Below are 56,912 nucleotides of genomic sequence, written 5' to 3'. Positions count from 1 at the left end.
TGCGTTTTTATCTGTGCCTGGCGATCGTTTTTCAACCAGTGATCGCATGAGAGATAGAGCGCTTTCTGAGGCGCACCCGCACACTTGATTGGCATTGGCGGCTGCGTAAAGAGGGCCTTGCCTGATTTGAGTTCCTGGACAAGTTTCCAGGTATAAGGCGCAAGATCGTAGCGATAATTAGAGGTTACGCCATTGGAGCCTAATGTCTCAGTCAGTCCTTTGATAGCCGACCAATCGAGCTTCAAGCCAGGGCAGACGACAAGCTGGTCGTACTGAATAACTCTCCCTCCATCGAGGACGACTGCATTGGCCTGTGGGTCGAAAGCAGTTACCGCTGCTTTGATCCACGTCACACCTCGAGGCATGACAGAAGCCATCGTCCTTACAGTAGATTCAGCCTCGAAGATGCCTCCGCCGACCATAGTCCACCCAGGTTGATAGTAGTGCGCATCAGCAGGGTCGATTAGTGCGATATCCAGATTCGGTTCTCGTGACTTCAGGCTGGCTGCGGTGGCAATGCCTGCAGAGCCGGCACCAACAATGACGATCTGGTGATGAGTCGTAGCCATGGCATTAGCGGTGCGCCCACCATTGCTGATTCTGCGTGCAAGTGAAGAAACATCCACCTGTGCGCTTTTGGTTTTTTCGAGAATGGCGGACAGACTCTGCTTGCCTGCCTCAGAGAGCGCCCACAGCATCGCTGACCGGGTGCCAGTTCTACAGTAGGCAACCACAGGTCTCGACGCTTCCTTTAAAATTGCGACGAAGGAATCTACCGTTTCATCAGCAATGGCTGATGCTTGGGTGGGCAGGTAGTGAAACGTCATGCCTTCTGCTTCGGCTGCTTGGCGGATCGTTACATGTGTTGGCTGGTCGGTTGCCTCGCCATCCGGCCTGTTGCAGATGAGAGTACGAATCCCGAGCTCAGCCAGTTGCTTCACATCGACCACGGTCAGTTGCGACGCAATAGAAAAATCCGAACTTAATTTATAAGTATTCATATTATTTTCCGTTGATAACTACGCAAGGTTAAAGCGTTAAAGCGTGTTGAGCGGTATTTTCAGATAGCGGATACCATTCGTTTCTGGCTCTGGCATGTTGCCGCCACGCATATTGATTTGGACGGATGGCAGTATCAGCATTGGCATGTCGAGAGTTGCATCACGTGTTTCTCGCATGTTCACAAATGTATCTTCGCTTGTACCTTCACGGACATGGATATTTTCACGCTTTTGTGCTTTTACACTGGTGATAAACGCGAGCGGTCGGCCATTCGGACGATAATCGTGGCACATCAAAATGTGGGTTGATTCAGGAAGCGCCAAAATCTTATGTATTGACCGAAAGAGTGTTCTGGCGTCCCCTCCAGGGAAGTCGCACCTTGCTGTGCCGTAATCGGGCATGAACAATGTATCGCCCACGAACGCGAGACCTGTTTGTTCATCCTGGATAAGATAGGTCATACAGGCAGGTGTATGACCAGGCGTATGCAACGCTTGGGCGGTTAAACTGCCAATATGAAACGTATCGTTGTCATCAAACAAAATATCAAACTGATCGGAACCGCTTTTAAGTTCATCTTCTGTATGGAACAAGTGGCTAAAGACTTTTTGAACGTCTTTTATTCTGTTTCCGATGCCAATCTTGCCGCCTAGCCGTTGTTTCAAATATTGAGCAGCGGTCAGATGATCGGCATGTAAATGTGTCTCAAGGATCCATTCGACGGATGCGCCCAGCTCCGTCACGCGTGCAACGATTCTGTCGGCTGATTCGGTTTTTGTGCGGCCCGATTTCGGATCGTAGTCAAGCACGCTATCGATAAGCGCACACTGCATGGTAGAGCGGTCAAGCAACAGATAGCTGAACGTCGATGTCGCTTCGTCAAAGAATTCTTCGACCAATATTTTTGCGCCGAAATACATTAGATAGCTCCTGAATAGCTGCTATGTCAGCAGTCTCAAGATCCATGCCAATGTTGATCTTTCCATTGAACGCTCTAAACAGCGTGTTTCCTGAGTTTCCAGGGCGAGGTATTCGTGTCTGTCATTATTTTTGGCAGTTAACTGGCAGTCTGTGGCAGTATTTGGCAGTAGAAAGCATACGTGTTCGGGAGAAGATTATGAGTAGTGGGCTAATCGCTACGAGCAATGTAGATGTTCAAGCGTTGATTTCTTACCTTGAGCATGACGATAGACCCACCATCGTCCTGGATGTCGAGTACAACGTCATTGCCTCCAACAAGGCCTATCAAAGGCATTTTGGTGTTGAGGGAAAACCGCACGTTGGCTCCAAATGCTTCAAGGTTTCGCATGGCTATGCGGTTCCCTGCGATCAGGCGGGTGAGCTTTGTCCAATGCGCAAGGCGTTTGATAGCCATGCTGCGGAAAGGGTACTGCATATTCACCACACTCCCCGGGGGCCAGAACACGTTGATGTTGAGCTTCGTCCCATTTTGGATCGCCAGGGCCAGGTAGTTGCTTACGTTGAAAGATTGATCACCGTAGACATAGCGTCTGCGCAGCCGCAAAAGCAGGGGCTAGTGGGCGTATCGCCGTCTTTTAAACAAGCGTTGAGCGCGCTGCAGCGAGCGGCGCCTTCCCCGATTCCCGTTCTTTTGCAGGGTGAGTCGGGAACCGGTAAAGAGCTGTTCGCTAGGGCGCTCCATATGGGTAGTCCGCGCTCAAACGCACCTCTGGTTGTAGTCGACTGCACCGGCCTTTCAGAGTCGCTGTTCGAGAGTGAATTATTTGGCCATGAAAAAGGAGCATTCACAGGCGCGCTCAGTAAGAAAATTGGGCTTGCAGAGGCTGCGCATGGCGGTACGCTTTTTCTGGACGAAATAGGCGATGTACCTCTCTCCATGCAAGTCAAATTGTTGCGTCTAATTGAGTCTGGCAGTTTTAGACCTGTTGGTAGTTTACGGACGATCCATTCCGATTTTCGTCTCGTTGTTGCGACTCATAAGCCTTTAAAGGATATGGTCGAACTTGGCACTTTTCGCGAAGACCTCTACTACAGAATCAGTGCTTTCCCTATAACGCTTCCGCCATTGAGAGAGCGTTTAGACGATTTGCCGCTGCTTATAGAAAGTCATCTAAAACGAATTGCACCTGGCAGTCGGGCTGAAATTGACGAGGAAGCATTGAAGCGCCTTATGCTGTATTCATTTCCGGGGAATATCAGGGAGCTAAAAAATATTCTTGAACGGGCGCGTCTGTTCAGTGACGACGGGATTGTACGGGAAAGAGACTTGCCTACGAATGTAACTGGCTACATCTCCCAGTACAAAACTACAAATAGAAATAGCAAGTCCCTAAAAAACCTTGCCCAGGTACTTAATGGGTTCGAGGGGTCGCGAGCAGATTTAGCTAAAGAACTGGGGATTAGTGAGCGAACGCTTTATCGTCGGATTCAGGTTTTAGAAGGGAAATAGATGAGTCTTATCGGCGAGCAGTGTTGAAGGTGTTGATCTTGAGATAAAGCATTCGGGCGGACAAGAAAGCACAGCCCAATTAAGGGCTGTGCATATAATTAGCTTGAAGATTAGCCGCGTAACATGTTGAATTTCGCAAAGCCTTGTTCGAGGTCTTCGATCAGATCAGATGGGTCTTCAAGACCAATATGCAGCCGCACAAGGTGCCCATCAATTTCCCAGGATGTCGCACTTCTAACGGGTTTGGGATCTGCGATCATCGCCAAGCTTTCAAAACCGCCCCAAGAGTAGCCAATTGAAAACAACGATAGGCTATCCAAGAGTGCATCTGCCGCTGCTTGCGTGGAAGGTTTTGTCACGAAGGACAGTAAACCTGATGCTCCTTTAAAATCCCTTTTCCATAATTGGTGCTGAGGGTGAGACTCTAATGCAGGATAATAAACTGCTTCCACTTCCTCGCGTGTCTCCAGCCACTTAGCGACAGTCGTCGCGTTTTTGTAATGACGTTCCAGTCGCACATCTAGCGTCCTCATCCCTCGGAGCGCCAGCGTCACGTCATCCGGACTCGCAAACAATCCCATGTTGAAATGGAATCGCTTGAGGCTATCCCACGCACGCTTGGAGGCTGATACGGTACCAAGAACGGCATCTGAGTGACCGACGATATATTTCGTGGCAGCCATGATGGATAGATCGACACCAAGTTCCAGTGATGGAAAGTAAAGCGGGGTACCCCAAGTGTTGTCTGTAATAACTAGGATGTCATGTTCATGGGCAACCTTGGCTATTGCAGGGATGTCTTGTATTTCCAGAGTCAAAGAGCCGGGAGATTCGGTATAGATGGCTTTAGTGTTTGGTTTGAGGAAATCTACGATGCCGGCACCTATTGTCGGGTCGTAAAACGTGACCTCGATTCCAAGGCGTTGACCCACCTGCTCACAAAAAGCCCTTATCGGCGAATACACGTTGTCGGCAATGAGCAGGTGATCGCCAGCTCCCACCACCGACAGTATGGCAGTCGTACATGCCGAGAGCCCCGAAGGGCAAAGAACCGTGCCTTCCGCTCCCTCCAGCTGCTGGAGGGCCTGAGTCAATGCTTCCGTCGAGGGGTTGTTCCACCGGCCATACGTATATTTTTGGCGGCCCTCACGCATCGACTCACACGTAGGGAACGCCACAGTGGAACCCCGGTAAACCGGTGTATTAACGAAGCCATGATGCTGATCAGGCTCGATAGAGGCGTGGGCGAGTAGGGTTTGCACGTTTTTATATTTTTTCATACCGGCTTCCAATTCTAGCGTTTGGTGAGATTTGGCTACGCACTAGCTACCGCAGATTCAAGATTAAAATGCCATTTTCATTAAATGTCTACCACAAGGTTGGCTTGTAGGTAAAACTCGTTAAAAAACAAGATATTGAAAATATTTAAAAATAGAGTTTGCATGACTACCATGTGAATGGTAGGTTTTTTGTGTCTTGGGATTTCGCTACCTGGTCGACCGAAAAGCGATGATCTGAGCGTGTTGTGGCATTGAGCGGGAGAGGTTTAGTGTCTTTGACGACATGGGAGCTCAAGGCTTCTCTCGCACTTCCCGTTTGGAATGGGAAGAAGAAAGTTAAGTTTGCAAGGGATAAGAACAAAAACTGCAAATTAATCGCTTGGGTGAAACATGAAAAAACAAAGAATACAATCTCTCTCAGCAGTTCAGTGTGGCGGCGAACTAAAAGATAGATCGAACTGGCTTGATTCTCATGAAAGCGGATATTCAAAGCATTTAAAGAAACGTCATGTACAAATGATGGCGCTAGGTGGAGCCATCGGTACAGGTCTGTTCCTGGGCGCAGGGGCCAGACTGCAAATCGCGGGGCCTGCACTTGCGGTGATTTATTTGGTTTGTGGGATATTCGCCTTTTTCATTTTGAGGGCGCTGGGTGAGCTAGTGATGCACCGTCCAAGCAGTGGAAGTTTTGTATCTTACACCAGGGAGTTTATGGGTGAACGTGCCTCTTTCGTTGCAGGATGGATGTATTTTGTAGTTTGGGCGTTAACAGGTGTTGTTGATATAACCGCCATTGCTATTTATATGAAGTATTGGAGTGTGTTTTCGGATGTTCCTCAGTGGGTATTCGCGCTAAGTGCTTTGGGTGTAGTGACATTGATGAACATGGTCGGTGTCAAATGGTTTGGTGAAATGGAGTTCTGGTTCGCTGTGATAAAGGTCGCCGCTATCAGTATTTTTTTGGTGGTCGGGTCGTTCTTTTTTGCTACTGGGCATGAGGTGGCAGGACATATTCCGGGCTTGCATTTGATCACGGATAACGGGGGGATATTTCCTCATGGGCTTTTGCCAGCAATCATCATCGTGCAAGGCGTCATCTTTGCTTATGCGAGCATAGAGTTGGTGGGAACTGCTGCTGGCGAGACGGCGGATGCAAGAAAAGTTATTCCCAAAGCCATTAATGGGGTGATCTGGAGAATAAGTTTGTTTTACGTGGGCTCCGTATTCCTGCTTGTTACTGTGCTCCCTTGGACAGCCTATAGCGCTAACGTCAGTCCTTTTGTAACTTTTTTTGAAGCACTTGGTGTACCTGGCATTGGCTCCGTAATGAACATTGTTGTAATGACAGCGGCGCTCTCAAGTCTCAATTCAGGTTTATACGCCACTGGGCGCGTGTTGAGGTCACTTGCGATGGGTGGGTCAGCGCCGAAAATGTTTAAACGCATGAGTAGTCAAGGGGTACCCTATATGGGGATCTTGGTCACCATGGGGATTAACGTATTTGGTGTTGTGCTGAATTTCTTGATCCCCGCGCAATTATTCGAGCTCTTACTGAATTTGGTATCGCTGGGGATTCTTTCGACTTGGGCATTCATTGTTTTGTCGCAAATAAATTACCGTCGTGCTGTAAAAAGAGGTGAGGTCGAAATGGTCTCATTTAGAATGCCTGGAGCGCCGTTCACCTCTTGGCTAACTCTTGTTTTCTTGCTTGTGGTATTGGTTCTCTTGGCGTTCGATTATCCCAACGGAACTTACACCGTTCTTTCTATACCGTTAGTCGCTGGTGCACTGATTCTGGGTTGGTCGAAGGCCGTCCGTTCCAAAGCTAAAGGTTCGGAAGAAATTAAAAGCGATCCTAGCCACGTAGGGGCCTAGCTTAATAGAGCTGAGAGGTCGTTTTACAGCGTCCTCTCATCTCTAGAGTTGAACTGTTGCCTTAAGGCAGCTAATATGCATTCATTAAAAACTCTAGGTAAGCTTTATGAGTACGCGTTCCGACCTTTTAACCACCGCCGAGTTATTGCTGCGCACCAAAGGCTACGCTGCATTTAGCTATGCCGATCTGGCTGACGAAATTGGCATAAAAAAGGCGAGCATTCATCATCACTTCCCTACAAAGGAAGGGCTCGGAATCGCTGTTATTGAGAGTTACCTATTTAGATTTTCCAAGAATCTAGAGTCAATAAACGAAGAGAGTCATGATGTAGTAGGTCGGCTAAAAGCATTTGCCGAGCTTTTTGTCGATAGCTCGGATAATGGCATGTTGCCACTTTGCGGTGCGCTTGCAGCTGAGCTGTCTGCGCTGCCAGAAAGTCTTAAGGAGTTGACTAAGAAATTTTTTGAGATTCATATTTCTTGGTTAGAAAGTAATCTAGTCATAGGTCAATCCCAAAAAGTTATTAAGGCAGATCTCAATCCGAAAGAGGTTTCGAGAGCGATCTTGAGCTTGCTTGAAGGCAGCAGTTTTGTTTCCTGGGCACTTAGCGACAAGGTCGTTGATCAGTCTGGGTTTAATTTGATTTTGCAAAATATTATCGTTTCGTAACTTGTGCTTAGGATTTGATCTATATTGCCACTCTTCCATGGGGGCATTTTACGCGGACGACAGTTTAGTGGGTTGGCGCAATGGCAGGCGCAGCATCTCCCGGTGCAATGAGTACCGCACTAGCCAAGATTGATTCTCCCTTTAACGCTTCGACGGCAAAGCTGATCGAATTTTCCGTTGTACAGCATCGCAGGTGAGAGGGGGGAGTATTTCAACTGTCACGCGCCGACGAAAACCGGATACGTCTTGGCGGTTTTGGTCTCCGGCATGCCGCCTATGAAGGCAAGAAAGCCCCCAAAACCAGAAGTGCACATTCTTACTCAGGGGAACGCTTCGCGTCACTAAGGCGAGGAGCCGTATGCGATAGTTCCGCACGGATCTGCGGAGGAGATGGCAGCTAACTGCCATTTCCACCGCGACCTTTAGAGATATAGATCCATAGGATTCACTACTACTCCTATAGATTGACCAACTACCTAAGTGAAGCCACCGCATCGGAGCCAATACCACCGACCCGAATCTTAGTTTCTTTGGAAGCCACTTGATTTTTACCCGCGCGATCCGAGCTTTCAGCGGCTAGACCTTTTGCTCCGACATGATCGGCACCGTCAGCGGCCAGGCCTTTTGCTCCGACATGATCGGCACCATCAGCGGCCAGGCCTTTGGCTCCGACATGATCGGCACCCTCAGCGGCGACACCTTTGGCCCCGACGTGATCGGCACCGTCAGCGGCCACGCCTTTCGCCCCGACATGATCGGCACCGTCAGCAGCTAGGCCTTTGGCTCCGACATGATCGGCACCCTCAGCGGCGACACCTTTGGCCCCGACGTGATCGGCACCGTCAGCGGCCAAGCCTTTCGCCCCGACATGATCGGCACCGTCAGCAGCTAGGCCTTTGGCTCCGACATGATCGGCACCATCAGCGGCGACACCTTTCGCCCCGACATGATCTGCACCGTCAGCGGCGACACCTTTGGCCCCGACGTGATCGGCACCGTCAGCGGCCAAGCCTTTCGCCCCGACATGATCGGCACCATCAGCGGCGACACCTTTTGCACCGACTTGATCAGCACCGTCAGCGGCGACACCTTTTGCCCCGAGGTGATCGGCACCATCAGCGGCCAGACCATTAGCCCCGACGTGATCGGCACCGTCAGCGGCGAGGCCTTTGGCTCCGACATGATCGGCACCATCTGCGGCGTCACCTTTTGCCCCGACGTGATCGGCGCCTTCAGCGGCGACACCTTTGGCTCCGACATGATCCGCACCGTCAGCGGCGACACCTTTTGCCCCGACGTGATCGGCGCCATCAGCGGCGACACCTTTGGCTCCGACATGATCAGCACCGTCAGCGGCGACACCTTTTGCCCCGATGTGATCGGCACCGTCAGCGGCCAGGCCTTTTGCTCCGACATGATCGGCACCATCAGCGGCGACACCTTTTGCCCCGAGGTGATCGGCACCATCAGCGGCCAGACCGTTCGCCCCGACGTGATCGGCACCGTCAGCGGCCAGGCCGTTGGCTCCGACATGATCGGCACCATCTGCGGCGTCACCTTTTGCCCCGACGTGATCGGCGCCATCAGCGGCCAGACCTTTAGCTCCGACATGATCGGCACCATCAGCGGCCACACCTTTCGCCCCGACGTGATCGGCTCCGTCAGCGGCGACACCTTTTGCCCCGACGTGATCGGCACCGTCAGCGGCCAGGCCTTTGGCTCCGACATGATCGGCACCATCAGCGGCCAGACCTTTCGCCCCGACGTGATCGGCACCGTCAGCGGCGACACCTTTTGCCCCGACGTGATCGGCGCCATCAGCGGCCAGACCTTTTGCTCCGACATGATCGGCACCATCAGCGGCCAGACCTTTCGCCCCGACGTGATCGGCACCGTCAGCGGCGACACCTTTTGCCCCGATGTGATCGGCACCGTCAGCGGCCCGGCCTTTTGCTCCGACAAGATCGGCACCATCAGCGGCGACACCTTTTGCCCCGACGTGATCGGCGCCATCAGCGGCCAGACCTTTTGCTCCGACATGATCGGCACCATCAGCGGCCACCTGGCCCGTGCCATGCTCAGCGCCACTTCGTGCTAATGCGCCGGCGCCGACATGATCAGCACCATCAGACGCAGTAGCGGTAGATTTGGATTGGTTATCAACAACCGAAACAGAGCTTGCGGTAGGTAGTTCTTGCGCCTCTGTACGTAACGACGTTTGAGGCACAGCGATGTATATTCCAATTGCTGATAAAAAAAGACCTGAAGCAATTTTACGGTTCATGACTACTCTCCCTGATACCTTTTCAATTAATTTTTTAAGCTTGGTAAAGATTTAGAGGGTAATAGCTTCTTTGCTTTAAGCCATCCTACTCGTAGGCGTTTTACCGTCTGTCCGTTCGGATAAACGGTGCTTAGCTGTGGGCTATGTTTACCGGGCTTGTGAGTAGATTACTCCTTGTTGGCTTTCTCGCATCAAGCAATTTCAAAAAAATTCTATTGCATGCCTCCCTACCAGTTGGTAGAGTTATTCCGTCGAACATCAACCCACGTGCAAAAATGCGTTGCACAGAGGACTTACCAAATGACAAATAACCTGAACGGTATTGACGTAGCCGCCCTGCAGCAGTTTGCCCAAGGTGTTGCTGAGGATGCGGGCAAGCGCCACGCCAGCTTTAACGTTAAGACTCAGTGGAAAGGCCAGACGCGCTCTGTGGCGAAAGTCAGTCGCTACAGCCTCGCCGGTGAGACCTATTCGCGTGATTTCGAAATCGTCGCCGATGAGCCAAATGAGTTGCTGGGCCAGAACAGTGCGCCTAACCCTCAAGAGCTGCTAATGGCCGCTCTCAACGCTTGCATGTCGGTCGGCTATGCAGCCAACGCCGCCATGATGGGTATCAAGATCCACAGTCTGGAAATTGAGACGGACGGTACCCTCGACCTGCGTGGTTTCTTGGGCCTCGACGAGAGCGTCAACCCAGGCTACGACGAAGTGAGCTTCGTCGTTCGTCTGCACACCGATGCGCCGCGTGAACGCGTGGAAGAACTGCACAAGAATGTACTCAAGACGTCGGTCAACTACGCCAACTTCTCGAAAGCCATCCGTATGGTGCCGACCCTCGAGGTTCGTGAGGACTGATTTTCATCAGGTTTGACTCTCTGAACCCTAAGAGCGCCAGCAGACGAACGATCTCTGGCGCTGCAATTTTCGAAAATTTAGTTAACTGGAGTATGAAATGAACGATTTTTTCAAAGGTAAGAAACTGCTTGTGGTAGGTGGTACCAGTGGTATGGGTCTGGAAACTGCTCGCATGGTGCTGAAAGCCGGTGGCAGCGTGGTGTTGACAGGCAGCAAGCAAGACAAGGCCGACGCCGTCCGTAACGAGTTGAGCGCGTTTGGCCCGGTTTCCGTGATAGTCGCAAACCTCATGACTGAAGAAGGCATGAATTTCGTTCGAAATGAAATCAACGCCAACCACAGCGATATCAGCCTGATGGTGAATTCCGCTGGCATTTTCATTCCCAAAGCCTTCACCGAACACGACGAAGCTGAGTACGACATGTACCTGTCTCTCAATCGTGCGACGTTCTTTATCACCCAAACAGTGGTCAAGAACATGCTCGCCGCCAAGCGCGAAGGATCAATCGTCAACGTCGGCTCCATCGGTGCACAGGCTGCATTGGCAGGTTCGCCGGCCTCTGCCTACTCCATGGCGAAGGCAGGTCTCCACGCCCTGACCCGTAACCTGGCAATTGAATTGGCTCACTCGGGTATCCGCGTCAACGCAGTCTCGCCAGGGATCGTTCACACCTCGATTTATGAAGGTTTCATGGACAAAGAGGCGATCCCAGAAGCGATGAAGTCGCTGAACGATTTCCACCCACTGGGTCGAGTTGGTGTTCCTGAGGATGTGGCCAACACCATCGTGTTCCTGCTGTCGGACAAGACATCCTGGGTGACCGGTGCTATCTGGGACGTGGATGCGGGAATCATGGCCGTTCGTGCCTGATTTCAGCTAACGCTGTCTGATGGAAGTCGCCTAAGTCGACTTCCATTCCATCACCAAGAGTGCTGGGAGGTGCAATGGCTCGAACGTTCATCCAAGGCCATTTGACTGGCCCAGCTGGCAGCAGCCTGCCAGCTTTTGGTGTAGGGCGGCTGAAGGCTAGCCGCAGGAGTTTTCAATGTCAGTTTCGACAAGAGCAGCGCTGTTAAAAGTCGCGGAAACCCAGATGAGGTCTAAGGGCTACTCAGCGTTTAGTTATGCTGATCTAGCCGCGACGATTGGCATTAGAAAAGCCAGCATTCATCATCACTTCCCGACCAAAGAGTGTCTCGGTCAAGAGTTGATCAAGGACTCTTTCAATCGCTTCGATGCGACCATTCGGTCAATCGAAGACGCCGATGAAGATCCCTTGTTGCGGCTTCGAGCGTTTTCCCGTCTTTTCGTCGTCAGTGCGAATGAAGGGCTTCTACCTTTGTGTGGCGCACTGGCGGCAGAAATGGCAGCACTGCCTTTATCGCTTCAAGTGCTTACTCGAGTTTTTTTCGAGACACAACTTGACTGGCTACAGAGAACCATCAGTGAGGCAGCAATTCAGAAAGGATGGTTACTGGCCAAGCCCGCTCAATCCTATGCATTTATGCTGTTGAGTGCATTAGAGGGGGCGAGTCTTATTGATTGGACATTAGGCCGATCGGCAGATCCCTTGGCTGGGTTCGACTGCTTACTCGAATCGCTGGAGCGATCAGCCGCGATGTCTGCTCGTGAGATCAAACATACCAGTGGCCATCAAACGAATTGTTAACAGTCGCTTTAAGTCTTTCCTCAATAGCGACGGCCTCTTTATTCCCTTCAATACAGAGTGATTTATGAGCAGTGATTCGAAGAAATTCGTAATAGATATTTGGTCTGATTACGTCTGTCCTTGGTGCTGGGTCGCTAAGCGTCGTTTTGAAAAAGCGCTTGAAAACTTTCCTCACAAGGACAGCGTTCAAGTCAACGTTAGAGCTTACCGTCTTGCCCCGAACCATGTTGCTGAGCCTATGGTAGGAGCCCTCAAACGTAAATTGGGTAGTCCAACCGCCGCTGTAACCATGATGAGTACGGTTAAGCAATATGGCCAATCTTCGGGGCTTGATTACCGTTTCGAAACCATGCTGTTTGGTGACACTGCGGACGCGCACGTATTGGTCAAAGCAGTCGAAGATGTAGCAGTGAAGAAGAACCTGGTGGAAGCGCTCTATGAGCAAAGTACCACCCAGGGTAAATCGCTCTTTGACAGAAAAAGTTTAGAGGCGATAGCGAAGTCTGTAGGGGTATCTGATGAGTCGATTCGACTCGCGTGGTCATCCCCGGATCTGCGCCTTCAGATGCAGGAAGACGAGCGCGCGGCGGCCCAATTCGGCTCAGGCGTTCCATTTTTTGTGTTCAATAATGCATTTTCCATGGCGGGTGCTCAGCGTCCAGAAGACTTTCTCCAAGCATTGAATCAAATGTATTTGGAAGCAAAGGGCGAGGAGGAGTCGTTCAGCGGTCAAGTCTGCGGTATTGATGGGTGTAATTGATGCTAGAGACTTTGCGGCACCTGTTGGTGCTGCAATCTCTATATTTGAAGTGGTGTTGTGGGTGAGGTGCAAATGAACCGTATCGTAGACTTGAAAGCCGAACAGTTCGCCAGATTCGTTGCAAAAGGCAGCAGTGTCGTGCTGTTTTCGGCGTCTTGGTGCAAGCCATGCCAGGAAATGAAGCCGGTCTTTCACGACTTGGCTGACAAGCTGCATTCTCGCGCGGCCTTCGGAAGGATTGATGTGGCTGTTTCGCCGACGATTTCCCAAATGTACGGTATCCGGTCAGTGCCATCCTTGGCGATTTTTCACGAAGGGCGGTTGCGTTTAGTCTTGGCCGGCTCTCGATCGGTTGCCGCGTTGAAGAAAGCAATCTTGGCTGACTTAAAGGACGTCTTTTAGACTGACCTCAGAATGGCTTTAAATTTTTCGACGTTCGTTTAGCTATCTTTCTCTTCCGCCTTGGCTCGACTTTGATCCGGCCAGTTATTGATCGGATGAGCTCGATCTTCGTTGAAAATTTCCGTCAGAAGGGCGTTGGCCCGCTTGTATGCGTCGTACTTGAACTCAGTATCGTCCTCGGGCTGCGCGGCCATTTCTTCAAGCATTTCCTGGTTCAGGCGGCGGAATCGATCCGCGCGTTCACGGGCCTCGTAGCGCCCGACGCCCAGTTGCTCCAGCGCTCTGCGTCCAAGGGACAAAGCGCTTTCAAAAGTCTCCCGCTCAACTGCCTCTATGCCCATCTGGCGTAGGGTAATGATGTGCCCCATATCGCGAGCGCGCACCACCAGCTTCAGGGAGGGAAAATGCTCTTGGGCCAGCCGAGTCAGTGCCAGGTTATCTTCCTGATTGTCGATGGCGTTGATCAGCACCACTGCTTGAGCAGCACCGGCGGCGTGCAGCAAATCAAGACGGGTCGCGTCGCCGTAGAACACCTTGACCCCAAACTTGCGCAACGTCTCGATATGATCGGGATCATGATCCAGCACCACTACCTCAAAGCCACAGGACATTAAGAGACGGCCCGCGATTTGGCCGAATCGACCAAATCCGGCGATGATTACCCGAGGATTGCGCTGGTCGATGGTGTCAGCCTCTTGGTTGCCCTGTTTACTTGCGGACTCCAAGCGATTGAGCACTAGGATCAGCAGAGGTGTGACGCACATAGACAGTGCTACCGCCAAGGTCAGGCTTTTACCCCAAGGGTCGACCAGGATGCCGGCAACCGTTGCTGCGCCAAACACGACGAAGGCGAACTCACTGCCTTGACCCAGAAATACCGCCTGCCAAGAGCGTTGTTCAGTCGGGACACTCAAGAAGCGACCAAGGAGCTTGATCACCAGCAGCTTGATCAGGATAAAACCCAAGGTCAGCGTCAAGACTTTCAGCGGTGCATCAATCAACGTACCGAAGTCGATCGACATTCCGACGCCAATAAAGAACAAACCGAGCAGCAGTCCCTTGAATGGCTCGATGTCACTTTCCAGCGCGTGCCGGTATTCCGAGCTGGCTAACAGGACACCGGCGAGAAAGGCGCCCATGGCCATGGACAATCCTGCCTCTTCCAGCAACAACCCAAATCCGAACACCAGAAATAGCGCAACGGCACTGAAGATTTCGCGCAAGCCTGAGCGCGCCACGAAGCGCAGGACGGGTCGGGAAACGTACTGACCTAAGAGCACCACCGCGACGATCGCACCGACGATTTTCGCGATGGACAACGCGAGTTCCGCGCCGGTAGGCGTACCACCATTTGCGGCTAACAATGGAATCATCGCGACCAGCGGAATCGCCGCGATGTCCTGGAACAACAGCACGGCAAAGCTGCTGCGACCCACGGCGGTCGGGATCATGTTTCGCTCGTTCATGGCCTGCATGGCGATGGCGGTCGACGACAGACTCAGCGTCAACCCCACCAACAGTGCTGCTGTCCAGTTCAAGCCAAGTGCGGCGCAAAACACGGCAATTGCTGTACCACACGCAAGCATTTGCAGGGCACCGCCACCGAACACCATGCGGCGCATCGCCCAAAGGCGCTTGGGGTCAAGTTCGAGACCAATGATGAACAGCATCAAGACCACGCCGATTTCAGCAAAATGCAGAATGGATTCCACATCCGTTACCAGCTTCAGGCCCCACGGGCCGATCAGGCAGCCGGCCAATAGATAACCCAGAACCGGGCCAAGTCCTAATCGAACGGCGATTGGGACTATCAAGGCAGCCGAGCCCAAGTAAATGAGCATTTCAATCAGACTGTGAGTCTCCATATCAATCTTCCTTCCAGGAGGCCAAGCGCGCGTAATAGTGCTCGATTTGTGAGTGTAGGGAGTCGGGTTCAGCTGCATACGCGCCGTGCACCACGACAGGATTCAGCCAGCGCATGTTGCAATAGATTGCCGTTGCGTGGAGGGGTTGAGCCAACACCGAGAAACCTGGGTGGTCGCCTATTTGGAAATGATCGTGCTCACCACCCGTCGTGACGGCCCACAGCAGCCTCTTATCTTTGAGGGCGACAGAGCCTTTGCCGTATGCCCAACCGTGAGTGAATACTTTATCGATCCATAATTTCAAAAGGGGCGGGGAGCTGTACCAATACATCGGATGTTGCAATACGAGCAGCTGTGCTTGATCGACCGCTCTCTGTTCAGCCTCAACGTCAATATTGAAGTCCGGATAAAGGTCGTACAGGGAGCGTATGACTATGTCCGGATTGCCGGATACGCGTTCGAGCATTGCTTGATTAACAAGTGATTTTTCGGGGTAGGGATGAGCGTAAATGATAAGAATCAAGATGACCTCCAGGATGTCCGTTAGGTCGATGAGCGATAGAACCCACCCCATGTAAAGGATGGTTTTCGTTCAAGCACTTTGAGGCCAATTAATGTCCTTTTGAATGAAAAAGCCCTCCCTGGAGAAGATGCCAAGTCCCAAGGAACGAGATGCAGCAAATCCAGAGAAGGCTTGATTATCAGGGCAGCAATTTATTTGCCAGCTTGTAGCTTAAGCACCTTCTCTGCGGTGATTGGCTCTCCTGCAATGCCCCAACTGCCGCTTTTGACTTCCTCGAAAAGCACCCACGTGAGGGGACGCATGTTTTCGCCTTCGACCGATACCATGGCCTCGGTAACTTTATGAATCGCCTCGGCTTTTTGTTCTTCCGTGAAGACGCCTTCGATACCTTTAATAATGACTAACGGCATAGTGTGCTCCATTTCAATAAGGGCTATAGGTCAGTACCGAAGACGCCCATATCTTCGTGACTTTGGGGCGCGGGTTCTATCCGGTCTTTACAGCAGACATGACTGGTAGGCTCCGCATTACGACAGGCCTGCCCACGCAGAACTCAACGTAGGCTTTGCCTTAAAGCAATTACGCTTCGGCCGGAACCGGCTGAGCAGCGTTAGCGTAAGTCGGATAGTCGGTGTAACCCTTGTCAATCGAATCGCTGACGCCGTAGTAGGTTGCGCGATCGCCTTCCGCCAATGGCCAGCCGTTCTGCATACGCTCTACCAGATCAGGGTTGGCAATGTAGGCGGTGCCGAAAGCAATCAGGTCGAGTTCACCTTTGGCCAGTTCAGACTCTGCGATCTCTTTGGTGAAGCCGCCAGCAGCCATCAAAGTGCCTTTGTAAGCTTCACGGAATGCAGCGCCGAAACCCGGAGGTGTTTGCGCGGCGAGGATGGTTGGTTGGTAGTTCAGGTGAACGAACGCTAGTTCCCGTTCATTGAGGGCTGCCGCCATGCTCATCCAGGTTTCTTCTTCACCGTCGTACACGCCAAAGTCATACAGGCGGCCAAACGGCGAGAAACGGACACCAATCTGGGAACTACCGATTTCAGCAGCAATTGCGTCAATGGTCTCCAGCAGGAAGCGCTGACGGTTGGCAATGGAGCCACCGTACTGGTCGGTTCGAGTGTTCAGGGCGCTGCTCAGGAACTGATCGAACAGAAAGCCGTTCGCCGCCATGATTTCGATACCATCAAAACCTGCGTCCATTGCCATCCGCGCAGATTTCACAAAGTCGGCGATAACGCGTTTTACTTCCTCAGTTTCCAGAGCACGTGGTGCGCTGGGTTGAACCGGGCCTGATTTGCCAGGCTCGATCCACGCATACACCGTGGTATCAACCGCAGGCACCGTACCCGAGGAGACTGGCACCATGCCATGCACCGAAACATGAGACATACGGCCAACGTGCCAGAGCTGCGCAAAAATCTTCCCACCCTTGGCATGCACGGCTTCAGTGACTTTGCGCCAGCCTGGCAAGTGCTCATCTTCGTAAATGCCTGGGGTGTACAGATAGCCGCGAGCCTCGTCGGAGATAGGCAGGCCTTCGGTGATCAGCAAACCGGCAGAAGCACGTTGCGCGTAATACAGTGCGTTGGATTCATTTGGAATGTTGTTCAGGGTACGGGTGCGGGTCATCGGCGCCATGACAACACGGTTTTTCAGCGCAATGCCTGACAAATCGTAAGGGGTGAACAGCTTATTCATGATTAATCTCGACGTCGTTAAAGAGTTGAAGGGCGAAGAAAGATTTATGACTTGTCGAAGGCGTCGAGCACGTGAGTGCTGTAGACCAGCGCAGCCCCTGCGTTCATGTTGATTGCTACGCCCAAAGCTTCTGCCACCTCTTCAGTAGTTACGCCGAGCTTTTTGGCCTCTGCAGCGTGAAACGCGATGCAGCCATCACAGCGGGTGGTCACCGCTACGGCTAACGAAATCAGTTCGCGTGTTTTGGCGTCCAGCTGGTTTGTTTTCGCGCCAGCACCTCCTAGCGAAGCCATGCCTTTCAAGGTCTCAGGGGACAGGCTATTCAGCTGTACCAGGCGCGCATTGATGTCTTGACGAGTTTGCTTCCAATCTTGCATAGGATTCTCACGTGGGCGTTAACGCCCTGCAGGTTCATGGGGATAATTTTGAATCTGAATATACGCTACCATCTAGTTGGTAGGCGTGCAACGAGAAAAACGACAATCGGCGTCATCATGTCATTTTGAAGGTGACTGCGGGCGACACGTAGCTGCACAGCTAGGATGACTGGTCGGCCTTAAATCTGCTATTGATGACCTACCTAGTGAATGGTAGCGTTTATGTAGAGGGCCGATCTCGGACGGGCGGCGCCCAGCGCTATCAACCCTCCCAAAAGCCCTATAGTTAGTAGGAGTCGCTGATGAACTACCTTGCACATCTCCACTTAGGCGGTCAGGAGCCACAGCAGCTGCTGGGGAGTCTCTATGGGGATTTTGTAAAGGGGACGTTTTTAGGAAATTTCTCTACGCAGACTGAAGAGGCAATCAGGCTGCATCGGCGAATTGATGCTTTTACGGATTCCCATCCACTGGTTAGAAGGGCGCTGGAGCGATTTCCTGTCACAAGACGTCGCTACGCAGGTATCGCCCTCGACATGTTTTTTGATCATTGCTTGGCGCGGGATTGGGAGCGATACGCCGATCAGCCCCTGGACGTTTTTTCTCAAAAAATCTACCGACTTTTAGAGGATGAGCCCGCGTTGCCGGAGCGCTTGGCCCAGATCGCGCCATTGATCATTTCGGAAGATTGGCTTGGCGCGTATAGGGATTTTTCGATGATCGGACATGGGCTGGAAGTCATTTCCTCGCGCCTATCCCAACCAGAAGGCTTACGTGGGGCATACGAAGAGCTGACAGCTCTGTATGAGCCGCTAAGTGCAGATTTCCTAGAGTTCTATCCATTGCTGTGGCAGTACGCCCAACCCGGTTCGGAATTAGGAAAAAAATTGCCAATTCCGATGGTTAGCGTTTAGACCAGGCAGCTCGTCTGGATACGAAGAGCTGCCTCTGAAGCTGATTTAGTCTGGAATAAAATCAAGCGGTACTTCGCTTGTTGATTTTATTTCTTCCATTGCAAACATGGACGTGATGTTCGCTACGGGTAGCTGACCGATGATTTTTTTATAAAGTACGTCATAGGCTTGAATATCCGGCAAGAAAGCGCGGATCAGATAATCAACCTCACCGCTCATCCGATAGATATCAACAATTTCTGTCATATCGCGAGTCGCTTGATAGAAACGATCTATCCATTCAATGGAGTGCTCTCGAGTTTTGATCATGATGAATACTGTCACTTTTGCATTCAGCGTCGTTCTGTCGAGGATCGCGACACGTTTCTTGATGAAACCTTGCTGTTCCAAACGCTGAATTCTGCGCCAGCAAGGCGTCATGGAAAGCCCGACCTGCTCTGCGAGCTCGGTTACGGGTTGAGTAGCGTCGCGCTGAAGGCCCGCCAATATTCGACGATCGATACGGTCTAGACGGGAGGAGCGATCCGGCAGCTTTGAAGAACTGGTCATTTACACAGCCTCGAAAAAATATTGCACAGATAGAGAAAACATTGGAAGTAGCTTCCAAGTCAAGAGGCTGAGGTGTGGAAACTTTGCAATAGTTTACCTATTGTCAAATGGTAGTCTTTTTTCAACAGCGAGACGGATCGAGCGGAGTGCTTCATCAGGGAGAAAAAAAGAGGTGCGTCCCAGCCCCAAAGCGGGCGCGCTGAAAATAACAAGAGGCTCAGAGGGCCATCCCCTCAAATCTGCGCATGGCCAGCGCATCACTGGGAGATACCGATATGATTTTCAAACGTATGGGCATGCGTCTGTTACCGGCATTGGTTCTAGTAGGAGTGGTTTCCGCATCGTCAGGCGTTTACGCCGAGGGAGAGGGGGATGGCATATGGGCCGCAGCCCAAAAATCTGGATCTATTCGATGTGGCACGGCGGAGGCTCCGCCCTACATCATGAAAGACCCGGCCACCGGGGAGTATTCAGGTTTCTTTGTCGACGCTTGCAGAGAGTTCGCTGAAATACTGAAGGTCAAGCCGGTCTTTGTGGACACCAGTTGGGACAACATGATAGCTGGCTTGCAATCCAGAAAATGGGATTTGGCACCGGCACTTACGGCTACCCCGCAACGTGCGCTTTCTATCGTGTTCTCTAAAAACCTTTCAGCTACCGAATCGACCTTTATTTACAACCAGAAAAATCCCAAGACGAATCAGCCTAAGGGAGTTGCTGATATCGACCAACCGGGAGTCACCATCGCGGTGTCATCTGGCACGGCTCAGGATAAGTCTTTAACGGCCATCATCAAAAACGCATCGATCATGCGGCTGCCTGGCCCCGACGAAATCCGTTTGGCTGTTATGTCAAAACGAGCTGATGTGATTTTCGATACATCGGCAGCTAATGACCTTTTCGCCGCTTCTCACCCTGACTGGGCAGTAGTTCTTAGACCTGTACCAGCGATCGATAAAAAAGGGGTTTCGTTCGGCCTACGGCGCGATACCTCATACGCTGATCTTCAAGTATTAGACCTTTATATCAATGATGCCGTCGCGACCGGTCATATGGATGAGCTAATCAAGAAAGCTATTGCGCACGAGACTAAATAATTTCCTTGTGAGTGGTAGTGGCTGTCTGAATTTGGAGTAGAAGCTAATGGCAAATGCAAACTATCTCGTAGAAATGAAGGGGCTGCACAAGAGCTACGCAGGCGGCGTAAAACCTGTGCTGCAAGGTTTGGACATTAGCATGTGCCCTGGTGACCGTGTCGTCGTGATTGGGCCGAGTGGTGGCGGAAAAAGTACGTTGCTACGAGTGTTGATGGGGCTAGAAGATATTGATAAAGGCCAATTACTGTTTCAAGGTAAAAACTATATTACGACTGATAAGTTCGGAAGAACCGTAATTGATAAGGATATTCGTCGCAACATCGGTATGGTTTTCCAGCATTACACTTTGTTTCCGCATCTGAATATTTTACAAAATCTGACACTTGCGCCGATCAAGGCTCGAGGAGAGTCAAGACAATCGGCAGAACAGCGAGCACGTGGTTTGTTGGTCAGATTTGGATTGGAAGGAAAGGAAAAAGCCTATCCAGCCCACCTGTCTGGTGGACAAAAGCAGCGAGTGGCCATCGCTAGGGCTTTAATGCTCGACCCAAAATTGATGCTGTTCGACGAAGTTACGTCGGCTCTTGATCCTGAGCTTGTCGCTGAAGTCGAGCAAGTCATTATGCATTTGGCTGAACAATCCATGCCTATGGTGATAGTGACTCACGATATGCACTTTGCCAAAAACATTGCCTCTCGGGTGATCTTCTGCGCTGGCGGAGTAGTGGTCGAAGACGGGCCTCCTGAGCAGGTACTCGGTAGGCCGAAGGAAGCTCGAACGAGAGAGTTCATTCAGCGAGTCTTTCATATTGGCGAGACTGAAGGAGTCAAACGTGAACTATCAATTTGATTTGTTCTTTATCGCGGACGGGCTCTGGCCACTACTGAAAGGGTTAGTCGTAACCCTACAGCTCACCGTGGCGGCGAACATCATAGGATTGACTCTGGGTTTCGTTATTGCGCTCCTGGTAATGAGCCCCAATCCGATACTCCGCTGGCCATTCACTCTGTTCATTGAGTTCTTTCGCTGTACTCCTGCGCTTGTCCAGATAGTATGGTTTTTCTACTGCATACCGATCATCTTCGATGTTTACATAGACGCATTGACGATGGGGATCTTGGCCATTGGACTTAATCTCGCAGCGTTCAACGCAGAAGCGTACAGGGCGGCAATCCAGGGAGTGCAAAGTAATCAGTACGACGCAACTATTGCGTTAGGTCTCTCTCCGTTTCAACGAACAGTCTATGTAGTCTTGCCCCAAGCATTTCGATCGGCTCTACCCGTGTTGGTTGCAAATGGTATCGGCGCTTTTCAGCAAACGGCACTCGTTGCGATCGTCGCCTTGCAAGATTTAATGTACATGGGAAAAATCTTGGCCACCGATACCTATCGCCCTATCGAAGTGTTCACGGTTATTGCACTCATATATTTTGCGATATCGTTCCCAATATCTCAGCTCGTAGAATACATAGAGCGCCGCGGTAAAGCGGAAAACTCATGAGGATGCGGCCATGGAACTAGATTTTTCAGTAATCTTCGATTACAAGGCTGCGTTGTTTTTTGGCCTTTTATTAACTCTAAAGCTCACAGTAATCTGTGTGGTATTGGGTTGCGCTTTAGGCTTTATCGTGGCCATAGCTCGCAGCTCAAAAAACAAAATTATATATGGGGTTAGTACCGTATATGTGGCGCTGTTTCGCGGCACTCCAGTGCTAATTCAGTTGTTTTGGATATTTTTCTGCTTACCTCTTTTATTGGGTGTTGAACTCTCGAACCTGACTTGTGGAATCATCGCGCTTACGTTGTATATGGCGGCGATAACCAGTGAGACGTTCCGTGCATCGTTCAGCTTCGTTAGTAAAGAACAACATGATGCGGGGGTTGCTCTCGGACTGACTTACCGTGTCCATACATTGTACGTTCTTCTACCGCAGGCGCTCCTCAGAGCGGCTCCCACGCTTTTATCGAATTGCACTAGCTTGTTTAAGGAGAGTGCACTCGTCTCCGCTGTGGGTATGGCAGATTTGATGTTCGTTAGTCAAAATATATCTAACCGAACAGGGCATCCGGTGGAACTCTTGACCGCTGCTGCAGTAATTTATTTTGTAATTGCGTTTCCTATTACTCGCGCTGTCACGGCGCTGGAGCGGAAAATTTTGCATACCATGGCTATTTAGTTAAGCAAAAAAAACCAACCCTTTGTAGCGATTGAAAACAGTTAATAAATTAAGCGCTCGTAGCGAAGTAGGATGACTATGTTTAATGGCGATAGACCTTTCATTAGCGGACAAGAATCTGAAATCAACCATTCAATGTGGTCTGCGACCGGTGGGGAAAAGCCAGAAAGCGTGATTCTGGCGCGGCAAGAGTCCTGCGATGTCTTGATCATTGGCGGCGGATTCAATGGCGTGACTGCTGGGCTCCACTGTGCAGAACGCGGCGCTAGGACAATATTGGTTGAAGCCCAAGAAATTGGTTCTGGTGCTAGCGGACGGAACGCAGGGCAGGTAAATCCTGGTCAGTTTCTCTCGCCGGAACAAATTCTTCGTGCGCTCGGCCCGGATTACGGTCAGCTCTTTTTGAAGGAGTTGGGCAGCGCGCCTGACGTCGTCCGTCAACTGATACGCGATTACGGTATTGACTGTGCCGCTGACGAAAGGCCTATCATCCGCTGTTCAACGTCTCCTCAAAAAACACGAGAACTCGAAACCCAGGCCACGGATTGGCAAGCCTTGGGCGCGAATGTTCAGATGGTCTATGGCTCTGAACTCGAAGAGATGAACGGATCGACCCGATATAAAGCTGCACTGATCGATCATCGCGGATTTACGCTTCAACCGCTTGCCTACGTGCGCGGGTTAGCGCGAGCCGCAGTCGCCAGAGGTCTTAGAATTTCTACCGGGTCTAAAGTGACATCCCTGGAACCTTCAGGTACCGGATGGGTCGCTACCACCGGCAATACGACAATAAAAGCCGACAAGGTCATTCTCTCAACCAACGCATACAGCAATGATCTGGTACCAGGTTTCAAAGAGGAAATAATGCCTCTTGGTGCTTTTGGTATCGCCACTGCAGATCCGTTACCTCCTGAGTGGAGAGAGCGAATTTTGCCTCACTACATAGCCATGTGGGACACCCATAAGATACCGCTGTGGTTTAGATATGACCCGGTAGGGCGTCTTCATGTTGGATCTATTGGATTCCTTCCCATTCATTCGGAAGGGGATAACTGGGTAACTCGCGCAATGAAGTTTGTCTATCCTTTCGCGCCTACATTCAAATGGGGCTATCGGTGGTCAGGCACGCTTGGCCAAACGGTCGACAGATTGCCGCATCTCGTTGAGCCGCGCCCGGGCATCTTTGCAACCATCGGATGTAATGGGCGAGGCATTGCGCCAAATGCCTATTTCGGAAAAATGCTGGCTAAAATCGCACTCGGCGATGATGTAATCACTCCGTTGCCATTAAGAACGTCTTCGAAATATCCAATGCGTGAGATCGCATTAGAAGCGTATGACGCTGGAATTCGTTTCTATCGCAATACGTTACTTTTTACGTAACCAGGACGAAAAAAATTTGTGGGCTCTGCAGTGTTGTTGGAGGTCTTTGTTCACGCATTAGCGAATACTTGGAAAATATTTCCAAAAGTATAGCTTTTTTGAGAAGTCTATTCGGTTTTGCTTGGCTTTAGCGGTGAAGATTGGAAACTGCTTTTAGTGAAGGAAGAATACACTGACTTTATCAAGCAGGATTAGCGAAAGAGCGATATGAGTGGCCTCTAGGGCTGTTTGCGACGAGATGACCTATATTTCGGATCTATGTAGATAGGTGAAGAAAAATGAGTGTGAAATCAACAGAATGTAGTGCTCTTGATGAATTGGCGTCCAGGGTACAGGCCGATCTCCATGTTCTACGTTTTCCCCATGACCCTTGGGTGCTGCCCAAGACGCACCCTAGCGGCAAGCATGTCTATGACGTGGCGATCATCGGGGGAGGCCAAGGCGGGCTGGCAATCGCGGCGGGTCTTTTGCGCGAACGGGTTGATAACATCGTTGTTTTTGATCAGCAGCCTAAGGGACTGGAAGGCCCATGGAACAATACGGCGCGGATGCGCACTTTGCGTACCGTAAAGCATTTGCCAGGTATTGATGCGTCCTTAACCAGTCTTGCACCTCAAGCCTGGTACACAGCCAAATACGGTGAAGAGGCTTGGGAAGAGCTGGTCAAGATTCCGAAAGGGGACTGGCAAGAGTATCTTACATGGTGTCGCGATACGCTGAAGATTCCAGTCGAGAATCTTACTGGTGTATCCAACGTTATTCCAGAAGACAAACTGTTTCGACTAGAGCTGAACAGATTTGACGGTCGAGGGGAAATATCGTCTCGCGAGTTTGTTTATGCTCGCAGAGTGGTTGTTGCGACGGGCGTTGATGGCAGCGGGGCATGGCATGTACCCAACTTTATCTCATCGGCACTGCCCAAAGATCGATATGCTTCTTCAGGAGAGCATATTGATTTTTCCAAGCTTGTAGGGAAGAAGATAGCTGTTCTCGGTGCAGGCGCATCTGCATTCGATAACGCTTCGACCGCGCTTGAGGCAGGTGCGTTAGAAGCAACTGTTTGTATTCGTCGCAAGGATATCCAGCGTATTAATCCTCAGATCTGGATGGCAAAAGCAGGGTTCCTTAATCATTACGCTGATATGGACGATTCCCTGAAGTGGAAATACATGCGGCATATGTTCAGGTACAACATTCCAGCTCCGCAGGACGCCTACAATCGATTGTCAGGCCTAGAAGGTGCAAGCGTTCGTACCAATGCGGCCTGGGAAGGGGTGAAACTCGTAATTGATGACGGAAAAGAACAAGTTGAGGTCTCCCTTGCGTCTGGAGACAAGCTCAAAGTGGACTATTTGATCGTCGCCGTCGGTTTTGTGAATGATTTTTCTCTACGCCCGGAGCTTTCAAGCATTGCCAATAGCATAGCACTCTGGCAAGACAAATATAGCCCGGCTCATGGGGAGGAAGATGCTCAAATTTCCAGTCATCCCTACTTGGGTGAGAATTTTGAGTTTGTCGAGAAAAGGTCTGGGGAAACTCCCTACATTTCGAAGATATTCAATTTTACCTATAGCGCGCTCGTCAGTATGGGGCTTTCCGGCTCCGCTATCAGCGGCTTTAGATATTCGGTTCCTCGCGCGGTTCGTGGTATCACCAAATCGCTATATCTTGAGGATGCTGAAGAAATTTATAATAAATTTACCGATTATGCTGAGCTTGAAATAGTAGGGGTCGTTCCCTTCAATAATTCAACTCAAAAAAGAAAAGCTTTCGCTGATTGAGTTAAGTGTTGTTGTTCAGTTCATGAAAGGTATCGGCAATCGGTACCTTTACTAATATCGAAGCTGTGAATTTTAATATTCTAAAAAGGGTAGGGTGTTTTTATGAAAAATATTTCCACTTTGTTAGCGCCTGCTGCCGTCGGCCCATATTCGCAAGCAGTATGCCATGGCGAATATCTGTTTGTTTCGGGACAACTCGGTATCGACCCTTCCAAGGGAGAGCTAGTGGCGGAAGATGCCATGCTTCAAATGAAACAGTGCCTCAGCAATATTTCAGCGATTGCTGGAGCAGCAGGTACTGATATTTCAAAGACTATCAAAACAACAATAATGGTTACGAACTTAGGTGATTTCGCCAGGTTGAATGAAGTGTATGCGACCTATTTCTCTTCACCGTTCCCCGCTCGAGCCACGTTCGAGGTTTCCGCACTTCCGAAAGGAGCCCTCGTCGCAGTAGACGCAATTGTCGCATTGGACTGAATGTTGAATTAGTGGCCAAAACAGGATATTTATGAATCTTAATCTCGGAAATCAGGATAAAGAGTGGACTCGCTGGGCGATCGGCGTGTTGCAGGGGGATGCTAATCGCTCTGCCGATACACATCTGATTCCTTTGGATTTTAATGGGCTACCTGGGATATCGATTTATCTGAAAGATGAGTCTACTCACCCTACAGGTAGTCTGAAGCACCGCTTGGCACGATCGCTTTTCCTGTATGGCATCTGCAATGGCTGGATAAAGAAAGGTACTTTATTAGTCGAGGCATCTTCTGGTTCAACAGCTGTCAGTGAGGCGTATTTCGCTAAGCTCCTAAATCTGCCCTTTACTGCAGTAATGCAGCGCTCCACCAGTTGCCAGAAAATCGATGCTATCAATCGATTAGGGGGGACATGTCACTTTGTTGACAATCCTGGAGCTATCTATACGGTCGCCGAGCAACTTGCTCGTGAAACGGGTGGTCATTATTTAGATCAGTTTACAAATGCAGAGCGCGCTACTGACTGGCGCGGCAATAATAACATTGCCGAAAGTATATTTTCGCAAATGGCAATGGAGCAAGATCCTGAACCAGCTTGGGTGGTTATGAGTGCCGGCACTGGAGGAACATCAGCCACAATCGGAAGGTATATCAAGTATAAGCATCTGAATACTCGACTTTGTGTAGTTGACGTTGAACATTCCGCTTTCTACGAATCCTACGATACTGGGGATAAGGCGAGCACTTGTGCGACTCCGTCTCGCATCGAAGGTATTGGTCGGCCTAGGGTAGAGCCTTCGTTCATCCCTGATGTCATCGATCACATGATCAAGATTCCAGACGCCGCTTCACTTGCTGCCATGCACGTTCTTTCAGAGCGGTTATCGCGCCGTGTTGGTGGTTCTACGGGAACCAATTTCTTTGGTGTTTGTTGTATTGCGGAGCAAATGCGCTCACAGAAACAGACAGGTTCGATAGTGTCGGTAATTTGCGATTCGGGAGATCGTTATGCCTCTACATATTACGATGCTGATTGGCTTAAAGAAGCCAATATTGACATAAGGCCTTATGAGAAATATTTGAATTTGTTTCTCGACGGAAAGAGTTCGGATGTGTCACTGATCAGCCTTTGTAAAAATATATGCGGCAGTAGTGTTGTGGCTCATTGTTAGTTATTAATAAATTGATGGCTCTTATGCAAGCGTTAAATAATTAGGCACCTGGTTCTTAAAAACAGGTGCCTTTCGGTGTGCGCCAATGGGTTTCTTGGGGATCAGCCGATGATCACTTCGCTGATCTGAATGATGGGCTTGAGACTGGTGTAATTGGCGATGTCCGCTCCGATAGCCTTGGCATGCGGCCCGAATGCAGAGGCGAACGCGTCGAGTGATTCGAAGAAGAGATGACCTATCGCAATGTAGCTTGGAGCGCTTCCAGGCACTGGGCCTTGAAGGCCTTTCTCAATAGTAAAGTGACTGCAGGCCCCGGCCATCTTCTGCTGAATCATCGTCATATGCTGCTCACGATAGTAATCGAAGTCGAAGGTTGCGCCAGCTTCATTCGGGTACAGAATGCTTACGTCAATCATTGGGTGTATTTCCCTGGTTTATTGATTAAACGGCGGCAACACCAACAGGGCGTTCGCCTGAGATGGTTGTTCGATGCATGAGGCGTAGGTGGCCGTCGTAGCCACCCTCTGCATTGTGAAGCGTGCAGCGGTTGTCCCACAGAGTAAGCATGTTCGGTGCCCATCGGTGACGGTAGACATATGTGTCCTGCACCATGTGCTGATACAAATAACTCAGCAGCGACGTTGATTCTCCATGAGTCAAACCCTGAATACCCTGCGTGTAGACAGGGCTCACGTAGAGGGATTTGCGACCCGTTACGGGATGTATACGTACCAGCGGGTGTGGCCAGGTTTTGTCGGCGTCTTCACTGACCACTATCTTCATTGAGCGTGCTTCTGTCTCTTTTGCGAACAGGCCATTTTTGCCATAGGGCATGCTCGCAGAATGTATCGCGACGAGATGATTGATGAGTCCCTTCATGGTCTCAGAAAGATCATCGTAGGCACGATAGCCGTCGGCAAATAGCGTATCGCCGCCCACGGGCGGAGTGATCTTGGAATGTAGGATGGTTCCCGCTGGCGGCTGTTCCTGAAAGCTCCAGTCTGAGTGCCACTGTGCACCAAAGTTAACTGCCTTTTCATCAGCCTCGCGTCTGAGTTCGAGAATGTGCGGATGAGCTTCCATCGGGATGATATATGGGTCTACGCCGAACTCACCAAACTGAAGCGTGAACGCCTCCAGTTGTGTGTGGGAGAGAGGCTGATCCGGGAAGTAAATCACCGAGTGCCTAGCCCACGCTTCCTTCACCTCTCTTAGTACAGCTGCCGTGAGTGGCTTATCAATCGAGATACCAGTAATCCTGGCTCCAAAACCCTGAGTCTCGGGTTCCACCTGAATATGCCTAAAGTTGCTGTCCATCATCGCAGTCCCTTTCTCTCGTTTTTATAAATAAATCACAGGAAGACCGTGGAGGGATTCTCCGATGCCAGTCCTCTGCTGTCGTTGCTACCGTGCGACAGAGAATTGATTTGGGATGCCAATACCTTGGGCGGTTGGTGTTCCCACCTTTTAAATTGTCGTGTCGAAACAAATCTTTGGCGTGTGGTGCCATTCACGCCGATTCCCCACGTACCCACACTCAGCCAGGCTGCGTAGCGATTGCGCAGCAGTGATCAATAAAAATCCCGGAAAGGGCAGGGAAGGGACGAGCGATGAGCGATTACGATCTGAGTTTTAAACGCGCGTTGGCTCGTGGCGAGCTAGACAGCAGGTTCGACACGATTGTCATAGGTTCTGGCGCAGGCGGCCTAAGCACAGCCGCATTGTTGGCGCTCGAAGGACAGCGCGTTTTGGTGCTCGAACGCCACGCGGTGTTGGGTGGTTGTTTGCAATCCTTCAAACGCCAGGGCTTCGAGTGGGACGTAGGCCTGCACTATATGGGCGAGGTACACCGCAAAACGAGTGGCCTCTATCGCCTTTTCGACAAAGTCTCAGGTGGTCAACTTGAATGGGCGCCCATGCCCGAAAACTACAATCGCATTATCGTAGGTGCCAATAGCTACGATCATATGGCCGGCGCAGAAGCCTACAAGGATCGACTCAAGGATTACTTTCCGAAGGATGCGCGCGCGATCGATCGTTACGTAGAGCTAGTGGGTGAAGCAAGCCGGGCTGCGAAATGCTTCTTCGGAGAGCGGGCGTTGCCACGTTCAACGTCTGAGGCAACGTTCACCAAGGCTCAGACTGCATTCATGCCACTTGCACAGCGCACAGTGCAGGGTGTTTTGGACGAATTGACTGACAACGCTGACCTTAAGGCAGTCTGGTGTGGGAACTACGGCGACTACTGCAATTCCCCTGCTGAGGCCTCTTTTGCGATCCATGCCATGGTTTTCAGCCATTACATCGATGGTGCCAGCTACCCCGTTGGCGGTTCGCAACGCATCGCCACAGCAATGGCCGACACAGTACGTGCTGCAGGAGGAGCTTGCCTTGTTACTGCTGAGGTTGTGAGCATCGAGATGTGTGATGGTTGCGTGGTAGGTGTAAAAACCGCTGACGGAAGCCAAATTCTCGCGGACAGAGTCGTCAGTGCGATTGGTATTTCTCAGACCGTACCGCTGCTGGCTCATGCAAATCCAGAACTGGCGAAGCCATTGGGCGAGGTGACTAAGAGCATTGGTACAACTCAATGTTTTGCTGTGCTTAACCTTGGCATCGACATCGCAAACGCAGATCTGAACATTCATCCAGCCAATCTTTGGGTGCACCCAAGCAATGATTTACCAGCGAATCTCGCTCGGTACAAAGCTGATCCAGAGGGACAGCCCATGCCCCTTCATTTCATTGCCCATCCATCACTGCGGGATCCGAGTTGGGTCGACCGTCACCCTAAGCAGAGCACGATGGACGTCTGCGGCCTGACAGATTGGTCGGTGTTCGAGCGTTTCACTGGCACGAAGTGGAAGCGCCGAGGTGCAGAGTACGAGGACATGACAGCAAGCCTTAGAGAAGACCTCTTGGCCGTGGCCTTAAAACATTATCCTCAAATCGGCGGACACATTGCTCATGCCGAGTTGGCTACACCTCTTACTTTCAATCACTTTCTAAATCGTAGTCACGGCAATTTCATGGGATATGAGCAAACGCCACTTCGTTTTGCACAGCGCTGGATGCGTGCGCATGGCCCCGTTAAAGGTCTGTTTTTCGGTGGACAGGATGTGACCGCTGCCGGAGTCAGTGGCGCGATGGTCAGTGGGCTGGTCGCGGCGAGTGCAGTTCTTGAGCGTGATCTTTTCCGAGAGCTTTAGCCCTCAAGATCGCACCGGGTCGAATCGGCTGCACAAGCCGTATTTTGGTTGTCGGAACTCTCGTTGCTGGTGATTGCAAGGGCCTTTCCTCCTGCAGAGAAGCTGCTTGCTAATTCTTGGCGCAGCGCACTAGGTGCTTTACCGAAATGACCTCGCACAGCATGCGAAAAAGCGCTGGGCTCTGCATAGCCCAGCCGTTCTGCCAGCATCACAAGCGGCAGATTGGGATCAGCCAGGCCTTCCAATGCCTCGCTCATACGTACCGCTTCCAGTAATTGGCGGAAGGATGAACCGCGCTCAGCCAATCGACGCTGAAGAGTACGCCTGCTGAGATCCAGCGAGCGCGCTACGCTGTCGCAATTCGCTTCCGAAAATCCCTGTGCTGCGATGGCTGCTGTCACGTAATCAACGAGCGTGTCGGAGCGACCCTGGGTTTTAAGCATCGTCTCCGCGCGACCGAGTACGATGCGAAGCAATGTTGGATCAGCAGCCTGCCAGGGTGAGTCCAGCAGTTCAGCGCCAAATACGACACGAGCGTGCTCGACTCCGAGAATGATCGGACATTCGAAATAGACTTGATAGCGGTCGGCTAAACACGCGTCAGTACCAGGTAGCTCAATTCTGGTTGGCCTTCGATCAGTCGGCATACAGTTATAGAGAAGGCGCATGTACGCGGCAAACAGCGAATCTATCTGGGCCGGATGCATGGCAACCGGGCTGGGTGTTACGTGGTAAACCAGCTGAACACCATTGTTGGAAACAGGTTCAACTGAAAAACGACCAGAGTTGCTAACTAACTGCTGCAGCCTGACCGTATGAGCGAGCGCGTAGCGCAATGAGCTACTGTGCATCAACACCAGTGCTACGACGTTCATCGATTGCAGTGGCAGTGCTACGCCAACCTTCAAGCCGAGCAGCGGATCCTGGGAGAGTTGCATCGCGCGCTGCCAAAGCCTCCTCACTTGCACGAGTTGCAGCTGCCGCGTAGGCGCCACGTCGTCCCACTGTTGAGTCCAGGGAGCGCCCAAACGGGAAGGCTCGATACCTTGCCGAGTCAGTTCCTCGATGACGCCTACAAGCCAAGTGGCACTGACGGTGAGAGGTCGGGTCATTGTATGTCCGTTAGCTGCCACGCAATACTTGCTCGGAAAGAGGTGAGACCCTTACTTGGCGCTGCGTTGCAAATCGGTTGCTCAGGGGCAGCGAAGTATTACGACAGACTGTGTAGCACGTCTGATAGGGATATTCCAAGGCCTGGCCGGCAGCGTCGATTTCGCTTCGAGATACGAGTAGGAGGGAAGTCAGAGGATGCGGAAGGATGGGGTGCGGAAATGCTGCTATCGAAAACGGTCATTTTGATGAACGGGCAGTTTGGGGCTGCCCGCTATTTTGATATCACTTCAATGGAGCGTCTGATCAGATTTTTACGGGTTCACCTAAAACATGCATCAGGCGATTTGCCCAACCGAAGATGGCTGTGGCCAGCACGAGGTCGACAACCCCAAGCGTGTCAAAGCCGAGTTCTTTCAAGGCATCGGCATGCCGTGTATTCAGCATTGGGGGGGACTTGGCCAACTCAACCGCAAAGTCAAACAACGCCTGAGAGCGATCATCCAATTGTGCTTCGGTTTCGTCTGCAAAAATTTTTGCGACCAGCTCTGTACTTTTGGTCAGCTGATTGTATCGGGCGCCGTGTACTGCAGCGCAGTAGACGCATCGATTAACAATTGAAGAACCAATCGCCCCAAGTTCACGCTCAGCTGGGGGCAAGCCGGCGCGGCCATACATAATGGCGTTGAACAAAGGGGATCGCACCGCGAGCGATTCGGGGTCATGGGCGAGAGTGAGCACATATTCCGAGATTTTTTTGCTCGATGGAGTCACTTTCATCGCATCAAGCTGCTCTTGGCTCGCGCTTTCTAACTCAACAGGCTTGATGTACGGCGACCAGTGAGGCACCGATACGGTGAAATTATGCACGACCTGGCTCATTTCATTTCTCCTGCAATTTTGAATCCTGCTACGACCCGGAGCTGGTAGTTCACGAAAGCGAGGACTTCAGTGAGCCTTACGATGTCCGGTTCTGAAATCCCTGCGGCCTTTAACGTATCGATATCTTGCTTTGTAGCTTCTCGCGGCTTTTGAGTGACCAGATCCGTGAATCGGATGATCGCCATGAAACGTTCATCCCCGTAGGCGGCCTGCTGAGGATTGGCGGCAACATAAAGGCTTTCTTCGCCACCTGCTGTCTCAAGACAAGCATGGTAGTGATCAGCCAATTCTTCAGAGTTGCTCAACCGAGCGATTCGTTCAGCAAGGGCTGCACGTTCTGCATGTGACAGACCACCGGGATCCTTCGGAATGATCACTGCATCATGGCTCGCTTGACTCAGCGCCATAATTTCTGCCCGCTCAGCAATGGCCATCGCGAGCGGAGAGTTTTCGTTTGCGCCGACAAGACGCTCGATAATGTTCGGAGTAAGCATAAGAGTTCCAATAGTTAGCGACGCGTTATTTCCTGAATGCAGCAGTGCTCGATAGCGACTAAAAAACACGTTCGCCGAACGTTAAAGAACGCTCGCAAGCGAAACGAACTTCGTGGTCATGAAAGCATCCAGTGCGCCAGGGCCTCCTTCGGTTCCGTATCCGGAATCTTTTACGCCGCCAAACGGGTGCTCGGGTAGGGCAACGCTGTGATGGTTGATCGAGATGGCGCCAGACTCGATGCCGTTAAACAGCTTATTAGCCGAGCTAAGCGATCGCGTGTATGCGTAGGCAGAGAGGCCGTATGGCAGTCTGTTGGCTTCCTTGATGGCTTCATCGATGTCGTCAAAAGAATTGATCAACGCAATCGGCCCGAACGGTTCTTCAACCATGGCGCGAGCGGTCACCGGTACATTGGTGAGAACGGTGGGTTCGAAGAAATAACCCTTGTCGCCTACGCGGTTGCCGCCAGTCTCCAGCTTCGCTCCATGGGATACCGCATCCGCCACGAGTTCCTCTGTTGCCTTAAGCCGGCCCAGGTGAGCCATTGGGCCCATTGTTACCGTCGGATCAAGACCGTCGCCCACCTTGATTGCGCGTGCGCCTTCCACGAAACGGGAAACAAACTCGTCGAACACTTTTGAGTGAACAATGAAGCGAGTCGGGGAGACACAGACCTGGCCCGCATTTCGATATTTAGCGGCGACAGAAATCTTGACTGCGGTTGCGATGTCCGCGTCGTCCATAACGATTACCGGCGCATGGCCACCCAGCTCCATTGTGGATCGCTTCATATGCAGCCCTGCGAGGCTTGCAAGCTTTTTGCCCACTGGCGTTGATCCGGTGAAGGTCACTTTCCGGATGGAAGGATGAGCAATCAAATACTCAGAAATTTGGCTCGAGTCACCAAACAGTAGGTTGACGGCTCCTGGAGAAACGCCAGCGTCAGCGAATGCTTTCACAAGCTCAACAGCACACGTAGGTGCCTCGGTTGCGCCTTTTAAAATGATCGAACAGCCGGCGGCCAGCGCACCAGCAACCTTTTTCACCGCTTGAATGAGCGGAAAATTCCATGGCGCAAATCCCACTACAGGCCCGATAGGCTCCATCAAGGCAAACTGATGAATTCCTAATGCGCGCGAGGGGATGACACGCCCATACGCGCGTCTGCCTTCTTCAGCATGCCAATCGATGGTGTCTGCAGTTGCAGCGACTTCACCCATCGCCTCGGCCAGGGGCTTTCCGTGCTCAGCGGTGAGGGTGAGGGCGATATTTTCTGCGCGCTCACGAATCAGGTTTGCCGCCTTGTGCATAATCGTTGCGCGATCGAGCGCAGAGACTTGTTTCCAGGTGGAAAAGCCTTTTTCCGCAGCGATTGCCGCGTCTTCTATGTCAGCCAAGCTAGCTTTCGCAATGAGTCCGATCTGCTCTTCAGTTGCCGGATTGATTACGGGGATCGATTCAGTGGGATGCGTGTTACGCCATACACCGCCAATAAACAATGGTATTTGTTCCATGATCACCTCTCATAGTTGCTAATGGTTTCAACGTCCCACGGCTTGGCTAAAAACTCATTGTGGTGCTCAGCTACAAGCTATCAACGACACATGGGCTTCAATAAAATATAGGGCATCTCTCAACGAAAAATTTTCCGTATTTTTCAAAAATTGGCTCGGATTTAGAATTTACTTCCAAGATTTAAGGCGTTGGTGAAAAAAATATTTAATCGGGGCGTCGGGTACGATGGCGCGCCTACTACATGGGAGTTTCTGACTGTAGACGTTCCGAGGTGATCCATGGGTATATCGATCCGACTTGGCTGGATAAAGCCACCTATTGGATGAACGCTTTTTTCTGATTAGGAGAAAGGCGCGAGCGCAGATGGTTGTGTCTTGGCAGAGCCAAGACGGAATGCTGATGGAGTGGGTTCGCACCTGCTAACCGCAGCGTGCGTATCACTGTCCGTTCAGCGCTGCGGGTGCCTAAACGTCAGGCCTTTGCGCCTTCACCAAAGGCAAACACAGTGGTGCCCGGAGGGCCTACAAAAAAATAGTTTGCTAGCGCCCTTGAATTTAAAAAAAGGAAACGGAGTTCCTATATTTGATTCCAAAAAAAAAGCAGAGATCTCGATGGCTGTGCGCTTTCGTGGCTGCCTCAGGCTTTAGGGCAATCGACTCGATTGCTTCGCCGTTGCTGTTGTCGCTGTCCTTGCCTTTTTTGAAATTTAGAATGAAGTGAATGGCAGGGAATGACAGTGGACGGCTTTGCCCGCAGGGCAGGGGAGATCGTTTTTTTGCGACGTCAGTCGCGGCTAGCTTTTGATTTCAGAGCAACCCGAAAACCAAAAAAACTAGCCTTACCCCGAAACTCCGCGTGCGCCGGAGTACCGTTGTCGGAATCGTCTAGGCTACCGGCGTGCGCATGGTAACGAACTCTTCGGCGGACGTCGGATGCACGGCGATGGTTTCGTCGAAAACGCGCTTGGTGGCGCCTGCCTTCAAGGCAATCGCCAGCCCCTGAACGATTTCCCCGGCATCCGGGCCAACCATGTGACAACCGAGAACCTTGTCGGTTTTGGCATCTACTACCAGCTTCATCAAGGTGCGCTCCTGGCACTCGGTCAGGGTCAGCTTCATCGGCCGGAAACGGCTTTCGTAGATCACCACCTCGTGTCCGACTTCTCGCGCCTCCTCTTCGGTCAACCCGACAGTGCCGATGTTCGGCAAGCTGAACACGGCGGTCGGGATCATCTTGTAGTCCACCGGGCGGTATTGCTCGGGCTTGAACAAACGCCGCGCTACGGCCATGCCTTCCGCCAGAGCGACCGGAGTGAGCTGCACCCGACCAATCACATCGCCCAGGGCCAGGATCGACGGTTCAGCGGTTTGATACATTTCATCGACCTCGACAAAACCTTTCCTGTCGAGTGTGACGCCAGTGTTTTCCAAGCCCAGGTTGTCGAGCATCGGACGTCGACCGGTGGCATATAACACGCAGTCCGCCTCAAACTCACGACCGTCCTTGAGGGTCACCTTCAGGCTGCCATCGGACTGCTTGTCGATACGTTCGATGTTGGCATTGAATTGCAAGTTCAAGCCGCGCTTGGTCAACTCATCCCGCAAATGTTTGCGCACCGCACCGTCGAAGCCGCGCAGGAACAGATCACCGCGATACAGCAGCGTGGTCTCGGCACCCAGCCCCTGGAAAATCCCGGCAAACTCCACCGCAATGTAACCACCACCGACCACAAGAACGCGCTTGGGTAGCTCTTTAAGGAAGAACGCCTGATTAGAACTGATCGCGTGCTCATGTCCCGGAATCTCCGGGATCTGCGGCCAGCCACCGGTAGTGATCAGGATATTTTTGGCGGTGTAGCGCTCGCCATTGACCTCGACCGTGTGCGGGTCGACGATCTTGGCGTGGCCCTCATGCAAGGTGACACCGCTGTTGACCAGCAGATCGCGATAGATGCCGTTCAGTCGATTGATCTCGCGATCCTTGTTGGCAATCAGCGTCGCCCAGTCAAACTTCGCCTCGCCCGGCGTCCAGCCAAAACCTTGCGACTGCCCGAAGTCTTCGGCGAAGTGCGCGCCGTAGACCAGCAACTTTTTCGGCACGCAGCCAACGTTCACACATGTACCGCCCAGATAGCGGCTCTCGGCCACAGCCACTTTCGCGCCAAAACCGGCGGAGAAACGCGCAGCCCGCACGCCTCCGGAACCGGCACCAATCACGTAAAGGTCAAAATCGTAGAGCATTTTCAATCTCCTCGGCAGGCACCCAGCAATAAGAGCGGTTGGCTAATAGCGTGCCGGACTGTCGTAGGAAGTCTGCAACTCATCGAGCACAGGCCCTATAGTTTTGCTTAGTAATTTCTAGAGGGTGATCAGAATCTACCATCCGATTGGTAGGTTTGCAAGGGCGCGCTGACTATGACGCCCACATCTTGTGGGCACGTTAGGCAACTTCTGTCGCGGATGGGCGATACAGTTCCGATGGGGGCACTGTTATAAACATGAATTGAATGACACGCCACGACCACTGGCTAAATTTCCTATCTCGGAATTATTCCATGGTCTATTGCATACTTTACCAACGCAGCAGGTTTGTCGATATTGAGTTTGCGTCGAATGCTCAAGCGATGGGTTTCTACAGTCCTGACGCTGATGTTCAGTTCTCGTGCCATTTCCTTGTTGTTCAGCCCTTGAGTCATTTTATATAAAACCTGGCTCTCCCGGGGCGTTAGCTCGTTGATAATACCATCATCAAGAAGCAGCTTTTGTGCGATTTCAGCACTGTAGAAAGTACCTCCGTTTTTAATTGCTTCAATCGCAGCGACAATCTCTCTTGAGGGTGCGTTTTTCAATACATAGCCACTCGCACCGGAGCGTAGGGATTCACTTACATACTCTTTACTATCATACATGCTGAGCACGAGCACCTTCAGGGTGGGGAACCTGTCACGTATTTTTCGCGTCAGCTCAAGACCGTTTATGTCGGGAAGGTTGATGTCGACCAATAGAAGATCAGGATTGCAGTGCTCAACCATCACCATAGCATCCGCACCATTTTCAGCCTCACCAATCACGGTCACAGTCGGAATGACGGATAGTAGAGCTCTGATCCCATCGCGCACTAAGGTGTGATCATCGACCAAGGCCAGCCGGATTTGTGTTGGTAAGTTCATTAAGTGTGCCAACTGTTATCGATGTCGGAAAAGTCAGATTTTCTTACAGGGAATACTTATCACGATATCCAGCTCGCTCCGGCCAAGTGCTGATGCCATATGAAAATGACCCCCAAAGTGCTATGGCATTTTCGCCGGGAAGCAATGCCTAGGGTTACAGATACCTAGAGCTCCAGGCAGTAATGCATGACGCAACATAATCCGCATCCTGACTATTAGTAAGCAAGTGGTCAGCCGAGTCGAGTGAAATGAAGCTCTTGGGGTGTTTAGCTGTTAGGTAAATTTTCTGGGCTTGCTCTATTGATACAACGCTGTCTGCTGGGGAATGAAAAATAAGCAATGCGCGTCGTAGGTTAGCGATATTTGTATCCTGCTGTTGGGTTTCAATATCATCGAGAAACTGCCTTTTTATAGTAAACTCTCTTCCTGCCAGCATTACTTTATATTCACCAATGTCTCTGATCGCTTCTACGTGACCTTTGAACTGCTTCAGGACATGAGTCGCGTCAGCAGGGGCACCGATTGTCACCACACCCTTTGCCTCTGGGATGTGCTTCGCCGCCGCTATGACTGCGGCTCCGCCCAAACTATGGCCAATCAAGATGGATGGAGCTTGATAGGTATCACGCAAAAACTCCGCCGCCGCTACCAAGTCGGCAACGTTGGAGGAAAAATTGCTGTTGGAGAAGTCGCCTTCACTGCTGCCTAGACCTGTGAAATCAAATCGCAGTACAGCGATATTATTGTCGACTAGCGCCTTAGCAATTCTCGCGGCAGCTTTAATATCCTTCCCACAGGTGAAGCAGTGGGCGAACAATGCATAGGCTCTGGGCGCCTCCGGCGTCTCAAGCAGACCTGACAGGCTTATACCCTGGGCGTTTCGGAACGTTATCTTTTGTTTGCTCATCATGAATTTTCCTTGAACGGCTCTGATACCTGGCCTGGTGCGAGCCGGTAGGCCCGCAGGTTTATCTCTACCAGATGTTTGTGCTCAAACTGCTCAAGGGCTGCTTTAAAGCGCCGTTTAGCAATCCAGCACCAAGGGCAGACGAAATCTGCCCTCACATGGTGTTCGCTAGAAAGTGAAAACCATTGGGTTTATTGAGGGGTTGATGATGAGTGTCCTGCACTCGGCATCAAGCAAAAATACGCAAAAGAATACTAGCAAGGATCACCGTCGAAGCGCCGCCGAGGCGGGTGGAGATCTGAGCGAATGGCATCAGCGACATACGATTGGAGGCTGAGAGGATCGCAACATCCCCGGTACCGCCAAGGCCGCTGTGGCAGCAGGTCACGATGGCTGATTCGATGGGGTACATTTTCATCAGGTTGCCAATGAAAAAACCTGCGATGGCCATTGAGGCAACGACGGATACGCAGACTAGGACATAACTAATAGAAAAGACTTTTACAACGCTATCTAGAGGGACATACAGCATGCCCAAGCCGATCATTACCGGCCAAATGAAGGCGGAAGAGATCAGCTTGTAGAAAGCGTTTGTGCCTTTCTCCAGGTTTTCCGGCAGAACGCGAACGTACTTAAAAAGTACAGCGGCCAAGATCATCAGGACAGGGCCAGGAATACCCAGGACTTTCTCAAGCAGACCGCCAAGGACGAAGAATGCACAGATGACCAGAATGCCTGCACCTATCACTCTGAAATCGATAGTCGAGCCGTTATCTTCCCTGGCTTGGAATTTATCATTCTCGTCTTTGGCACGGATCAATGAACCCTCGCCATTGAGATGCGGGCGTTTTAGCGCCAGCCGGGCCAGGTAGCCGGCACAGATAATCGCCGCGATGTTGCCGACTACAGCGGCAGGCACCAATTTAGCAACGTAGATATCCGGCGTACCGCCGAGAATAGCTGAGTAAGCAAGTGATAAAGGCAGGATTCCCTCACCAATGCCCCCGCCAATAATTGGAACAATGATAAAGAAGAAGGTGTGGTAGAAACTATAGCCGACGAGTTTTCCCACAATGAGTCCGCTTGCCACGGCAGCCAGGGTTCCGACGAAAAGAGGTATGAACATCCTCATCATGCCCTGAATCAAAATAAATCGGCTCATCCCGAGAATACTGCCGACTACCAGGCTGGCAATCACGAAGTACAAAAAGTTGGCTTCTTTCATCAACATTTTTGTGGCGTCAATCGTGGCCGGCCCGAAGAAGCCGTAGAACACCAGAATCGATGGCAACATCAAGCACAGAATGGCTCCTCCTCCGATTTCCTTCAGAATCGGAAGACGCGAACCCAGTTGACCGAAGAACATGCCCATCGTCATGATGACGGCAAGGCCACCGATCATGTTCTTAGGCAAAAAACCCAAGTGTGCCGAGAGATATACAATTACGGCGATGCCGAGAAAAATCGGGAGTGGTATTACCCCTATTTCGTAACTGCACAGGCTACGCAGTTGACGCAACCCGCCAGCACGGGGAGCATCGATTTTCAGGGACTGCTCATAAGACTTGTTCATGTCGCTATTCCTCATACAGCATCACTGACTTGGCGCCAGCCTCAACCTATTCCGCAGTGTAAATACCCGGGGTATACAAATAGCCACGGGCCTCCAGTCCTTCTGTGATCAGACTGGCAGACGCTTGCTGCGCGAAGTAGAGAGCGATAAGTTCATTTGAATTTTTTTCCAGTGTTCGAGTGCGAGTCATGTGGGCTAAAACGACACGGTTTTCTAATAGCGTTCCGCACAGACCGTAGGGCGTGAAAAGCTCATTCATGAAAAGTCTCGCAGTTGGCTGGGCGGATGGCAGCAGTTAGTTCTGATATTTCCGCAATGCCCTGTATTAAGGTTTGTCGAATGCATCCAAAACGTGAGTGCTGTAAACCAATGCAGCACCGGCGTTCATGTTGATTGCTACACCCAATGCTTCAGCAACCTCTTCAGTAGTTACACCAAGCTTTTTGGCCTCAGCAGCGTGGAAAGCGATGCAGCCATCACAGCGGGTGGTCACCGCTACGGCGAGCGAAATCAGTTCACGAGTTTTAGCATCGAGGTGGTTTGTTTTTGCGCCGGCGCTCCCTAGAGAAGCCATACCTTTCATGGTCTCTGGGGACAGGCCATTCAGCTGTACTAGGCGGGCGCTGATGTCTTTTCGAGTTTGCTTCCAATCTTGCATGGGGACTCACCTGGGCGGGGCGCCCTGTAGGTTTACGGGAGGAGATGTGAATCCGATAGAATCTACCATCTAGTTGGTAGGCTTGCAAGGGGGCGCGACAGCCGACTTGATCGTATGTGTAGTGAGGGCGTTGCGAAGGGGGAGGGAATGGGCGTGACAATTCAGTAGCGGTAGGAGAATTTGGTGGGATCTTGTCGCTCGGATATTGGCTTTGCCCAATGTCCTCGAGGTTCGCCTCTCTTGAATCCGCCTGGTCAAGCTTATGAGCATCTCACCAAAGATGCATTGGAGAAGTTAGTAATCAAGACCGCTTAACAAGTCAGGGCGTCGAAAGACGCCCTTGTTCATCGCTCTTGACAGCTAAGCCGATGCTTAGGCTCTTCTCTTTAGGCCCAGATCAAAGCCATGCTTTGATCTGGGCGCAGACCGCCTGAGTCGAAATTCCGTAACGATCATGCAGCGTAGGTAAGGCGCCAGCATCCAGGAAAGCATCGGGCAACGCGATTTGCCTGAAGGTTGGTGTTACGCCGTTACGTAGCAAGACCGTTGCAACGGCTTCACCCAATCCACCGATAATCGAGTGGTTTTCTGCGGTAACGACCAAGCGACCGGACTTCCTCGCTTCAGCGAGAATGGTTTGCTCATCCAGTGGTTTGATCGTCGGTACGTGCAATACAGCGACATCAACTCCGTCCGCTTGTAGCTCTTTGGCCGCTTCCAGTGCGCGCATCGTCATCAAGCCGGTGGAGATGATCAACACATCGTTACCGGTGCGCAGGGTTTTGGCCTTGCCGATCTCGAATTTGTAGCCGTACTCGTCCAGCACCAGCGGCACATTTCCGCGCAACAGCCGCATGTAGACCGGCCCTTGATGCGCCGCGATAGCGGGCACCGCCTGTTCGATTTCCAGTGCATCACACGGATCGACAATCATCAGGTTGGGCATGGCACGGAAGATCGCCAGGTCATCCGTGGCCTGGTGGCTTGGGCCGTAGCCAGTGGTCAGGCCGGGCAGGCCGCAGACGATTTTGACGTTGAGGTTTTCCTCGGCAATCGCCATGCAAATGAAGTCATAGGCACGGCGCGAGGCGAACACGGCGTAGGTCGTGGCGAACGGCACGAAACCTTCACGTGCCATCCCTGCTGCAGCACTCATGAGCAACTGTTCGGCCATGCCCATCTGATAGAAACGATCCGGGTGGGCCTTGGCGAAAATGTGCAGATCGGTGTACTTGGACAAGTCGGCGGACATGCCCACGATGTCTGAGCGCTGATCCGCCAGCGCGGCTAATGCATGGCCAAAAGGTGCTGAGCGGGTGGCTTGGCCTTCAGAGGCAATCGACGCGATCATTGCCGAGGTGGTTAGGCGCTTTTTGGCTGGCTCACCAGTCGAAGTCGGAGTGTGGATGGCGTTGCTCATTGCTTTTTTCCTTCTTCAAGATTGCTCAGTGCCAGATCCCATTCGTGCTCTTCCACGCGGATGAAGTGCGTCTTCTCCCGGGTTTCCAAGAAGGGCACACCTTTACCCATTTTGGTATCGCAGATGATGACTCGCGGTTGCGTGCCAGGATGGTTGCGGGCGGCATCGAACGCAGTGACGAGTGCATCCAGGTCATTGCCATCGACGCGCTGAGTGAACCAGCCAAATGCCTGCCAGCGATCAACGATGGGTTCGAACGAGAGGATCTCGCTCGAATAGCCATCGGCTTGCTGGTTGTTCACATCGACAATGGCGATCAGGTTGTCGAGCTTCCAATGAGACGCTGACATGACGGCTTCCCAAGTCGAGCCTTCATTCAATTCACCGTCCGACAGCAAGTTGTAGACGAAGGAGGGCGAACCTTTGCGCTTGAGGCCCAGGCAGGCACCGACCGCGATGCCCAGGCCCTGACCCAGCGAACCTCCGGTGATTTCCATGCCAGGGGTGTATGTCGCCATGCCCGACATCGGTAGCCGGCTGTCATCCGATCCGTATGTTTCGAGCTCATCGAGCGGGATGATTTCGGCTTCGATCAAGGCCGCATACAGCGCAATCGCGTAGTGACCGATCGACAGGTAGAAGCGATCACGCGCTTCCCATTCCGGGTCTTCGGGCCGATAGCTAAGCGCATGGAAGTAGGACACTGCCAGCAGGTCGGCGGCACCGAGAGCCTGGCCGACATAACCTTGTCCCTGGACTTGACCCATGCGCAGCGCATGGCGGCGAATGTTGTGCGCGCGCTCCGTCAGGGTCTTGGGTGTCACGAATGAAGGATTGGCAGTCATGGTGAGTTCTCCTGTGAATCAACGATTGACCAAGGCGGCGGGAATGCGCAGCACCAGGGTGGCACCGACGAGAAGCACGCCAGTGATCAGATACATGCCGATGGCGCTGGAACCGGTCAGTGTGGTTACCCAGCCAATCAGGTAGGGCGAGCAGAAGCCGGCGAGGTTGGCGAAGCTGTTGACCGCCGCGATGCCTGCGGCGGCAGACACGCCACCGAGTAACGTGGTGGGTAACATCCAGAACATCGACGTCGCGGACAGAATTCCGGAAGCAGCTAGGCAAAGACTCAGAATGGAGAGCGTCACATTTCCGCCCATCATTGCCGCCAGGGTTAGTCCGATAGCACCCGCGATCATCGGTACGATGAGGTGCCAGCGGCGCTCGCGATGTTTGTCGCCACTGCGTCCGGCATACAGCATGGCCACGATTGCACAGAGGTAGGGCAGGCTGGTCAGCATGCCGATTTTCATCGGGTCGGACACTCCTGCGTTACGCACCAGGGTCGGCAGCCAGAAGGTGATTGCGTATTGGCCCATTACGACACAGAAATAGATGGCGGCCAGTAACCAGAGACGACGGTCGCGGATGAATTCGCCCACAGAGGCATGCGTGACTTTTTTCTGGTCATCCTCGGCCAGCTCACGGTTGATCAGCGCTTTTTCGTCGTCGTTGAGCCAACTGGCTTGATGCACACCGTCCTTAAGGTAGCTCAGCACCAGCAGTCCGATCACGACCGTGGGCACGGCTTCCAGCACGAACATCCATTGCCATCCCGCCCAGCCATGCATCCCAGCAAAGTGGGTCATGATCCAGCCGGAGAGGGGGCCACCCACCATGCCTGACAGCGGAATGGCGATAAACCACAACACGGTCATCCGGGCACGACGGTACGACGGAAACCAATAGGTCAGATACAGCAGCAGACCAGGTGCCAGACCGGCTTCGGCGATGCCGAGAAGAAAGCGCAATGCATAGAATTGCCAGGCGGTTTCGACGAAGGCGAACAGGGCGGAAACGATGCCCCAGGTGATCATGATGCGCGCGATCCAGACCCGCGCACCGACCTTGTGCAGGATGATGTTGCTGGGGACTTCGCAGAGGAAGTAGCCAATGAAGAACATGCCCGCACCCAGTCCGTAGACCGTTTCGCTGAGCGCCAGATCGTTCATCATTTGCAGTTTGGCAAAGCCGACGTTGACGCGATCGAGGTAGGCGCATAGGTAGCACAGCATCAGAAAAGGCATCAGGCGCCAGGCGGTTTTCCGGTAGGCGTTAGAGCGCACGGTCGAAACCGCTTCGAGCGACAGGGTTGTCATGATGGTCTGATCTCTTGTTTTTATTGACCGCCAGGCCAAAGGCCCGGCTGCATCGTCGATCCAGATCCGCACGGGCCGCGAGGCCCGCCAGGTGTAATCAGTGAATCAGCATGCCGCCGTTCACATCCAGCGTGATGCCAGTCAAATATGAGGAGAGATCGCTGGCCAGAAACAATGCGGCATTCGCCACATCCTGGGCTTCACCCAGACGCCCTAGTGGGATGCCATCGATGATCGCGTGGCGGCGTTCGTCCTGCATCAGGCCACCGGTAATGTCGGTGTGAATCAGACCTGGGGCGATGGAGTTGACGCGTACCTTGTCCGGCCCCAGTTCCCGTGCCATGGCTTTCGCCAGCCCCAGCACACCTGCTTTTGCGGCACTGTAATGAGGGCCACCGAAAATGCCTCCACCACGCTGAGCCGAAACGGAAGACATGCACACAATGCTGCCTGAAGACTGTTGACGCATGGTCGGAATCACCGCCTGCGACATCAGCAAAGTGCCGCGCAGGCTGACGTCCAGTACCTTGTCGTAATCGGAAGGGCGAATGTCCAATGTCTTGAGGGGCTGGGTAATGCCGGCATTGTTGATGAGGATGTCGATGCGACCAAAGTGCTCGATGATTTTGGCGACGGCCTGCTGAACCTGCGATTCGTCTGCGACGTTGGCCGCAACCCCCAAATGACCTTCGCCCAGGGAAGCAGCGGCATCCCTTGCGGCGGATTCATCCAGATCGAGGATCACGACACGCGCGCCTTGTTGCGCGAAGGTAGTCGCCGTTGCGCGGCCAATTCCACGTGCGGAGGCGGCACCGGTGATGATCGCGACTTTGCCTTGAAGAAGCATGGGAGGGTACCTCTGATTGTTGTTATTGGGTCGACCCGCAATGAATCGATGGCCCAGCTTGTTCTCCAGGGTGACCTTGAGCAATAACGCGAATCTCACTCGATGCTGAAAAAAATTCAGCACTCGCCAATCCAGTGAGCGGATGCTTGAATAGCTGGATGCCCGGCTTATGTCACTTGCAGCGGAATAACAATAATCATGCGTTCACCCGGCGATGCGCCTCCGATACTGCCACCCCTGAAAGCCATTCAGGCCTTTGAACAGACGGCGCGCTTCGGCAATGTCGCTCGCGCAGCAGAATTACTCGACCTGACACCCTCGGCGGTTAGTCACCAGCTGGCCAAACTAGAGGCAATGATCGGTAGACAGTTGTTTTTCAGAACGGCCAGAGGCGTCACATTGACGCCGATCGGTGAGCAATATCTCACCGAGGTTTCCGGCATCCTGCATAGCCTCGCCGTAGCCACCGAGCGCGCTACCAGTGATGTCAGCCTGGATTGCCTGCGGTTGCACTCGTCGCCCAGTTTCGGTTTGCTGTGGCTGATGCCGCGCTTGGAGCAGTTTCGCCAGAGCCATCCCGATATCCAGCTCAACCTCTCGTGCTCCTATGAATCACTGCACTTCAGTCGAGACAAAATTGATGTGGATATCCGCCATGGCATGCCCAATTGGCCTAGCTATGAAGTGCGGACGATTCGCAATGAAAAAATTGCGGTCATGGCTTCACCGAAGCTGCTGGAAAAGCGTCCCATACGGGTGGTTGCGGATCTGCTTGACAGCAATTTGATCTTGTCGGAAGCCACGCTGATCAAGTGGCCACAGCTGTTTGCACAACATGGACTGTCGCGTCCCGAGCAACCTTACACCTTAAGCTTTGACCGCTCGTACATGACGCTGGAGGCCGCCAGTCACGGCCTTGGTTTCGCCTTGGAAAGCACATTGCTGGCTCAGGACTATCTTGCTAGAGGCGCATTGGTTGAGGTGGCGCCGGAGCTGAGCGCTTCTATCACTGCACACCATCTAGTTTTCCCTAGGGCTCATTCAAATTTCCCTCGGGTCAGGCGCTTTTTGGAGTGGATGCAGAAAGAGCTGGGGCATGACTTTGCCTATTGATGCCCGTACCCAACATGAAGACATGCGACAACTGGTCATATTTTGCGCTGTCACACTGCTTGACGACCATTCTTGGGGAGAAAAAACTAAAGAGAAATAATGCTAAGGCCGACCATCATGCTTTCCATTCTGGAGCTCCGCCACACCATTGAATGTGGCTTCCTGCCGCTGTCTTGTAGCTGCACCGTGAACCCCGATGGATCTCTGATGATCAAGGTATTCGAGCCATCCTCTGGTCAAGTGGAATTGCTGGTCACTGGTATCTCGACGGCGAATCTCACATCGAGCCGAGCCATTGCCAATCTAATTAGCGAGCTTCGCTCAGAGATGGCCGCGACGAGTGTTTCTTTTGCTCAGCAGACTCGCAGCACAATCAATAAGCGCACGTTCTCAGTGACCCAAGGTCAGCATGATCTTTTGGCGTAGGGGGTGAATTACTCCGGTGTCATCAACACCGCAAGCGTCATGTTGATGAACTCTTCATTTGTTCTGATCGTATCCAGCGCACCGCGCACATTGCCTCCCACCTCACCCGATCCACGCTGTTCGACCCAGAGCGTCAGTTCCATGATGGCAGCCTCAAGGGCTTGCTGGTTTTCGTTGATCTTGAATAGCAGGGAAGGGAGCAGATCTGAGTTTGGCATCGCGAATCCTCCATGGAAGAAGGAGAGCGTAGCAGTATGAGAACGGATGGAAAGTACGGACACCGTCGAGTCCTGTCAGCTATTCAGGCTCACCTTTTCCAGCAGCTCGCTTAGCCTCCCGTAAGATGTCCTCGGCGTTCATTGCAGAGTCCAGTTCTGGCAACGGGTAGCCGGCCTCAGCATGGGCTTTGGCGCGCTCCTCAATCAGCAGGCTTTCTGGATCACGAACCTTTTGATAAGTCCGACCATGTACATACCAATCACGAGACCTCATTGCTTTCCGCCGGTTTAGACAGTGCTTAACAGGCTAGCATGCGGTAAGGGAAGGGAGGAGTTTGCGGTCATAGCCAATGGGCCTAGTAGATAGAATGTACAGATAGCTCTGAGATACATGTTTTTTAGACTAACGCTTCCGTGCCCGCCATATTTCTTCGATGTCCAGATTGGCTAAGGCATCGCGCATCAGCGTAAAGGCGTTGTCCGAAAACTGGGGAATGCGAGTCGATCCAAATTCGAATACGTTACGGCACTTCACATCTTCGTCTATGCCTAGATGAGCTCGTAGCGCTTTGGCTTTAGGTTGGGAAAGCCCGACCTTCTTTGCGAGATCGGCTGCTCCAAGATGAAATTTTTTCTGCAGATCTAACTCGCGCACTGCCGCAGCCTCTGCTGGGTCGTCCCCACCGATATACCGTACAGGCGCACCTTCTTTTTTCGTGAAGTGAACGACCAGGTTCACGCCTTCGCCGTCAGTACGAGTGCCCACCGTCGAAAGACGAGGAAAGACTTCATTAATGCCCTGGCCGCCACGCACAGCCTTTTCTACCCGGTCAATATCGCGTTCGGATACCTCTACTTCTTCCACCGCGATGGATTCCATGGCCAGCATTGATCGGATACGGCCACGTGCTTCATCACGTTGACGTCTTCCCGGCTCCAACAAATCCCTAATCAGGTTGTATTCCCTGTCCACTAAAAACTCAAAATCACCTGGTGGCATAGTCGACACTGGCAGCACGCGAGCCGGAATATGATCAATCAAGCTAATCTCCAAAGCCCGGAGCAAATACGCATCGAATGCCGTTATCAATGCCCTGGTGTTGAGGTATAGCAAATCTTCGGCAACAACCACCGACCAATGCTGGGCAGCATCACGCAGACTATCCACTGCGCGCATCACACCGGCTTCTTCTTGAGTCAGACCATAGTGGGCAATGCAAAGCCCAAGGCTTTTGTCGAACGAAATTGAGCGCCCTGTGACCTTATCGAATACTTTGGCCTTGTTTTGAACAAGGACTGCCTTGAGCAGCATTTCACAGGCGTGCTGAAGGTGGAGCAATACGGTAGTGATACGGCCATCGTCGTCAAAGCTATTGAAGGACTGCATCCCGATACGAAGGGAGCTGACAGCTTTGATCTTAAGGGTTCGTGCGTCCCGTAAAAGCTTCATCATTCATTCCTTCAATCATGGACAAAACCCGGAATTGATGGGGTTTCGCACTACGGGGTGAGAGCTAAATTCATCATCTATTCTCTGCATCCAGTCGGGGTTTTCGGGTTTTCGACCTGAGCCCACGACTAACTTCAGTGCGCATTTCCGACACTGATCGAGCAGTGAGTGAGGGATTTGTTCTAGCAGCCCTTGGTACTCATCAAAGTCACCATCGCGGTATCGATAAAAATCTGCGCACCACAGGTTGTTGACCCACTCGCTGATATCTTCATCGGAGTGCTGTGACGTATCCACTAGGGCTTTGACGAACTCGACGACCTGAGGGCGCTCGCGCTTACCGAATCCTCGAGTGGTGAGACAGAAAAATTTCACCGACTTGATAGCCTGTCGGCACTTCCAGGTCAGCGAATCGAGAGACTGCTCGTCACGCATCTCTGGCACAAGCTTATACGGGTTAATCAACTCTCCCGTGTCTTGAGCTACCGCATGAATTATTCGATTTACATTAAATGATCGCCATTCATCACGGGTGTGGCAAAACGCGCTAATAAGAATGTCGTTTTCCTTTTGCAGATCCGAGATTTCCCTTTCCGTAATGCTGCCTTCACCATCTTGATATTTGATGAGTATGCGCATGTGATCTCCTGAAATTGTCTCTTCCGTAGGAAGCGTCCGCCTGAGTCGTGTAAGGTGACTTCGGTAGACGCTTACGACCCATCCACGCAAGCGGCCATTACACTCTGAAATCCGAAGGTCTTATTTCTTGGCGGCGCCTTCTGCTTTTGCTTCGATGTAGCCACGTTCCTTGGCTTTTTCCTCAAGCTTATCGACGAGGTACTTGGTGACTGTTTCGTCCTTGGCTGCGATATCGGTCAGGATCTTGGCTGTGGGCATGGCATCCGGGCCCTCAGAGACTTTGACCGCGACTTCCTGGAACGAGCCGTTCGACTCAACTTTGTGGCTCACGTAGTTGGTGACGAGGTCACCGGCCTGGTACTGATCGCCGCTGGTCATGCGCTCCAAGAGGATGGTGGGCTTGTTCTCGCCAAGGCTGACCTCAACGGTCATCTTGCGCTCCAGCCCATTGGCGGTGCCTTTGTGCATCGGATAGGGATAGAACAGGTAGGTAGGCCTGATGGTGTAGATCACGCCGTCCTTCACCGGGGTTGGAATCAGGTGGAGTTCAACGATCAGCGAGGGGTCGCTGACCAGATCCTGGAACGGTATCTTGGTTGATTTGGTGTCAAGACCCGGCAGCCGCATGGCATACCCGCGATAGGAATAGGCAGTCGGCAGCCCCTTTGTGATCGGATCTTCATTGGCGCCCAGCGCGCCGGGGTTGTCGCTCAGTCCCGCAAAGTCACGGAAGCGATTCCAGGAGAGGCCACCGGAAGCCCCCTCCTGATACTTGCCGGCGACGACGAGCACGCACAAATCTTCAGCAGAGGGTTTGATCTCTCTCTTGTCCTTGTCTGTATCAAACGTGGCTGCAGCGGCTTTACCTGCAGCCTCTTCTGCGGCTGCAATCTGTTCCTTGGTCGCGCCTTTCTTGGCCTGAGCGGTGGCTCTGGCATCGGATTTGGCTTGCTCCACGGCGGCTGCCCTTTCCGAGGCCAGCTTTCCAAGGAATTCAGGAGACGGCCAGGATTGATAACCGCCGCCGAGCTTGCCGTCCGGCTGTCTAACCGGGGGGGTGCTGATGAAAGTGGACGCGCTGACAAAGACATCGGCGTTCAGGTAGGCGGCGCGCTTCTCAAGGTAGTCCTTTCCATAGGCAACTCCTTCCTTGATCAGATAGCTGGCCGCTGAAATGGCTAGGGTCGCACCAAGGCTTTCCGCGCCTGGATCCTTCACTGTGGCGCAGGCATCGCCCCTCTTGATGAACGCGCGAGCCCCAATAATCACCGGGCGACTTTTCTCGATTTTGTCGTACTTGACCTCATCCACCTTGATGGAGCTCTGGGTGAGCCCACCGCATGCCGAAACCATCAGGCATGCCGATATAGTCAGGATTCTTCTCATGGAGTTACTCCCTTAAACGATGCCAGGTGTGCGTAGTTGATAGTTCCTGAGTCTTTGCAGTTGTTTTCCTTGCGGTCACCCCCTGAGTGAATGGCCAGTAACCCGACCTTGCTAGTCTTTTGGTCGTAGACATAGATGGGCCCACCCGAAAACCCCTTAGCGGTACTGCAGGTGTGAATGAGGCAGGCGTTCTTTTCCAGACGGACGATTCGGCAATAGCCTTTCCCCACTGGACTCCAGATGAACCTAAGCGGAGATTTCACGCCTTTGTCGTTGGCAATGCTTGCTGACATGTCGTACCCAAGCGCCATGCCTGGGTTGAAAATAGGGGTATCCCAGTTCAGCGACTTGGTCGACATATTGAGGCTAGGGAGGTCTGCGTCGGCTATCGCAGGGGTCTTCAGCTCGATGAAGCCGATATCGCACCTGCTGGCGCATTCCCTGACACGATCCCAGTCGACTTTCTCCTTTTTGCCGTTGACGATGATGTACAGGTCACGGCCAATCATCCCTTCGTCAAACAGGCAATGACCGGCGGTGATCCAGATATCCTTCTTGTAAACCGAGACCATGCAAAGGTGTTTATTGTCAGCGTCCACCAGGCTGGAAAGCAGGTAGATAGCTTTGGAGTAGGTCTTACCGTCCGAGTTTGGCGGGGATACGGAGGCAGCGGGGTTGTTCACCTCGGAGAAGCAATTGGTCATGTACTCGTTGAGGCGTGCCAAGTCTATTATCTGCTCGCCCTTATAGCAGGGCTTCGCCTCCTTGTGCATTTGGTCAATCGCGCTTTGGGGGATTGTGACCTTTACCCCGTCGATTTCATTTTCGAAATTTGGGTACTTGTCATAAATGTCGATTACGAGTTCTTTGTTGATGAGAACGTATCGGTGCGCGGCCTTATCGGGAATCCCGGTGAGGTGGAGCCCAGTTCTTAGCGTCGGATCGATAATCAGGCGGTCTGGAATTGGGAGCCCGGCTTCGATGAAACTCCGGAGCGCGTTGGCCCGCTTCTCTTCGAGCCGATAGACCTTCTGGGTGGTGCTAGCGGTGAGCAACTCGATGATCCTGAGCTGCATCTCCCTGGCCTTCTGATAGACGTCTTTCCGAGCCTCTTGGACGAGCTCTATATCAAAGTCAGGCACAATTTCCGAAGCCTGAAGACCCAGAGGTGTCAGCAGCAGGAGAGCAAGGAAGCAGGGTCTAATATTCATGGCCAAATCCTTTTGTAAGCATGAATGCTTGAAATTTATAGCTGATTGCCATCATGTCGTCCAGACTGATGCGCGCCGAGGGATTGCGCTCGCAAACTGGCTACTGTCTTCCGTAGGACGCAGGATGGAGTCTAGGTGCTAATCCCCTACGGCAACAGCTTCCTGAGGAAACCATCGCTTTGAACCCGGAAATTGGGATGAAGCGTAAGCTGGATGCGCTTAGAAAAGCTGATGGCTTATGAGCATGTTCTGCATCTGATCTTCGGAACACCTATATGCATGAAGCAAAAAATGTTCAGGCTAACGACGCCTGCGACGCAGGGAGAGCTGATCGTAATGATTTCTTATGAAGAGCTCCGGCATCGTGAGACCGAAAGGCGAAAAGCACTTTGGACGCTTGTCCACGTCCCTCCTGGAGATGTCAGGGCGCTCGATGCGCTGGACGTACTTGACGATATTGCGCAGCGTGAACGGCTTGATATTGCGTCAGTGGAACAGCCTCTCGGCGTTGAGGAGGTTCTACGTTTCGTACCGACTGAGCCACACCCGATAGGTTGCCGGATAGTTCGCGAGTCAAGCATTCCGCAGCCGTGGCGTGAGCGTTTCCTGCGTGCCAGCGTGGGATCTACACGTGTTCTGGAAGGGCCATACGCGCACGATTGGGATATGTTTCTTGCCGAGTGGCAGAATGAAATGCGACACGTAGAACGGCATAGAGCTGCTAGAGGCAAACGTATTTTCACACGCTAGGCAGAAACCATTAACAAGAAAGGTCGATTCGCAGCTGCACACTGTCGGATTCGATGCCATGTGGCTACCTCCTTAGTCCATCGCCGACAGGTTTTAAAACGCATTTAGCGTGCGTCAACGTCAACACGGAACGCATCGGGTCACCTCAGGCTATGCCGGCTGCAGAGTTGGTGTACCTGAACAAACCAGGATTTTTTTGGCTCCTCTGGTCAATGCGACGTATAGATTCCGAGCGTCCATGCCTTCGGGCTCGAGGATCACCGCTACATCCGCCTCAAGCCCTTTCAGCAATAATGTGCTGCCTACTGCTCGACGGTTTAATGGCCTACCTGAAAATCTGGCCTTGTCACGAATTTGAACAACTGCCTGATGGAAGGTGTGCGTTCCTGACATAGCCATTCTTAACGCAGCTACGCAACATCTCAGCATTTCTGGGCGATACAAATGGGTTTCAGGTAGTCGCGAATATCGCTCTAGAAGCTCAGCGGCACTTCCTAAGCTCGGCGCTTGACCATATGTGACTGTGGCGTGTTCAAGCGGGGAGGGCGCAGTACGGTTCCTACCATTTTGGATGCTTTGAACTCTAGGTAACAAGGCAGCTGGGCCGATGCCGGTCATGAGGCTTGCAGTAAATCGAACCAGGAGATCCAACGCACCCGCCGCGCCAGGATCGAAGTTTCTTGAGAAGCTGACGAGATCGGTCAGCTCCACGTTTTCGACGACTGTCGCACCTGGTATCTGGCTTGTCAGTCGATGGCGGCTGTTTACGTTAATGGGGTCTGCAATGATCAGTACGTTTTCCCCTTCCTGCACGCGCACCATGGCAGCATTCCGGCGTTGCTGATCTGCGTTTGCAGGCGTCGTTTGAATCCACTGGATATCGGCAGGAGCACCCCGCAAATCGACTGAGTGCCCGGCCTCCAACAGCCTTCGAGCTTGGAGTAACCAAGTGCCGATATCTTCCCTGCCTACACGGCGCCACCGCCATGGAGTGTTCAGCATCCCGATAGCAGGAAAGTGAGGTAGTACATCGTCATTCCAATCGACCAGTCGATTACCGCCGAAGCCGAAAATCGCCTGCATAGGATCGCCTAGAACGTAGGTAGGTAGCGCTTGGCCAAGCCAAGCGACGATCACGTGCTGAGCCTGGTTGCAGTCTTGGTACTCATCAACAATCACGCGAGAGTAGGTGGCTTTCAACACTCCGCTGATGTGACCTGCACTCAGCAACTGCCCTGCAGCTGCTCGAATTGCGGGATAGTCATTGCGACGATCCAGCAGCAAAAGAATCGCTGGATTATGCCCGCTTCGCATCGGAAACTTGCTGATGATACGAATGCAGAATCCGTCCAGAGTGCCGATGTCATAGGACGCGCCGGGTATTCCTGCCCGTTTCAAACGGTTCCGCAAAGCGGCGACGCCGGCGTTGGTGTGGGTGAGCACGAGTACCGGCTTGGCTTCTCGGTGCTCGGCTAGGGTATCGGCAATGAGCTGGGTCTTTCCGCAGCCAGCTGGGGCAGTAACTGAGCCACGAGGGAAGTCGAACAGGCGGATCTCAGGCGGCATGAATCCAATCCTTTATCCCGTTGATGATTTGCTGGAAGCCGACATTTGAGTTGGCCAAGTGGGGCCCTATGATGTCTTTCGCTACGTATTGATAGGACGTCACCGACTTGAACCATCCATTCCTCCTGATCCGCGAGGCGATTCCCAAAAACCTGCGCTGCTCAGGTTGATAAGGGTTGAGCTGTTGGCGGCTATCAAGCACTTCGTTCAGGGACAGCCGGCCTTCTGATTTCGACCGGATATGTTCAGCTACCAGCTCTTGCCCTGGGTCTTCGAGCGCCTTGGTGATCAGGGCATCCAAAGCTGCGTCGGGCAGGCTGGCAAAAAGCTCATCCTCCAATGCACGGCCAACTCCCCAGGTTATCGACCGTCCTCCGGCAGCGAGAAAACTTTGTAGAACCCCTGGGGTGGGTGGCTTGTCAGCGTCAACGATGGCGAGGACGCGATAGCCCAGTCCGAGTAAAGCGAGACCCCGGTTGTAGCAGTTGTCGGTAGAGCCGCCGTTAACGTCGACATAGGCTCCTCCCAGGGCCATGAAGGAGGGTAGTCCCTGTGTTCCCCAGTAAAGATCTAGGCCACGGACGAGACCAACCTCGCTAGCGCCTTCGCAGACAATCACATGCTTTGCCAAGAAAGCCTCAGGATCAGCCCTCAGTGTGCTCTGGACGTCGTTTGACGTTCCTGCCAGGCGTACTTCGTGCTGATCACCTCGCTTACGCACGATATGAAGTTGATTGCCCGATAGCTCTCGTAGAGCCACCGGGGAGTGAGTTGTCACGAACACCTGGAGGGGCGGTACACTTTCCTTCGCTCCCATTGAGTCCAGAAAACGTATCAATCGATGTGGTTCGAGGCCGAACTCAACTTCGTCTACCAGCGCAATAGAGGCCGCTTGAGCTGCTCGCCGTTGAAGACCTGCAACCAGAAGTCGGGACGAGCCGGTACCAAGCGATCTAAGGGGGATACCGTCCGCATCGTGTAAGGCGATAGCGCCATCTCCGATTGATACGGAGTGCGCATCAAGCAGTGCTTGGGCAGCACCACCGATGGGTACTCCAAGATTGTTGGCCGTTTCGGTGACGATTTGCAACGGCTGTTGAAGCTCTACTCCTGCCTGGTTCCCAAAGTTTGCTCGAGCTTCTCGGGCTGCTGCGGCTAACGCCCCCCCGAGCGCGGCACGCTCGTCTGTCAGCTTGTTCAGTATGGAATTACGACTCCAAGACAGATTCATACTGGCAAAGCTACCGATGCGAGCAGGCGCGAGACGGGCCCGATCCTTCCACGCTAGACCACGCTCCAGTCCTTGCTCGGCGGCTCGCTCTGAATGGAGAGTCCAAACGGGCTCCAAGTCACTGTCGACTTTCAGTCGGAGTGTTAGAACGGTTTCTAGACCCATCCTAGGTTCGTCCTCGATATTGCCTGTGGCGGGATCGAATCCGCGCAGGAAATCTCCATACGTGTCCAGATTGATCAGATCATCTGGGAGGGCGCCAATGGTCGTGTTGATTACAATTGGCGTGGTGACATTCAAACCATAAAAGTCTGTGTCCCCGATGGGCACGCTTCGGCGTGCTCCCAAGCACATATCAATGGCATCTAGAATGCTGGATTTTCCGCTGTCACCTGGGCCTATAAGGCAGTTAATGCCTGGAGAAGGTGTCCACGTGAGAAGTCTGATAGATCGAAAATTTTGGATCTCAAGCTTGCGAATCCTTGCCATTGTTGTGCGCCTCTCTTCCCAACATCAGTTCAAATGCCTTCCCGAGCATAGCCTCGTGCCTGCATGCTAACCATTGGGCGGAAATATGAATTTTCTCGGGATGTTGCGACGAGCAAAGTTGCTGAGGAGTCCCGGGCTGCATCAATCGCCCGTGGAGAGGTAGATCACGGCAGCTGCTCAAGCCTACTCGCTATCCTTGGCTAATCTGTCACTCTCCTTGCGGCTTTTCTTCTGCTTGGAGGCTACGGCCATAGGGTGATTCGAGAAATGTTGCTTATAGGTTTTAAGTAGTGATTTGTTTCCCGACTCCGTGATCATCTCCAGAAGCTTGGGGCCTTCTCGAAAGGCAATTGAGTATCGGTTCGTCTTGCCATTCTCTTGTTCAATCAGCGCTTTCGAAGCTGGGCTGAGGGTCGCGTTTGTCCACAACTCGAAGGTTTGTTTGACGCTGCCATACCCCTCCTCATGTTTAGCGAAATCGCGCAGGACGGGTAGCCGTTTCATCAGCCATTTCTCGACTTCCGCTTCATCCACCTGTCCAGTCGGTAGGTGACCTTTGCATTCAATGAACACGACCTCGATGCTGCCAACTTCCACAAGCACGTCGATTTCGGCGCGTGCGCCATCTGAACCGCGTACTAGCTTGTTGATGCTGATATAGGGCTTGCGGTAAGTCTCTTCCGCCAACTGCGCGCACAGGTATTCGAACAAGCATCCACGTAGAGTGCCCTCAGCACCTTCAATTTTCCCCAATGCATTGAACAATACGTCGATTTTTTCGGGGGTACCCAGATTGAGCGCAGTGGCCTTCAAAATCGAGGCCAATTCATGAAGGGCCTGGGCAACGTCGGAACCTAGCAACGAGTCTAGCGTGGCGGCAATTGCGCCGTTGGCTCGAATAGCGCGCACGGCGTCTTTTTCAAACGACTCCGCCAAGAACATCTGCAGGATGGGGGCCACCTTATTGAATCCACGGACGTTCGAGCACTTTTTGATGAAGGCCTTGGCAGCATCCGCTGTCAAAGATTCACCCAGATACACATCACATACGAACGAACCGGGCTTTGGCTTCGTGCCCGGGCTGTTGCCACTCGATCCGAGCAATGGATACAGATAGGACGGGGCCGACAGATCCCAGTAGTTTGGCCCTGCGGATGGAATAGCTCCCTCGCCACGGATTTTTATCTGATTCCAGCTTCCAATGCCGAGACGTCGCGCCCATTCCCTAACGGCGT

55 protein-coding genes and 2 pseudogenes (2 of these 57 only partly in view) are annotated in these 56,912 nt (G+C 52.3%); 22 read left to right on the top strand and 35 right to left on the bottom strand.

From position 1 onward, the window contains the following. Both MMG91_RS07370 and MMG91_RS07365 read right to left on the bottom strand, forming a co-directional pair. Window positions 1–1,001, bottom strand: the 5' portion of a protein-coding gene (locus MMG91_RS07370; protein ID WP_310659223.1) for a TIGR01244 family sulfur transferase. Its footprint begins 676 nt before the window's first position; only the first 1,001 of its 1,677 coding nucleotides appear in the window; its start codon is at window positions 999–1,001; its stop codon lies beyond the left edge, outside the window. 36 nt (window positions 1,002–1,037) lie between these two features. Beyond that, the gene (locus tag MMG91_RS07365; RefSeq protein ID WP_019579178.1) at window positions 1,038–1,922 is read right to left on the bottom strand and encodes an MBL fold metallo-hydrolase; all 885 of its coding nucleotides are present in this window, start codon (window positions 1,920–1,922) and stop codon (window positions 1,038–1,040) included. Window positions 1,923–2,119: 197 nt separating this feature from the next. Here MMG91_RS07365 and MMG91_RS07360 point away from each other — a divergent pair, with 197 nt between their 5' ends. Next, window positions 2,120–3,433, top strand: a complete 1,314-nt coding sequence (locus MMG91_RS07360) for a sigma 54-interacting transcriptional regulator (RefSeq protein WP_310659406.1) — start codon at window positions 2,120–2,122, stop codon at window positions 3,431–3,433. 110 nt (window positions 3,434–3,543) lie between these two features. Here MMG91_RS07360 and metC read toward each other — a convergent pair whose 3' ends face one another. After that, entirely contained in the window at window positions 3,544–4,713 is a 1,170-nt protein-coding gene (gene metC, locus MMG91_RS07355; RefSeq protein ID WP_028941110.1) for a cystathionine beta-lyase, read from the bottom strand. Between the two features lie 390 nt (window positions 4,714–5,103). On the opposite strand from metC, the gene MMG91_RS07350 reads away from it, so the two are divergent. The 3 genes from MMG91_RS07350 (at window position 5,104) to MMG91_RS28920 (ending at window position 8,033) form a co-directional block, all read left to right on the top strand. After that, window positions 5,104–6,588 carry an amino acid permease gene (locus MMG91_RS07350; RefSeq protein ID WP_310659222.1) on the top strand — a complete coding sequence of 495 codons (1,485 nt, stop codon included), beginning with the start codon at window positions 5,104–5,106 and terminating at the stop codon, window positions 6,586–6,588. Window positions 6,589–6,694: 106 nt separating this feature from the next. Then, window positions 6,695–7,258 carry a TetR/AcrR family transcriptional regulator gene (locus MMG91_RS07345; protein ID WP_008022721.1) on the top strand — a complete coding sequence of 188 codons (564 nt, stop codon included), beginning with the start codon at window positions 6,695–6,697 and terminating at the stop codon, window positions 7,256–7,258. 595 nt (window positions 7,259–7,853) lie between these two features. Then, window positions 7,854–8,033: a hypothetical protein gene (locus MMG91_RS28920; protein ID WP_405046521.1), complete on the top strand. Its 180-nt coding sequence runs from the start codon at window positions 7,854–7,856 to the stop codon at window positions 8,031–8,033. 1,176 nt (window positions 8,034–9,209) lie between these two features. Here the strand turns inward: MMG91_RS28920 and MMG91_RS28915 are convergent. After that, window positions 9,210–9,404: pseudogene (locus MMG91_RS28915) on the bottom strand (hypothetical protein); the annotation flags it as partial. A 438-nt stretch (window positions 9,405–9,842) separates the two neighbouring features. Between MMG91_RS28915 and MMG91_RS07315 the strand changes: the two are divergent. The 5 genes from MMG91_RS07315 (at window position 9,843) to MMG91_RS07295 (ending at window position 13,229) form a co-directional block, all read left to right on the top strand. Beyond that, window positions 9,843–10,397, top strand: coding sequence for an OsmC family protein (locus MMG91_RS07315; protein ID WP_008015738.1), 555 nt, complete (start codon window positions 9,843–9,845; stop codon window positions 10,395–10,397). 97 nt (window positions 10,398–10,494) lie between these two features. Next, on the top strand, window positions 10,495–11,268 hold the full coding sequence (locus MMG91_RS07310; protein ID WP_008015737.1) for an SDR family NAD(P)-dependent oxidoreductase: 774 nt from the start codon (window positions 10,495–10,497) through the stop codon (window positions 11,266–11,268). Between the two features lie 175 nt (window positions 11,269–11,443). Further along, window positions 11,444–12,067, top strand: coding sequence for a TetR/AcrR family transcriptional regulator (locus MMG91_RS07305; protein WP_008015736.1), 624 nt, complete (start codon window positions 11,444–11,446; stop codon window positions 12,065–12,067). A 64-nt stretch (window positions 12,068–12,131) separates the two neighbouring features. Further along, a complete protein-coding gene (locus tag MMG91_RS07300) occupies window positions 12,132–12,827 on the top strand; it encodes a DsbA family oxidoreductase (protein ID WP_105347534.1) in 696 nt (231 codons plus the stop codon). A gap of 72 nt (window positions 12,828–12,899) precedes the next feature. Then, complete coding sequence (locus tag MMG91_RS07295; protein WP_310659221.1) at window positions 12,900–13,229, top strand: thioredoxin family protein; 330 nt, start codon at window positions 12,900–12,902, stop codon at window positions 13,227–13,229. A gap of 38 nt (window positions 13,230–13,267) precedes the next feature. On the opposite strand, the gene kefC is transcribed toward MMG91_RS07295, so the two are convergent. From kefC to MMG91_RS07270, 5 genes are all read right to left on the bottom strand, one after another. After that, a complete protein-coding gene (gene kefC / locus MMG91_RS07290) occupies window positions 13,268–15,094 on the bottom strand; it encodes a glutathione-regulated potassium-efflux system protein KefC (protein WP_310659220.1) in 1,827 nt (608 codons plus the stop codon). Between the two features lies 1 nt (window position 15,095). Further along, a complete protein-coding gene (gene kefF / locus MMG91_RS07285; RefSeq protein WP_105347782.1) occupies window positions 15,096–15,617 on the bottom strand; it encodes a glutathione-regulated potassium-efflux system oxidoreductase KefF in 522 nt (173 codons plus the stop codon). A gap of 191 nt (window positions 15,618–15,808) precedes the next feature. Then, window positions 15,809–16,027, bottom strand: a complete 219-nt coding sequence (locus tag MMG91_RS07280; RefSeq protein WP_105347541.1) for a 4-oxalocrotonate tautomerase family protein — start codon at window positions 16,025–16,027, stop codon at window positions 15,809–15,811. Window positions 16,028–16,196: 169 nt separating this feature from the next. After that, on the bottom strand, window positions 16,197–17,321 hold the full coding sequence (locus MMG91_RS07275; RefSeq protein WP_105347544.1) for an alkene reductase: 1,125 nt from the start codon (window positions 17,319–17,321) through the stop codon (window positions 16,197–16,199). Between the two features lie 44 nt (window positions 17,322–17,365). Further along, window positions 17,366–17,698 (bottom strand): carboxymuconolactone decarboxylase family protein, encoded by a 333-nt coding sequence (locus tag MMG91_RS07270; RefSeq protein WP_008015729.1) that lies wholly within the window; start codon window positions 17,696–17,698, stop codon window positions 17,366–17,368. Window positions 17,699–18,000: 302 nt separating this feature from the next. On the opposite strand from MMG91_RS07270, the gene MMG91_RS07265 reads away from it, so the two are divergent. Next, a complete protein-coding gene (locus MMG91_RS07265) occupies window positions 18,001–18,612 on the top strand; it encodes an ACP phosphodiesterase (protein WP_105347546.1) in 612 nt (203 codons plus the stop codon). A gap of 45 nt (window positions 18,613–18,657) precedes the next feature. Here MMG91_RS07265 and MMG91_RS07260 read toward each other — a convergent pair whose 3' ends face one another. After that, the gene (locus MMG91_RS07260) at window positions 18,658–19,161 is read right to left on the bottom strand and encodes an Lrp/AsnC family transcriptional regulator (RefSeq protein ID WP_008015727.1); all 504 of its coding nucleotides are present in this window, start codon (window positions 19,159–19,161) and stop codon (window positions 18,658–18,660) included. Between the two features lie 275 nt (window positions 19,162–19,436). On the opposite strand from MMG91_RS07260, the gene MMG91_RS07255 reads away from it, so the two are divergent. The 8 genes from MMG91_RS07255 (at window position 19,437) to MMG91_RS07220 (ending at window position 27,251) form a co-directional block, all read left to right on the top strand. Next, window positions 19,437–20,258: a transporter substrate-binding domain-containing protein gene (locus MMG91_RS07255; RefSeq protein ID WP_310659219.1), complete on the top strand. Its 822-nt coding sequence runs from the start codon at window positions 19,437–19,439 to the stop codon at window positions 20,256–20,258. A 46-nt stretch (window positions 20,259–20,304) separates the two neighbouring features. Continuing rightward, window positions 20,305–21,108, top strand: coding sequence for an amino acid ABC transporter ATP-binding protein (locus tag MMG91_RS07250; RefSeq protein WP_007987612.1), 804 nt, complete (start codon window positions 20,305–20,307; stop codon window positions 21,106–21,108). Further along, complete coding sequence (locus MMG91_RS07245) at window positions 21,092–21,760, top strand: amino acid ABC transporter permease (protein ID WP_154862820.1); 669 nt, start codon at window positions 21,092–21,094, stop codon at window positions 21,758–21,760. The genes MMG91_RS07250 and MMG91_RS07245 overlap by 17 nt, the downstream gene beginning before the upstream one ends. Before the next feature lie 10 nt (window positions 21,761–21,770). Then, window positions 21,771–22,436: an amino acid ABC transporter permease gene (locus tag MMG91_RS07240; RefSeq protein WP_310659218.1), complete on the top strand. Its 666-nt coding sequence runs from the start codon at window positions 21,771–21,773 to the stop codon at window positions 22,434–22,436. 72 nt (window positions 22,437–22,508) lie between these two features. Further along, entirely contained in the window at window positions 22,509–23,819 is a 1,311-nt protein-coding gene (locus tag MMG91_RS07235; RefSeq protein ID WP_310659217.1) for an FAD-binding oxidoreductase, read from the top strand. 278 nt (window positions 23,820–24,097) lie between these two features. Continuing rightward, window positions 24,098–25,600: an NAD(P)/FAD-dependent oxidoreductase gene (locus MMG91_RS07230; protein ID WP_310659216.1), complete on the top strand. Its 1,503-nt coding sequence runs from the start codon at window positions 24,098–24,100 to the stop codon at window positions 25,598–25,600. 102 nt (window positions 25,601–25,702) lie between these two features. Beyond that, the gene (locus MMG91_RS07225) at window positions 25,703–26,080 is read left to right on the top strand and encodes a Rid family detoxifying hydrolase (RefSeq protein ID WP_019579157.1); all 378 of its coding nucleotides are present in this window, start codon (window positions 25,703–25,705) and stop codon (window positions 26,078–26,080) included. Window positions 26,081–26,111: 31 nt separating this feature from the next. After that, the gene (locus MMG91_RS07220) at window positions 26,112–27,251 is read left to right on the top strand and encodes a PLP-dependent cysteine synthase family protein (RefSeq protein ID WP_154862813.1); all 1,140 of its coding nucleotides are present in this window, start codon (window positions 26,112–26,114) and stop codon (window positions 27,249–27,251) included. 101 nt (window positions 27,252–27,352) lie between these two features. On the opposite strand, the gene MMG91_RS07215 is transcribed toward MMG91_RS07220, so the two are convergent. Then, on the bottom strand, window positions 27,353–27,667 hold the full coding sequence (locus MMG91_RS07215; RefSeq protein WP_310659215.1) for an EthD family reductase: 315 nt from the start codon (window positions 27,665–27,667) through the stop codon (window positions 27,353–27,355). A 25-nt stretch (window positions 27,668–27,692) separates the two neighbouring features. Continuing rightward, window positions 27,693–28,571 carry a TauD/TfdA family dioxygenase gene (locus tag MMG91_RS07210; protein ID WP_310659214.1) on the bottom strand — a complete coding sequence of 293 codons (879 nt, stop codon included), beginning with the start codon at window positions 28,569–28,571 and terminating at the stop codon, window positions 27,693–27,695. A 290-nt stretch (window positions 28,572–28,861) separates the two neighbouring features. Between MMG91_RS07210 and MMG91_RS07205 the strand changes: the two genes are divergently transcribed. Beyond that, window positions 28,862–30,460 (top strand): NAD(P)/FAD-dependent oxidoreductase, encoded by a 1,599-nt coding sequence (locus MMG91_RS07205; RefSeq protein WP_310659213.1) that lies wholly within the window; start codon window positions 28,862–28,864, stop codon window positions 30,458–30,460. Here the strand turns inward: MMG91_RS07205 and MMG91_RS07200 are convergent. The 15 genes and pseudogenes from MMG91_RS07200 to MMG91_RS07130 form a co-directional block, all read right to left on the bottom strand. Beyond that, a complete protein-coding gene (locus tag MMG91_RS07200; RefSeq protein WP_310659212.1) occupies window positions 30,457–31,572 on the bottom strand; it encodes an AraC family transcriptional regulator in 1,116 nt (371 codons plus the stop codon). The genes MMG91_RS07205 and MMG91_RS07200 overlap by 4 nt on opposite strands. 304 nt (window positions 31,573–31,876) lie before the next feature. Beyond that, window positions 31,877–32,452 carry a peroxidase-related enzyme gene (locus MMG91_RS07195; RefSeq protein WP_008015715.1) on the bottom strand — a complete coding sequence of 192 codons (576 nt, stop codon included), beginning with the start codon at window positions 32,450–32,452 and terminating at the stop codon, window positions 31,877–31,879. Then, window positions 32,449–32,946, bottom strand: a complete 498-nt coding sequence (locus tag MMG91_RS07190) for a CMD domain-containing protein (protein ID WP_105347556.1) — start codon at window positions 32,944–32,946, stop codon at window positions 32,449–32,451. The genes MMG91_RS07195 and MMG91_RS07190 overlap by 4 nt, the downstream gene beginning before the upstream one ends. Before the next feature lie 81 nt (window positions 32,947–33,027). Further along, the gene (locus tag MMG91_RS07185; RefSeq protein ID WP_105347559.1) at window positions 33,028–34,461 is read right to left on the bottom strand and encodes an NAD-dependent succinate-semialdehyde dehydrogenase; all 1,434 of its coding nucleotides are present in this window, start codon (window positions 34,459–34,461) and stop codon (window positions 33,028–33,030) included. Window positions 34,462–35,346: 885 nt separating this feature from the next. Further along, on the bottom strand, window positions 35,347–36,702 hold the full coding sequence (gene gorA / locus MMG91_RS07180; RefSeq protein ID WP_310659211.1) for a glutathione-disulfide reductase: 1,356 nt from the start codon (window positions 36,700–36,702) through the stop codon (window positions 35,347–35,349). A 296-nt stretch (window positions 36,703–36,998) separates the two neighbouring features. Next, window positions 36,999–37,631 (bottom strand): response regulator transcription factor, encoded by a 633-nt coding sequence (locus MMG91_RS07175; RefSeq protein WP_310659210.1) that lies wholly within the window; start codon window positions 37,629–37,631, stop codon window positions 36,999–37,001. Between the two features lie 154 nt (window positions 37,632–37,785). After that, window positions 37,786–38,538, bottom strand: coding sequence for an alpha/beta hydrolase (locus tag MMG91_RS07170; protein WP_219847851.1), 753 nt, complete (start codon window positions 38,536–38,538; stop codon window positions 37,786–37,788). Beyond that, entirely contained in the window at window positions 38,538–38,696 is a 159-nt protein-coding gene (locus MMG91_RS07165) for a DsbA family protein (protein WP_105347569.1), read from the bottom strand. The genes MMG91_RS07170 and MMG91_RS07165 overlap by 1 nt, the downstream gene beginning before the upstream one ends. A 71-nt stretch (window positions 38,697–38,767) precedes the next feature. Beyond that, entirely contained in the window at window positions 38,768–40,111 is a 1,344-nt protein-coding gene (locus tag MMG91_RS07160; RefSeq protein ID WP_310659209.1) for a 2-hydroxycarboxylate transporter family protein, read from the bottom strand. Window positions 40,112–40,169: 58 nt separating this feature from the next. Next, window positions 40,170–40,370, bottom strand: a pseudogene (locus MMG91_RS07155) (alkene reductase); the annotation flags it as partial. Window positions 40,371–40,436: 66 nt separating this feature from the next. Further along, on the bottom strand, window positions 40,437–40,769 hold the full coding sequence (locus MMG91_RS07150; RefSeq protein WP_008015705.1) for a carboxymuconolactone decarboxylase family protein: 333 nt from the start codon (window positions 40,767–40,769) through the stop codon (window positions 40,437–40,439). 397 nt (window positions 40,770–41,166) lie between these two features. Beyond that, window positions 41,167–42,189 (bottom strand): transketolase family protein, encoded by a 1,023-nt coding sequence (locus MMG91_RS07145; RefSeq protein WP_310659208.1) that lies wholly within the window; start codon window positions 42,187–42,189, stop codon window positions 41,167–41,169. Then, window positions 42,186–43,034, bottom strand: coding sequence for a transketolase (locus MMG91_RS07140; RefSeq protein WP_310659207.1), 849 nt, complete (start codon window positions 43,032–43,034; stop codon window positions 42,186–42,188). Before MMG91_RS07140 ends, MMG91_RS07145 begins: the two co-directional genes overlap by 4 nt. Window positions 43,035–43,052: 18 nt before the next feature. After that, entirely contained in the window at window positions 43,053–44,351 is a 1,299-nt protein-coding gene (locus MMG91_RS07135) for an MFS transporter (RefSeq protein ID WP_310659404.1), read from the bottom strand. A 97-nt stretch (window positions 44,352–44,448) separates the two neighbouring features. Then, entirely contained in the window at window positions 44,449–45,198 is a 750-nt protein-coding gene (locus MMG91_RS07130; RefSeq protein ID WP_310659403.1) for an SDR family NAD(P)-dependent oxidoreductase, read from the bottom strand. A gap of 198 nt (window positions 45,199–45,396) precedes the next feature. Between MMG91_RS07130 and MMG91_RS07125 the strand changes: the two genes are divergently transcribed. Continuing rightward, a complete protein-coding gene (locus MMG91_RS07125) occupies window positions 45,397–46,311 on the top strand; it encodes a LysR substrate-binding domain-containing protein (protein ID WP_310659206.1) in 915 nt (304 codons plus the stop codon). Between the two features lie 117 nt (window positions 46,312–46,428). Next, window positions 46,429–46,737 carry a DUF1652 domain-containing protein gene (locus MMG91_RS07120; protein ID WP_310659205.1) on the top strand — a complete coding sequence of 103 codons (309 nt, stop codon included), beginning with the start codon at window positions 46,429–46,431 and terminating at the stop codon, window positions 46,735–46,737. 8 nt (window positions 46,738–46,745) lie between these two features. Here the strand turns inward: MMG91_RS07120 and MMG91_RS07115 are convergent, their stop codons facing one another. From MMG91_RS07115 to MMG91_RS07095, 5 genes are all read right to left on the bottom strand, one after another. Further along, window positions 46,746–46,955 carry a hypothetical protein gene (locus tag MMG91_RS07115; protein WP_310659402.1) on the bottom strand — a complete coding sequence of 70 codons (210 nt, stop codon included), beginning with the start codon at window positions 46,953–46,955 and terminating at the stop codon, window positions 46,746–46,748. 403 nt (window positions 46,956–47,358) lie between these two features. After that, window positions 47,359–48,408, bottom strand: coding sequence for a hypothetical protein (locus tag MMG91_RS07110; protein WP_305505813.1), 1,050 nt, complete (start codon window positions 48,406–48,408; stop codon window positions 47,359–47,361). Between the two features lie 12 nt (window positions 48,409–48,420). Next, window positions 48,421–49,044: a hypothetical protein gene (locus MMG91_RS07105; RefSeq protein ID WP_305505815.1), complete on the bottom strand. Its 624-nt coding sequence runs from the start codon at window positions 49,042–49,044 to the stop codon at window positions 48,421–48,423. Between the two features lie 120 nt (window positions 49,045–49,164). Next, window positions 49,165–50,430: a hypothetical protein gene (locus tag MMG91_RS07100; protein ID WP_305505817.1), complete on the bottom strand. Its 1,266-nt coding sequence runs from the start codon at window positions 50,428–50,430 to the stop codon at window positions 49,165–49,167. Further along, window positions 50,427–51,641 (bottom strand): serine protease, encoded by a 1,215-nt coding sequence (locus MMG91_RS07095; protein WP_305505819.1) that lies wholly within the window; start codon window positions 51,639–51,641, stop codon window positions 50,427–50,429. Before MMG91_RS07095 ends, MMG91_RS07100 begins: the two co-directional genes overlap by 4 nt. Window positions 51,642–51,854: 213 nt before the next feature. Here MMG91_RS07095 and MMG91_RS07090 point away from each other — a divergent pair, with 213 nt between their 5' ends. Continuing rightward, window positions 51,855–52,391 carry a hypothetical protein gene (locus MMG91_RS07090; RefSeq protein ID WP_310659204.1) on the top strand — a complete coding sequence of 179 codons (537 nt, stop codon included), beginning with the start codon at window positions 51,855–51,857 and terminating at the stop codon, window positions 52,389–52,391. 150 nt (window positions 52,392–52,541) lie between these two features. Here the strand turns inward: MMG91_RS07090 and MMG91_RS07085 are convergent, their stop codons facing one another. The 3 genes from MMG91_RS07085 to MMG91_RS07075 all read right to left on the bottom strand — a co-directional run. Next, on the bottom strand, window positions 52,542–53,957 hold the full coding sequence (locus tag MMG91_RS07085; RefSeq protein ID WP_310659203.1) for a UvrD-helicase domain-containing protein: 1,416 nt from the start codon (window positions 53,955–53,957) through the stop codon (window positions 52,542–52,544). Further along, window positions 53,947–55,677 (bottom strand): AAA family ATPase, encoded by a 1,731-nt coding sequence (locus MMG91_RS07080; RefSeq protein WP_310659202.1) that lies wholly within the window; start codon window positions 55,675–55,677, stop codon window positions 53,947–53,949. Before MMG91_RS07080 ends, MMG91_RS07085 begins: the two co-directional genes overlap by 11 nt. Before the next feature lie 183 nt (window positions 55,678–55,860). Next, window positions 55,861–56,912, bottom strand: partial view of a hypothetical protein gene (locus tag MMG91_RS07075; protein WP_310659201.1) — the 3' portion only. Its footprint extends 523 nt past the window's final position; 1,052 of the gene's 1,575 nt are visible here — the last part of the coding sequence; its start codon lies off the right edge, out of view — the gene reads right to left on this strand; it ends in the stop codon at window positions 55,861–55,863.

Origin of the sequence: Pseudomonas sp. JL3 (assembly GCF_031570575.1) — a bacterium.
GTDB classification, from domain to species: Bacteria; Pseudomonadota; Gammaproteobacteria; order Pseudomonadales; family Pseudomonadaceae; genus Aquipseudomonas; species Aquipseudomonas cucumis.
This window is presented reverse-complemented; position numbering and strand designations above follow the sequence as displayed.

Bases quoted from the DNA above. Each gene is read 5' to 3' on its own strand.
- MMG91_RS07250 (WP_007987612.1), top strand. From the start codon at position 20,305: ATGGCAAATGCAAACTATCTCGTAGAAATGAAGGGGCTGCACAAGAGC.
- MMG91_RS07255 (WP_310659219.1), top strand. From the start codon at position 19,437: ATGATTTTCAAACGTATGGGCATGCGTCTGTTACCGGCATTGGTTCTA.
- MMG91_RS07130 (WP_310659403.1), bottom strand. From the start codon at position 45,198: ATGCTTCTTCAAGGCAAAGTCGCGATCATCACCGGTGCCGCCTCCGCA.
- MMG91_RS07230 (WP_310659216.1), top strand. From the start codon at position 24,098: ATGAGTGTGAAATCAACAGAATGTAGTGCTCTTGATGAATTGGCGTCC.
- MMG91_RS07275 (WP_105347544.1), bottom strand. From the start codon at position 17,321: ATGAATAAGCTGTTCACCCCTTACGATTTGTCAGGCATTGCGCTGAAA.
- MMG91_RS07100 (WP_305505817.1), bottom strand. From the start codon at position 50,430: ATGAGAAGAATCCTGACTATATCGGCATGCCTGATGGTTTCGGCATGC.
- MMG91_RS07360 (WP_310659406.1), top strand. From the start codon at position 2,120: ATGAGTAGTGGGCTAATCGCTACGAGCAATGTAGATGTTCAAGCGTTG.
- MMG91_RS07295 (WP_310659221.1), top strand. From the start codon at position 12,900: ATGAACCGTATCGTAGACTTGAAAGCCGAACAGTTCGCCAGATTCGTT.
- MMG91_RS07125 (WP_310659206.1), top strand. From the start codon at position 45,397: ATGCGTTCACCCGGCGATGCGCCTCCGATACTGCCACCCCTGAAAGCC.
- MMG91_RS07150 (WP_008015705.1), bottom strand. From the start codon at position 40,769: ATGCAAGATTGGAAGCAAACTCGAAAAGACATCAGCGCCCGCCTAGTA.
- gorA (WP_310659211.1), bottom strand. From the start codon at position 36,702: ATGCTCTACGATTTTGACCTTTACGTGATTGGTGCCGGTTCCGGAGGC.
- MMG91_RS07080 (WP_310659202.1), bottom strand. From the start codon at position 55,677: ATGGCAAGGATTCGCAAGCTTGAGATCCAAAATTTTCGATCTATCAGA.
- MMG91_RS07225 (WP_019579157.1), top strand. From the start codon at position 25,703: ATGAAAAATATTTCCACTTTGTTAGCGCCTGCTGCCGTCGGCCCATAT.
- MMG91_RS07170 (WP_219847851.1), bottom strand. From the start codon at position 38,538: ATGAGCAAACAAAAGATAACGTTCCGAAACGCCCAGGGTATAAGCCTG.
- MMG91_RS07145 (WP_310659208.1), bottom strand. From the start codon at position 42,189: ATGAGCAACGCCATCCACACTCCGACTTCGACTGGTGAGCCAGCCAAA.
- MMG91_RS07345 (WP_008022721.1), top strand. From the start codon at position 6,695: ATGAGTACGCGTTCCGACCTTTTAACCACCGCCGAGTTATTGCTGCGC.
- MMG91_RS07140 (WP_310659207.1), bottom strand. From the start codon at position 43,034: ATGACTGCCAATCCTTCATTCGTGACACCCAAGACCCTGACGGAGCGC.
- MMG91_RS07090 (WP_310659204.1), top strand. From the start codon at position 51,855: ATGCGCTTAGAAAAGCTGATGGCTTATGAGCATGTTCTGCATCTGATC.
- MMG91_RS07220 (WP_154862813.1), top strand. From the start codon at position 26,112: ATGAATCTTAATCTCGGAAATCAGGATAAAGAGTGGACTCGCTGGGCG.
- MMG91_RS07210 (WP_310659214.1), bottom strand. From the start codon at position 28,571: ATGATGGACAGCAACTTTAGGCATATTCAGGTGGAACCCGAGACTCAG.
- MMG91_RS07190 (WP_105347556.1), bottom strand. From the start codon at position 32,946: ATGCTTACTCCGAACATTATCGAGCGTCTTGTCGGCGCAAACGAAAAC.
- MMG91_RS07095 (WP_305505819.1), bottom strand. From the start codon at position 51,641: ATGAATATTAGACCCTGCTTCCTTGCTCTCCTGCTGCTGACACCTCTG.
- MMG91_RS07160 (WP_310659209.1), bottom strand. From the start codon at position 40,111: ATGAACAAGTCTTATGAGCAGTCCCTGAAAATCGATGCTCCCCGTGCT.
- MMG91_RS07365 (WP_019579178.1), bottom strand. From the start codon at position 1,922: ATGTATTTCGGCGCAAAAATATTGGTCGAAGAATTCTTTGACGAAGCG.
- MMG91_RS07240 (WP_310659218.1), top strand. From the start codon at position 21,771: ATGGAACTAGATTTTTCAGTAATCTTCGATTACAAGGCTGCGTTGTTT.
- MMG91_RS07115 (WP_310659402.1), bottom strand. From the start codon at position 46,955: ATGCCAAACTCAGATCTGCTCCCTTCCCTGCTATTCAAGATCAACGAA.
- MMG91_RS07195 (WP_008015715.1), bottom strand. From the start codon at position 32,452: ATGAGCCAGGTCGTGCATAATTTCACCGTATCGGTGCCTCACTGGTCG.
- MMG91_RS07215 (WP_310659215.1), bottom strand. From the start codon at position 27,667: ATGATTGACGTAAGCATTCTGTACCCGAATGAAGCTGGCGCAACCTTC.
- MMG91_RS07175 (WP_310659210.1), bottom strand. From the start codon at position 37,631: ATGAACTTACCAACACAAATCCGGCTGGCCTTGGTCGATGATCACACC.
- MMG91_RS07315 (WP_008015738.1), top strand. From the start codon at position 9,843: ATGACAAATAACCTGAACGGTATTGACGTAGCCGCCCTGCAGCAGTTT.
- MMG91_RS07105 (WP_305505815.1), bottom strand. From the start codon at position 49,044: ATGCGCATACTCATCAAATATCAAGATGGTGAAGGCAGCATTACGGAA.
- MMG91_RS07185 (WP_105347559.1), bottom strand. From the start codon at position 34,461: ATGGAACAAATACCATTGTTTATTGGCGGTGTATGGCGTAACACGCAT.
- MMG91_RS07235 (WP_310659217.1), top strand. From the start codon at position 22,509: ATGACTATGTTTAATGGCGATAGACCTTTCATTAGCGGACAAGAATCT.
- MMG91_RS28920 (WP_405046521.1), top strand. From the start codon at position 7,854: ATGATCGGCACCGTCAGCGGCCAGGCCTTTTGCTCCGACATGATCGGC.
- MMG91_RS07305 (WP_008015736.1), top strand. From the start codon at position 11,444: ATGTCAGTTTCGACAAGAGCAGCGCTGTTAAAAGTCGCGGAAACCCAG.
- MMG91_RS07265 (WP_105347546.1), top strand. From the start codon at position 18,001: ATGAACTACCTTGCACATCTCCACTTAGGCGGTCAGGAGCCACAGCAG.
- MMG91_RS07205 (WP_310659213.1), top strand. From the start codon at position 28,862: ATGAGCGATTACGATCTGAGTTTTAAACGCGCGTTGGCTCGTGGCGAG.
- MMG91_RS07110 (WP_305505813.1), bottom strand. From the start codon at position 48,408: ATGATGAAGCTTTTACGGGACGCACGAACCCTTAAGATCAAAGCTGTC.
- MMG91_RS07300 (WP_105347534.1), top strand. From the start codon at position 12,132: ATGAGCAGTGATTCGAAGAAATTCGTAATAGATATTTGGTCTGATTAC.
- kefC (WP_310659220.1), bottom strand. From the start codon at position 15,094: ATGGAGACTCACAGTCTGATTGAAATGCTCATTTACTTGGGCTCGGCT.
- MMG91_RS07085 (WP_310659203.1), bottom strand. From the start codon at position 53,957: ATGCCGCCTGAGATCCGCCTGTTCGACTTCCCTCGTGGCTCAGTTACT.
- MMG91_RS07270 (WP_008015729.1), bottom strand. From the start codon at position 17,698: ATGCAAGATTGGAAGCAAACTCGTCAAGACATCAATGCGCGCCTGGTA.
- MMG91_RS07280 (WP_105347541.1), bottom strand. From the start codon at position 16,027: ATGCCGTTAGTCATTATTAAAGGTATCGAAGGCGTCTTCACGGAAGAA.
- MMG91_RS07200 (WP_310659212.1), bottom strand. From the start codon at position 31,572: ATGACCCGACCTCTCACCGTCAGTGCCACTTGGCTTGTAGGCGTCATC.
- MMG91_RS07310 (WP_008015737.1), top strand. From the start codon at position 10,495: ATGAACGATTTTTTCAAAGGTAAGAAACTGCTTGTGGTAGGTGGTACC.
- MMG91_RS07135 (WP_310659404.1), bottom strand. From the start codon at position 44,351: ATGACAACCCTGTCGCTCGAAGCGGTTTCGACCGTGCGCTCTAACGCC.
- metC (WP_028941110.1), bottom strand. From the start codon at position 4,713: ATGAAAAAATATAAAAACGTGCAAACCCTACTCGCCCACGCCTCTATC.
- MMG91_RS07120 (WP_310659205.1), top strand. From the start codon at position 46,429: ATGCTTTCCATTCTGGAGCTCCGCCACACCATTGAATGTGGCTTCCTG.
- MMG91_RS07350 (WP_310659222.1), top strand. From the start codon at position 5,104: ATGAAAAAACAAAGAATACAATCTCTCTCAGCAGTTCAGTGTGGCGGC.
- MMG91_RS07260 (WP_008015727.1), bottom strand. From the start codon at position 19,161: ATGACCAGTTCTTCAAAGCTGCCGGATCGCTCCTCCCGTCTAGACCGT.